The 50,957-nt window shown below is 68.9% G+C and carries 69 protein-coding genes and 1 pseudogene (1 of these 70 running past the window's edge); 38 read left to right on the forward strand and 32 right to left on the reverse strand.

All coding sequences use genetic code 11. The features are described 5' to 3' along the window. Nucleotides 1-101 precede the first annotated feature (101 nt). On the reverse strand, nt 102-992 hold the full coding sequence (locus C8N34_RS02715; protein WP_108127482.1) for a phage Gp37/Gp68 family protein: 891 nt from the start codon (nt 990-992) through the stop codon (nt 102-104). Between the two features lie 2 nt (nt 993-994). Next, nucleotides 995-1,138 (reverse strand): hypothetical protein, encoded by a 144-nt coding sequence (locus tag C8N34_RS26165; protein WP_158640456.1) that lies wholly within the window; start codon nt 1,136-1,138, stop codon nt 995-997. A 136-nt stretch (nt 1,139-1,274) separates the two neighbouring features. On the opposite strand from C8N34_RS26165, the gene C8N34_RS02720 reads away from it, so the two are divergent. The 5 genes from C8N34_RS02720 to C8N34_RS02740 are packed head-to-tail and all read left to right on the forward strand — an operon-like array spanning nt 1,275 to nt 4,433. Then, nucleotides 1,275-2,165, forward strand: a complete 891-nt coding sequence (locus tag C8N34_RS02720) for a hypothetical protein (RefSeq protein ID WP_108127484.1) — start codon at nt 1,275-1,277, stop codon at nt 2,163-2,165. Then, the gene (locus C8N34_RS02725) at nt 2,162-2,530 is read left to right on the forward strand and encodes a hypothetical protein (RefSeq protein ID WP_108127486.1); all 369 of its coding nucleotides are present in this window, start codon (nt 2,162-2,164) and stop codon (nt 2,528-2,530) included. Before C8N34_RS02720 ends, C8N34_RS02725 begins: the two co-directional genes overlap by 4 nt. After that, nucleotides 2,527-3,345, forward strand: coding sequence for a hypothetical protein (locus C8N34_RS02730; RefSeq protein WP_108127488.1), 819 nt, complete (start codon nt 2,527-2,529; stop codon nt 3,343-3,345). Before C8N34_RS02725 ends, C8N34_RS02730 begins: the two co-directional genes overlap by 4 nt. Nucleotides 3,346-3,380: 35 nt before the next feature. Continuing rightward, complete coding sequence (locus C8N34_RS02735; protein WP_108127490.1) at nt 3,381-3,797, forward strand: hypothetical protein; 417 nt, start codon at nt 3,381-3,383, stop codon at nt 3,795-3,797. Between the two features lie 27 nt (nt 3,798-3,824). Next, complete coding sequence (locus C8N34_RS02740; RefSeq protein ID WP_145693529.1) at nt 3,825-4,433, forward strand: hypothetical protein; 609 nt, start codon at nt 3,825-3,827, stop codon at nt 4,431-4,433. A gap of 9 nt (nt 4,434-4,442) precedes the next feature. On the opposite strand, the gene C8N34_RS02745 is transcribed toward C8N34_RS02740, so the two are convergent. Together C8N34_RS02745 and C8N34_RS02750 are read right to left on the reverse strand one after the other, a co-directional pair. Beyond that, a complete protein-coding gene (locus C8N34_RS02745) occupies nt 4,443-4,931 on the reverse strand; it encodes a DUF2062 domain-containing protein (RefSeq protein ID WP_211317719.1) in 489 nt (162 codons plus the stop codon). A gap of 65 nt (nt 4,932-4,996) precedes the next feature. Continuing rightward, the gene (locus C8N34_RS02750; protein WP_108127496.1) at nt 4,997-5,212 is read right to left on the reverse strand and encodes a hypothetical protein; all 216 of its coding nucleotides are present in this window, start codon (nt 5,210-5,212) and stop codon (nt 4,997-4,999) included. Between the two features lie 85 nt (nt 5,213-5,297). Between C8N34_RS02750 and C8N34_RS02755 the strand changes: the two genes are divergently transcribed. Together C8N34_RS02755 and C8N34_RS02760 are read left to right on the forward strand one after the other, a co-directional pair. After that, nucleotides 5,298-5,540 carry a hypothetical protein gene (locus tag C8N34_RS02755; RefSeq protein ID WP_145693530.1) on the forward strand — a complete coding sequence of 81 codons (243 nt, stop codon included), beginning with the start codon at nt 5,298-5,300 and terminating at the stop codon, nt 5,538-5,540. Beyond that, entirely contained in the window at nt 5,530-6,120 is a 591-nt protein-coding gene (locus C8N34_RS02760) for a PIN domain-containing protein (RefSeq protein ID WP_108127500.1), read from the forward strand. The genes C8N34_RS02755 and C8N34_RS02760 overlap by 11 nt, the downstream gene beginning before the upstream one ends. On the opposite strand, the gene C8N34_RS02765 is transcribed toward C8N34_RS02760, so the two are convergent. From C8N34_RS02765 to C8N34_RS02780, 4 genes are all read right to left on the reverse strand, one after another. Then, the gene (locus tag C8N34_RS02765; protein ID WP_158640457.1) at nt 6,121-7,200 is read right to left on the reverse strand and encodes an RNA ligase; all 1,080 of its coding nucleotides are present in this window, start codon (nt 7,198-7,200) and stop codon (nt 6,121-6,123) included. A gap of 129 nt (nt 7,201-7,329) precedes the next feature. After that, the gene (locus C8N34_RS02770; protein ID WP_108127505.1) at nt 7,330-7,935 is read right to left on the reverse strand and encodes a hypothetical protein; all 606 of its coding nucleotides are present in this window, start codon (nt 7,933-7,935) and stop codon (nt 7,330-7,332) included. Beyond that, nucleotides 7,907-8,314, reverse strand: a complete 408-nt coding sequence (locus C8N34_RS02775; RefSeq protein WP_108127507.1) for a hypothetical protein — start codon at nt 8,312-8,314, stop codon at nt 7,907-7,909. The genes C8N34_RS02770 and C8N34_RS02775 overlap by 29 nt, the downstream gene beginning before the upstream one ends. Further along, a complete protein-coding gene (locus C8N34_RS02780) occupies nt 8,301-11,369 on the reverse strand; it encodes a hypothetical protein (RefSeq protein ID WP_108127509.1) in 3,069 nt (1,022 codons plus the stop codon). The genes C8N34_RS02775 and C8N34_RS02780 overlap by 14 nt, the downstream gene beginning before the upstream one ends. A 146-nt stretch (nt 11,370-11,515) precedes the next feature. Between C8N34_RS02780 and C8N34_RS02785 the strand changes: the two genes are divergently transcribed. Both C8N34_RS02785 and C8N34_RS02790 read left to right on the forward strand, forming a co-directional pair. Further along, on the forward strand, nt 11,516-12,604 hold the full coding sequence (locus tag C8N34_RS02785; protein ID WP_145693531.1) for a hypothetical protein: 1,089 nt from the start codon (nt 11,516-11,518) through the stop codon (nt 12,602-12,604). Then, the gene (locus C8N34_RS02790; protein WP_108127513.1) at nt 12,604-13,437 is read left to right on the forward strand and encodes a hypothetical protein; all 834 of its coding nucleotides are present in this window, start codon (nt 12,604-12,606) and stop codon (nt 13,435-13,437) included. Before C8N34_RS02785 ends, C8N34_RS02790 begins: the two co-directional genes overlap by 1 nt. Here C8N34_RS02790 and C8N34_RS02795 read toward each other — a convergent pair whose 3' ends face one another. Then, a complete protein-coding gene (locus tag C8N34_RS02795; protein WP_145693532.1) occupies nt 13,438-14,229 on the reverse strand; it encodes a hypothetical protein in 792 nt (263 codons plus the stop codon). Between the two features lie 269 nt (nt 14,230-14,498). On the opposite strand from C8N34_RS02795, the gene C8N34_RS02800 reads away from it, so the two are divergent. From C8N34_RS02800 to C8N34_RS02815, 4 genes are all read left to right on the forward strand, one after another. Continuing rightward, on the forward strand, nt 14,499-14,762 hold the full coding sequence (locus tag C8N34_RS02800; RefSeq protein ID WP_108127517.1) for a hypothetical protein: 264 nt from the start codon (nt 14,499-14,501) through the stop codon (nt 14,760-14,762). A gap of 39 nt (nt 14,763-14,801) precedes the next feature. Further along, nucleotides 14,802-15,323 (forward strand): hypothetical protein, encoded by a 522-nt coding sequence (locus C8N34_RS02805; protein ID WP_108127519.1) that lies wholly within the window; start codon nt 14,802-14,804, stop codon nt 15,321-15,323. 129 nt (nt 15,324-15,452) lie between these two features. Continuing rightward, nucleotides 15,453-15,887, forward strand: a complete 435-nt coding sequence (locus tag C8N34_RS02810; protein WP_108127521.1) for a LexA family protein — start codon at nt 15,453-15,455, stop codon at nt 15,885-15,887. Beyond that, nucleotides 15,884-17,161 carry a Y-family DNA polymerase gene (locus C8N34_RS02815; protein WP_108127522.1) on the forward strand — a complete coding sequence of 426 codons (1,278 nt, stop codon included), beginning with the start codon at nt 15,884-15,886 and terminating at the stop codon, nt 17,159-17,161. Before C8N34_RS02810 ends, C8N34_RS02815 begins: the two co-directional genes overlap by 4 nt. On the opposite strand, the gene C8N34_RS02820 is transcribed toward C8N34_RS02815, so the two are convergent. The 9 genes from C8N34_RS02820 to C8N34_RS02860 all read right to left on the reverse strand — a co-directional run bounded on the left by C8N34_RS02820 (nt 17,162) and on the right by C8N34_RS02860 (nt 24,371). After that, nucleotides 17,162-18,628, reverse strand: a complete 1,467-nt coding sequence (locus C8N34_RS02820) for a hypothetical protein (protein WP_108127525.1) — start codon at nt 18,626-18,628, stop codon at nt 17,162-17,164. Between the two features lie 29 nt (nt 18,629-18,657). Beyond that, on the reverse strand, nt 18,658-19,443 hold the full coding sequence (locus C8N34_RS02825; RefSeq protein ID WP_108127527.1) for a hypothetical protein: 786 nt from the start codon (nt 19,441-19,443) through the stop codon (nt 18,658-18,660). Continuing rightward, the gene (locus tag C8N34_RS02830; RefSeq protein WP_108127529.1) at nt 19,440-20,009 is read right to left on the reverse strand and encodes a GNAT family N-acetyltransferase; all 570 of its coding nucleotides are present in this window, start codon (nt 20,007-20,009) and stop codon (nt 19,440-19,442) included. Before C8N34_RS02830 ends, C8N34_RS02825 begins: the two co-directional genes overlap by 4 nt. Next, nucleotides 20,006-20,866 (reverse strand): hypothetical protein, encoded by an 861-nt coding sequence (locus C8N34_RS02835; protein WP_108127531.1) that lies wholly within the window; start codon nt 20,864-20,866, stop codon nt 20,006-20,008. The genes C8N34_RS02830 and C8N34_RS02835 overlap by 4 nt, the downstream gene beginning before the upstream one ends. 145 nt (nt 20,867-21,011) lie before the next feature. After that, on the reverse strand, nt 21,012-21,467 hold the full coding sequence (locus C8N34_RS02840; RefSeq protein WP_108127533.1) for a hypothetical protein: 456 nt from the start codon (nt 21,465-21,467) through the stop codon (nt 21,012-21,014). 2 nt (nt 21,468-21,469) lie between these two features. Beyond that, nucleotides 21,470-21,808: a hypothetical protein gene (locus C8N34_RS02845; RefSeq protein WP_108127535.1), complete on the reverse strand. Its 339-nt coding sequence runs from the start codon at nt 21,806-21,808 to the stop codon at nt 21,470-21,472. A gap of 61 nt (nt 21,809-21,869) precedes the next feature. Continuing rightward, entirely contained in the window at nt 21,870-22,517 is a 648-nt protein-coding gene (locus C8N34_RS02850; RefSeq protein ID WP_108127538.1) for a hypothetical protein, read from the reverse strand. Continuing rightward, the gene (locus C8N34_RS26170; protein ID WP_158640458.1) at nt 22,514-22,930 is read right to left on the reverse strand and encodes a hypothetical protein; all 417 of its coding nucleotides are present in this window, start codon (nt 22,928-22,930) and stop codon (nt 22,514-22,516) included. The genes C8N34_RS02850 and C8N34_RS26170 overlap by 4 nt, the downstream gene beginning before the upstream one ends. A 115-nt stretch (nt 22,931-23,045) precedes the next feature. Beyond that, complete coding sequence (locus C8N34_RS02860; protein WP_108127540.1) at nt 23,046-24,371, reverse strand: RNA-guided endonuclease InsQ/TnpB family protein; 1,326 nt, start codon at nt 24,369-24,371, stop codon at nt 23,046-23,048. Nucleotides 24,372-24,408: 37 nt separating this feature from the next. Between C8N34_RS02860 and tnpA the strand changes: the two genes are divergently transcribed. Further along, a complete protein-coding gene (tnpA, locus tag C8N34_RS02865) occupies nt 24,409-24,807 on the forward strand; it encodes an IS200/IS605 family transposase (RefSeq protein ID WP_108127543.1) in 399 nt (132 codons plus the stop codon). 472 nt (nt 24,808-25,279) lie between these two features. Here the strand turns inward: tnpA and C8N34_RS02870 are convergent, their stop codons facing one another. Continuing rightward, on the reverse strand, nt 25,280-25,957 hold the full coding sequence (locus tag C8N34_RS02870; RefSeq protein ID WP_108127545.1) for an RES family NAD+ phosphorylase: 678 nt from the start codon (nt 25,955-25,957) through the stop codon (nt 25,280-25,282). 319 nt (nt 25,958-26,276) lie between these two features. Between C8N34_RS02870 and C8N34_RS02880 the strand changes: the two genes are divergently transcribed. After that, entirely contained in the window at nt 26,277-26,471 is a 195-nt protein-coding gene (locus tag C8N34_RS02880) for an antitoxin VbhA family protein (RefSeq protein WP_145693533.1), read from the forward strand. A gap of 137 nt (nt 26,472-26,608) precedes the next feature. Continuing rightward, nucleotides 26,609-27,115, forward strand: a complete 507-nt coding sequence (locus C8N34_RS02885) for a DUF29 domain-containing protein (protein ID WP_158640459.1) — start codon at nt 26,609-26,611, stop codon at nt 27,113-27,115. Nucleotides 27,116-27,133: 18 nt separating this feature from the next. Here the strand turns inward: C8N34_RS02885 and C8N34_RS02890 are convergent, their stop codons facing one another. Both C8N34_RS02890 and C8N34_RS02895 read right to left on the reverse strand, forming a co-directional pair. Further along, nucleotides 27,134-27,433, reverse strand: coding sequence for a hypothetical protein (locus tag C8N34_RS02890; RefSeq protein WP_199750649.1), 300 nt, complete (start codon nt 27,431-27,433; stop codon nt 27,134-27,136). 106 nt (nt 27,434-27,539) lie between these two features. Continuing rightward, nucleotides 27,540-28,196 (reverse strand): tyrosine-type recombinase/integrase, encoded by a 657-nt coding sequence (locus tag C8N34_RS02895; protein WP_108127554.1) that lies wholly within the window; start codon nt 28,194-28,196, stop codon nt 27,540-27,542. Nucleotides 28,197-28,326: 130 nt separating this feature from the next. Between C8N34_RS02895 and C8N34_RS27260 the strand changes: the two genes are divergently transcribed. The 7 genes from C8N34_RS27260 to C8N34_RS02930 all read left to right on the forward strand — a co-directional run bounded on the left by C8N34_RS27260 (nt 28,327) and on the right by C8N34_RS02930 (nt 32,866). After that, the gene (locus tag C8N34_RS27260) at nt 28,327-28,917 is read left to right on the forward strand and encodes an antitoxin VbhA family protein (RefSeq protein ID WP_158640460.1); all 591 of its coding nucleotides are present in this window, start codon (nt 28,327-28,329) and stop codon (nt 28,915-28,917) included. Nucleotides 28,918-28,981: 64 nt separating this feature from the next. After that, on the forward strand, nt 28,982-29,419 hold the full coding sequence (locus tag C8N34_RS02905; RefSeq protein WP_108127558.1) for a hypothetical protein: 438 nt from the start codon (nt 28,982-28,984) through the stop codon (nt 29,417-29,419). Next, entirely contained in the window at nt 29,416-30,021 is a 606-nt protein-coding gene (locus C8N34_RS02910; RefSeq protein WP_108127560.1) for a nucleotidyltransferase, read from the forward strand. The genes C8N34_RS02905 and C8N34_RS02910 overlap by 4 nt, the downstream gene beginning before the upstream one ends. Then, nucleotides 30,011-30,382: a nucleotidyltransferase domain-containing protein gene (locus tag C8N34_RS02915; RefSeq protein ID WP_108127562.1), complete on the forward strand. Its 372-nt coding sequence runs from the start codon at nt 30,011-30,013 to the stop codon at nt 30,380-30,382. The genes C8N34_RS02910 and C8N34_RS02915 overlap by 11 nt, the downstream gene beginning before the upstream one ends. Beyond that, nucleotides 30,379-31,629 (forward strand): type II toxin-antitoxin system HipA family toxin, encoded by a 1,251-nt coding sequence (locus C8N34_RS02920; protein WP_108127564.1) that lies wholly within the window; start codon nt 30,379-30,381, stop codon nt 31,627-31,629. Before C8N34_RS02915 ends, C8N34_RS02920 begins: the two co-directional genes overlap by 4 nt. A 120-nt stretch (nt 31,630-31,749) precedes the next feature. Further along, a complete protein-coding gene (locus C8N34_RS02925) occupies nt 31,750-31,944 on the forward strand; it encodes a hypothetical protein (RefSeq protein WP_108127566.1) in 195 nt (64 codons plus the stop codon). Between the two features lie 7 nt (nt 31,945-31,951). Beyond that, nucleotides 31,952-32,866, forward strand: a complete 915-nt coding sequence (locus tag C8N34_RS02930; protein ID WP_108127568.1) for a hypothetical protein — start codon at nt 31,952-31,954, stop codon at nt 32,864-32,866. A gap of 280 nt (nt 32,867-33,146) precedes the next feature. On the opposite strand, the gene C8N34_RS02935 is transcribed toward C8N34_RS02930, so the two are convergent. After that, on the reverse strand, nt 33,147-34,721 hold the full coding sequence (locus tag C8N34_RS02935) for a Fic family protein (protein WP_108127570.1): 1,575 nt from the start codon (nt 34,719-34,721) through the stop codon (nt 33,147-33,149). A 249-nt stretch (nt 34,722-34,970) separates the two neighbouring features. On the opposite strand from C8N34_RS02935, the gene C8N34_RS26180 reads away from it, so the two are divergent. Continuing rightward, nucleotides 34,971-35,126, forward strand: a complete 156-nt coding sequence (locus C8N34_RS26180) for a hypothetical protein (protein ID WP_158640461.1) — start codon at nt 34,971-34,973, stop codon at nt 35,124-35,126. Between the two features lie 3 nt (nt 35,127-35,129). Here the strand turns inward: C8N34_RS26180 and C8N34_RS02940 are convergent, their stop codons facing one another. The 4 genes from C8N34_RS02940 to C8N34_RS02955 all read right to left on the reverse strand — a co-directional run bounded on the left by C8N34_RS02940 (nt 35,130) and on the right by C8N34_RS02955 (nt 37,915). Then, nucleotides 35,130-35,336, reverse strand: a complete 207-nt coding sequence (locus tag C8N34_RS02940) for a hypothetical protein (RefSeq protein WP_108127572.1) — start codon at nt 35,334-35,336, stop codon at nt 35,130-35,132. Between the two features lie 18 nt (nt 35,337-35,354). Beyond that, the gene (locus C8N34_RS02945; protein ID WP_108127574.1) at nt 35,355-35,879 is read right to left on the reverse strand and encodes a hypothetical protein; all 525 of its coding nucleotides are present in this window, start codon (nt 35,877-35,879) and stop codon (nt 35,355-35,357) included. A gap of 52 nt (nt 35,880-35,931) precedes the next feature. Beyond that, the gene (locus C8N34_RS02950) at nt 35,932-36,963 is read right to left on the reverse strand and encodes a GSU2403 family nucleotidyltransferase fold protein (protein ID WP_108127576.1); all 1,032 of its coding nucleotides are present in this window, start codon (nt 36,961-36,963) and stop codon (nt 35,932-35,934) included. A 151-nt stretch (nt 36,964-37,114) separates the two neighbouring features. Further along, entirely contained in the window at nt 37,115-37,915 is an 801-nt protein-coding gene (locus C8N34_RS02955; protein ID WP_108127578.1) for a hypothetical protein, read from the reverse strand. 287 nt (nt 37,916-38,202) lie between these two features. Between C8N34_RS02955 and C8N34_RS02960 the strand changes: the two genes are divergently transcribed. Both C8N34_RS02960 and C8N34_RS27265 read left to right on the forward strand, forming a co-directional pair. Further along, the gene (locus tag C8N34_RS02960) at nt 38,203-39,312 is read left to right on the forward strand and encodes an LVIVD repeat-containing protein (RefSeq protein ID WP_108127580.1); all 1,110 of its coding nucleotides are present in this window, start codon (nt 38,203-38,205) and stop codon (nt 39,310-39,312) included. A 30-nt stretch (nt 39,313-39,342) separates the two neighbouring features. Beyond that, a pseudogene (locus C8N34_RS27265) lies at nt 39,343-39,414 on the forward strand (hypothetical protein); the annotation flags it as partial. Here the strand turns inward: C8N34_RS27265 and C8N34_RS02970 are convergent. Both C8N34_RS02970 and C8N34_RS02975 read right to left on the reverse strand, forming a co-directional pair. After that, nucleotides 39,415-39,972: an ADP-ribosyltransferase-containing protein gene (locus tag C8N34_RS02970; RefSeq protein ID WP_108127582.1), complete on the reverse strand. Its 558-nt coding sequence runs from the start codon at nt 39,970-39,972 to the stop codon at nt 39,415-39,417. It lies immediately after the preceding pseudogene. Next, nucleotides 39,969-40,871, reverse strand: a complete 903-nt coding sequence (locus C8N34_RS02975; protein ID WP_145693534.1) for a hypothetical protein — start codon at nt 40,869-40,871, stop codon at nt 39,969-39,971. Before C8N34_RS02975 ends, C8N34_RS02970 begins: the two co-directional genes overlap by 4 nt. A gap of 88 nt (nt 40,872-40,959) precedes the next feature. On the opposite strand from C8N34_RS02975, the gene C8N34_RS02980 reads away from it, so the two are divergent. The 6 genes from C8N34_RS02980 (at nt 40,960) to C8N34_RS03005 (ending at nt 43,891) form a co-directional block, all read left to right on the forward strand. Continuing rightward, on the forward strand, nt 40,960-41,226 hold the full coding sequence (locus C8N34_RS02980) for a hypothetical protein (protein ID WP_108127586.1): 267 nt from the start codon (nt 40,960-40,962) through the stop codon (nt 41,224-41,226). Nucleotides 41,227-41,323: 97 nt separating this feature from the next. Next, a complete protein-coding gene (locus tag C8N34_RS02985; protein WP_108127588.1) occupies nt 41,324-41,749 on the forward strand; it encodes a hypothetical protein in 426 nt (141 codons plus the stop codon). Nucleotides 41,750-41,761: 12 nt separating this feature from the next. Next, nucleotides 41,762-42,199: a hypothetical protein gene (locus C8N34_RS02990; RefSeq protein ID WP_108127590.1), complete on the forward strand. Its 438-nt coding sequence runs from the start codon at nt 41,762-41,764 to the stop codon at nt 42,197-42,199. Further along, nucleotides 42,196-42,768: a DUF4326 domain-containing protein gene (locus C8N34_RS26630; protein WP_199750650.1), complete on the forward strand. Its 573-nt coding sequence runs from the start codon at nt 42,196-42,198 to the stop codon at nt 42,766-42,768. Before C8N34_RS02990 ends, C8N34_RS26630 begins: the two co-directional genes overlap by 4 nt. Continuing rightward, on the forward strand, nt 42,765-43,235 hold the full coding sequence (locus C8N34_RS03000) for a hypothetical protein (RefSeq protein WP_108127592.1): 471 nt from the start codon (nt 42,765-42,767) through the stop codon (nt 43,233-43,235). The genes C8N34_RS26630 and C8N34_RS03000 overlap by 4 nt, the downstream gene beginning before the upstream one ends. 86 nt (nt 43,236-43,321) lie before the next feature. Continuing rightward, nucleotides 43,322-43,891 (forward strand): hypothetical protein, encoded by a 570-nt coding sequence (locus tag C8N34_RS03005; protein ID WP_108127594.1) that lies wholly within the window; start codon nt 43,322-43,324, stop codon nt 43,889-43,891. A gap of 52 nt (nt 43,892-43,943) precedes the next feature. Here C8N34_RS03005 and C8N34_RS03010 read toward each other — a convergent pair whose 3' ends face one another. Genes C8N34_RS03010 through C8N34_RS03025 form a run of 4 tightly spaced genes read right to left on the reverse strand, consistent with a single transcriptional unit; the run spans nt 43,944 to nt 46,344 of the window. Next, the gene (locus C8N34_RS03010) at nt 43,944-44,519 is read right to left on the reverse strand and encodes a hypothetical protein (protein ID WP_145693535.1); all 576 of its coding nucleotides are present in this window, start codon (nt 44,517-44,519) and stop codon (nt 43,944-43,946) included. Continuing rightward, the gene (locus tag C8N34_RS03015; RefSeq protein WP_108127598.1) at nt 44,519-45,466 is read right to left on the reverse strand and encodes an MYG1 family protein; all 948 of its coding nucleotides are present in this window, start codon (nt 45,464-45,466) and stop codon (nt 44,519-44,521) included. The genes C8N34_RS03010 and C8N34_RS03015 overlap by 1 nt, the downstream gene beginning before the upstream one ends. Next, entirely contained in the window at nt 45,463-45,879 is a 417-nt protein-coding gene (locus C8N34_RS03020; protein WP_108127601.1) for a hypothetical protein, read from the reverse strand. Before C8N34_RS03020 ends, C8N34_RS03015 begins: the two co-directional genes overlap by 4 nt. A gap of 24 nt (nt 45,880-45,903) precedes the next feature. Then, on the reverse strand, nt 45,904-46,344 hold the full coding sequence (locus C8N34_RS03025) for a hypothetical protein (protein WP_145693536.1): 441 nt from the start codon (nt 46,342-46,344) through the stop codon (nt 45,904-45,906). A gap of 132 nt (nt 46,345-46,476) precedes the next feature. On the opposite strand from C8N34_RS03025, the gene C8N34_RS03030 reads away from it, so the two are divergent. The 6 genes in view from C8N34_RS03030 to C8N34_RS03055 are tightly spaced (at most 34 nt apart) and all read left to right on the forward strand, a layout consistent with a single transcriptional unit that may run on beyond the window. Next, nucleotides 46,477-46,767, forward strand: coding sequence for a hypothetical protein (locus C8N34_RS03030; RefSeq protein WP_108127605.1), 291 nt, complete (start codon nt 46,477-46,479; stop codon nt 46,765-46,767). 12 nt (nt 46,768-46,779) lie between these two features. After that, complete coding sequence (locus tag C8N34_RS03035; protein ID WP_108127607.1) at nt 46,780-47,634, forward strand: hypothetical protein; 855 nt, start codon at nt 46,780-46,782, stop codon at nt 47,632-47,634. Between the two features lie 10 nt (nt 47,635-47,644). Next, nucleotides 47,645-48,526: a hypothetical protein gene (locus tag C8N34_RS03040; protein ID WP_108127609.1), complete on the forward strand. Its 882-nt coding sequence runs from the start codon at nt 47,645-47,647 to the stop codon at nt 48,524-48,526. A 28-nt stretch (nt 48,527-48,554) separates the two neighbouring features. Continuing rightward, complete coding sequence (locus C8N34_RS03045) at nt 48,555-49,391, forward strand: hypothetical protein (RefSeq protein WP_108127611.1); 837 nt, start codon at nt 48,555-48,557, stop codon at nt 49,389-49,391. Next, nucleotides 49,391-50,323, forward strand: a complete 933-nt coding sequence (locus tag C8N34_RS03050; RefSeq protein ID WP_108127613.1) for a hypothetical protein — start codon at nt 49,391-49,393, stop codon at nt 50,321-50,323. Before C8N34_RS03045 ends, C8N34_RS03050 begins: the two co-directional genes overlap by 1 nt. A 34-nt stretch (nt 50,324-50,357) precedes the next feature. Continuing rightward, nucleotides 50,358-50,957 carry the 5' portion of a hypothetical protein gene (locus C8N34_RS03055; protein WP_145693537.1) on the forward strand. It continues 75 nt past the right edge of the window, so only the first 600 of its 675 coding nucleotides appear in the window; it begins with the start codon at nt 50,358-50,360; the stop codon falls past the right edge of the window.

A 50,957-nucleotide genomic window follows, 5' to 3' on the forward strand; every position in this document is an offset into this window, starting at 1 on the left:
TGAAACGCGCCCCTCGCAGCCGTCAACGCCATGATTTATATGCGAAATATCACGATTACGACAGCGAAATCAGCGACTTACTTGGAGAATGTGGGGCGAGGTCAAAATCTCTCATTTGGAAAATCCTTAATATCAAGATCGTAAGGGATTATTTCGAAAGGTTTTCTTTTCCCTCCCATCTGTTTCATAAAAAATGAGGTATGAGATTTAACGCACTGGTCCCGTATCGCGCGCGCCCAGGCGATGTTCATCGGCCGCGCCTCCGGGCCGGACTCCCCGCCCACGATCACCCAGTCCACCTTGGGGCCGAACGTCTCCTCATCCGGATCGGCGTCCTCATGGCGCAGGTAGGTCCCGCCGAAGATGGAGGACTGCTGCGCGGTCTCGCCGGTCAGCGCGTCGATGTTCTCGCCGAGCCCCGGCGCGATCAGCCGGTCCAGGTTGCGCAGGTCCACGGGGCCGAGGAGCGGCTCCATCGAGAGGAAGACGATGCTGATCCCGAGCGCCCCCTTCACCCTGAGGAGCTTGGGGATGTCCCGGTTCGCCTCCTCCTGGTTGACGATCGTGGCGCCGAGCCAGAGGTTCGCGGGCACCCCCTCCGGGAACATCTCCCGCAGGATCCTCTCCGCATTGCCGACCCGCTTCGTCAGGAGGAGCCAGTCCAGGTTCGGGGTGGCCCGGATGAGCGCGGCCAGGTCCCGACGCCACTCCGGCAGGACGCTCGCATGCGTGTCCATCACGTCCGACAGGGAGGAGCAGAAGACCCGGTGCCGCTCCCCGAGCGCCGCCGCCTCCCGGTCCCACTTCCGGGGCTGGTTCCAGTTCCGCGCGCCGGTGCGCCGCCGGGCCGCGTGCGGCCCCCAGTGGCCGCCGCCGAAGCGGGCGTCGCGTGTCTCCGCGTAGCAGTGGTCGCAGCCGGGGCCCACCTTCTGGCACCCCTCCCAGCCGTTGAACGTGTGATGCGTCCATTCGATCAGGGTGTTCTTGCCCATGCTCAGCCCCCCTCCCCGCCCGTCCGGCTCGCGATCACCAGGATGCCCGCGAAGAGCAGAAGCCCAACCGGGATGACCCAGGGCGGGGCGATCGCGAGCCGGCCCGCCTCCGCGGACAGATGGAACAGGCCGATCGGGTGCGACATGCGAAAGGCTCCTCAAATTCATGCTGACCTTAGCTTGTGCGAAAAACAATATCAAGCGGCGCGCGCCCTATGAAAATCGAACCCGTTTTCAGAAGACCGGTCTATGATGGGGCGAAACCGGCAAGGAGGATCTGCGATGGCCACGCTGACGAGGGGGGAGCGGCCCCGGTTCCGGATCACGCTCGAACAGCGCCCCGGGCGCCACCTTCTGGAGCGGCAGCCCCGTTACGCGGTCCTGGTGAACGGGGCCCAGCAGGGGGAGCTCTACTACAACATGCGCGGCTACCAGGGGTACCTGCCGACCGTGCACGGGTCCAGGCTGGACATCGGGGAACGCGGGATCAGCGCGTTCCGCCGGGAGGTGACCCTCCTCAACCGGGAGGCGGAGCAGGCGATCGAGCGGGGCGCGGCCGACGCGCGCCGGATCGTCCTGACCCGGCCGACGACGGACGGGGGCGTCGTTTTCGCGCTCAGCCGGGACGCCCTGACGGGGACGGACGCGACGCATCTGATCTCGCGCCGGGAGCTGATCCAGGCGCGCCGGCTCTTCGGGTCGGACGATATCGGGTCCGGCTTCTTCCGCCCCCTGGACCTGGATACGGAGCCGGTCGTCCTGTTCGAGCCGGGGGACGAGGCGCTCGCGGCCGGCCTGCCCCAGCTCCGGTCCCGGATCATGGACCCGGTCGAGGCGGAGGCGCATGAGCGGGAGATCGAGCGGGTGATCCGGACCGCGGACCCGGAGGTGCTCCTGGTCGTCTCCCGCCGGACCCGGGACGGGGCGGACCCGGAGCCGCATTACGTCACCCGCTGGGGGCACGAGACCGCCCTGGCCCGGTTCGGACCGGACCTGCGCCTCTCGGACCTGATCGAGGTGGGGACGCGTCCCGCGATCCCGGACCCGGGGGACCGGGCCTTCCTCCGCGGGCAGTTCACCTGGTTCGGGACGGAGGACGAGCAGCCCTGGCGTCCGGACCTCTCCCTCCTGGGCAGCGGCGCGCCGGATGCTGATCTCGAGGGGCCGGCATGAGCGGCAAGCGCGCCTTCCACGTGACCGAGCGGGAGACCGCCGCCCTCATCCTCGAGCAGGGGTTTCTGGGCGGCTGGGGGGATATCGGCTTCGGGGTGTACCTCTGGACGGATGAGGCGGTCGCGCGCGCCTATGCGGATCGCGGGGGCTGGGACGGGTGTCTCGAGGACCCGGTGCTCCTGCTGGTCGAGGATGAGACCCTTCGGCCAATCAGCCCCTGGGAGCTGCACCCGGACTGGGACCCGAAACCCTACATGTCGATGCTCTGGCGTGCGATGGATGAGGATGACCCGGACGCGACCTGGCGACCGGACCGGCTCCAGCTCCTGGATGCCCCCTCCCCCGAACCGGGGAACGGACCATGACGGCGCGCACCCTTCAGCTCACGCTCCGCCTCCTGGAGGAGGTCGTAGACCCGGAGCTCCTGGAGGAGCTCGAGCTGCCCCCGACGTGGGTGCCCGGCCCGGTCCTCGACTTCCTGCGTCGGGGCGTGGCGCGGATGAGCGCGGACCCGGAGATGCGGGTCACCCCCGTCTCCCCGGGGACGGTCCCTCCGGGCGAGCTGAGCGGGGTGGATATCCTCCTGTGCTCCCCCGCCGCCTTCGAGGAGCTCCTCGAGCAGCCCGCAGGCGTCATCGGGGTCCATCTGGTCTCAACGCCGGATCTGGACCCGTTCCGGGATGACTCGCCGCATGCGCGCGCCTACCGGGTCGCGATCCCGTTCGACGCCGAGATGGTGATGGACCGGATCCGGGACGCGGTGGCCGGTTTCGACGGGGAGATCGACGAGGCGGATCTGGTGCATGGGGCGATGGGGTGGCTCGTCACCCTGCCCCATGAGGTCCACCACGTCCTGTGGTTCGCCGGGAACGGCAGCTTCAACAGCCCGGCCGACCTGGACGTGATGGAGGGGGAGATCGGGCATGACCTGTTTGACCTGTCGACCGGATACGGGATCCGCCCCGCCCTGATCGACGGGGCTGAGGTCGAGCCGGAGGACGCGGAGGAGGCGGCCCTCCTCATGGAGGAGATGGTCGAGCAGCGGGGGTGGGTGATGGCGGAGCGGGTCTTCACGGGGGACCTGTCCCCGGACCGGTTCCTGTCCCTTCTGGGTGACGCCCTCGCGCAGAAGAGCGAGTTTGCGAAAAAGTGTATTGAAAAAGATTTTCCTGAACCCTAGCTTGAGACATGCGAGAAATGGAAAGGATTCGCTCCATGAAGAAGATCGTCGCTCTCTCCCTGGCCCTGCTCTGCGCCGCCCCGGCCCTTGCGCAGGAGAGCTCCGTCTCCGCCTCCGTCTCCTCCGGCCCGATCATGGCCGGCCGGATCATCAGCATCTCCGTCGGCGGGGGCGGGATGAACGGCGCCATGGCGGCCCGGGTCCAGATGGGCGGGTCCTACTCCTTCCAGAAGATCGGCAACGCGCCCGCGGTCGAGACGGTCTCCCCCTTCGCCCCGAGCGTCACGTTTGCGAAAAACGGCGGTTTCTCCGGCGGGGTCTCGGTGACCCAGCGGGTCCCGGGCCAGACCTTCAACGTGCAGATGGGGACCCCGCCGGCGGCCGGCTTCCAGATCCCCTCCTTCCAGGCCCCGTCCTTCTTCTCCGCCCCGAGCGGCTTTTTCGGCAACTGACCGGCGGTGGCGCCGGGGGAGGTGTGAATGACCCCGTGGACGAGACTCGAGGGGACGCCGCTCTGGGAGGCGGCGTCCCTCCAGTATGCGAAAAACGGTCACGACTATCATGACATGGGGCATGTGGGCCGGCTCTACGGGCACGCGGCCCGGTTCCGGCTCCCTTATGATCTGTCGCTCGACCGGGCGATCCTGGCGCATGACGTGATCCTGGACCTCGCGGGCGGGAACGAGGCCCGCTCCGCGGTCTGGCTGCGTGATCAGCTGGGGGAGGAGGACCGGGTCGCGACCCGGCTCATCATGACCACGGTCGATCATGACCCGCAGCACTCGGACCGGCGTCTCGCACTCCTTGATCTTGCGGACTTCCTGGACCCGGACCGGTCCCGGGCCAACACCCGGCTCCTGCGGCTTGAGGCGGAGCGGATGCGCGGGGACCGGTTCGACGAGGCGGTCTGGGAGGAGGGGACCGTCCTCTATCTGAGCGGGCTCTCGCGTCGGATCCGGGACGGGCTCGATCTGGGCCCGACCGGGGCGGAGCGCCGGGTCTGGTCGAAGATCCTGACCGGGATCACGAGGGTGATCCGGGAGATCGAGGCGGGGCCGGTCCCGGACCGGGACCCGGAGCCGGCCTGATCGGACCGATCAGCCCCCCCTCCCCCGCAGCCGGATGAGAGCCGGCTTCAGGAGGAGGTAGGTTCCCGCATAGGCAAGGGTCGCGATCGGGAGTGATCCGACAAGCGTGACCAGGAACGCGTCCCGCAGGATGACCGCCATCCCGGCCTCCTCGAGATGGTCCGGCACCCCGAAAAGGAGCGTGCCGACCCCGTAGGCGCCGGAGACCAGGAACGGGAAGGTGATCGGGTTGCCGACCGCGGTGCCGAGGGCGGCCGCGAGTATGTGGCCCCGGACCGCCCAGGCGAGCGCGAAGGACAACAGGAAGTGCAGCCCGAAGAGCGGGGTGCAGCTCAGCGCCGCCCCGGAGGCGAAGCCGGCCGCGACCGCGTGCGGGTCCGAGCCGAGCCGGACGAGGCGTCGCAGGAGCCGGGACGGGATCAGGGAGCCCGCGAGAACCAGGGCGCGCCGTCGGAGTCGGACCGGCGCGAAAAACAAACGTATACGCCGAATCAGCACCCGCGCCCCTCCATCGTTCCCTTGGTATCCAGATAATCGGAGCGGGCCGGTTTCGGAAACGGAACTTATGGGGCCGGGGTCTGATCCGGCTCCGGGTCCGGGTAGCGCCATCCGGTGATCTTCCCGATCACGGATTCCGCGGAGCTGTTCGAGATCGGCTCGATGAACTCGCCCCGCGCCTTCGACCAGCAGAGCCCGTGGAACTCCTCCCCCTTCTCCGTCTGCACGGTGACCGGCTCATAGGCGCGGGGCTTGCGGGTCGGGTTGGTCCAGTCGGTCATCAGGGTCTCCTCACCTCAGCGGGGCAGCGCTTGAAAAAAGAGCATGATTTGCGCATTCTTTGACGCGCAGCGTAAGGGGGTATCCGTGACACGTCCAATCGAAAAGATGCGCACGACCACGCAGATCCTCGAGGGGGTCGCATCCGGCATTGTGGATCCTGATGAGGCGATCGAGGCCCTGCACATGAACAACCGGGCCGAGCTTCTGAACGCGCTGGCGGATCGTCACCTGCCGCCCCCGAAGCCACCCAAGGAGCAGGTTGAGGCGGAGCTGGCAGCGGCCATGCCGCTTCTCCTTCGGATGGAGGCGGCGATCCGTGGCTCTTGAGATCGTCATTCCGGACAGCGGGCCCCTCATGTCCCTCGGGCGTGTCAACCGTCTCGACCTTTTAGATCGGTTCGCCTGCCCGATCCTGATTACGGACATGGTCGCGGATGAGGTTCTTCGTGGGATGCCCGGTGCTCCTGACGCTTCCGTGTTCAAAGAGTGGTTTGATCGGCGCGGGAACCAGATCCAGACGGTCGAAACGAGCATTGGGATCCTGTGGAGGGCGGTGCCGCCAGAACAAAAGGATCTCCTGCGGCGGATAAAGGATGCGGGAGAGACATCTATCTGGCAGTTCGCGAACACGCTCGAGCGGACGATGAGCCCGTCTGATGAGGCGCTCCTCTTGTTCGAGGACTCCGCCGTCAAGAAGATGGACTTCGGCCCGAAGGTGACGAAGGTGACGACGTGGTCCTTCTTCCTCGGACTGGAGCGGATGGGCGTCATCCCCTCCGCAGATGGGCTGATCGCGGAGATTGCCGATCAGAAACGGGTGATCGTACGCGATCCGTTCGAGTCCCGCGCCCCGGAGAGTGATCTGTCCACGGATTGGACTGAAAGATACCGGCCAGGGGATTCCTAACTATCTCAGCGCCTGAATATCGATCGTCCAGCTCGGCAGCCCCAGCTCCCGCTTGAGGGACGCCCGCCCCTCCTCGGACCCGATCCGGCCGGCGGCGATCCGGTGCACCGCCTCCCGCCCCTCATACCCCTTCAGGAGCGAGAAGGCCACGCTCTGGCGGACCCCGGTGAACCGGTCCCGGACCCGGGCGGCCCGGTCAGCGGACGGAAGCCCCGTCAGGGCGCCGAGCTCCGCCGCGATCTCGTTGCAGGCGGTGGCGATCGCGGTCTCGACCTCCTCGAGGAAGGCGAGGAGCGCCCTGCCCCGCTCCCCGCCGAGCGAGGCGGCCGTGTCGTCCCCGATCCCCTCATGCCAGCACTGGTAGACCCGGCGTTCATGCTCGATGTTCGCCAGCACCTTGTGCCGGGCGTGGTAGTCCCGGGTCTTCCATTTCACCCGGTGCCCGTCCGGGAAGGTGAGGACCGCCCCCTCGATGTCGGTCCGCTCAGCGAGCCGGGTCAGCGCCTCCGTCGTCTCCGTGAGCCCGGTGACGCGGCCGAGGCTGCCGGGGCGGGTGACCCCGTGCTTGCGGGCCAGCTCATCCGCCATCCCCTCGAGATAGGCCCCGGTGATCCGGTCCCGGATCGCGATCAGCCGGAACTCCGTCTCCGCGTAGGGGATCACGACCCGGTTCTCCGGGCTGGTCCACTCAAGGGTGGGGGTGCCCCCCGCACGGATCGCCTCCAACGCCAGCGCGACCACGTTCGGGGGCGCGAGCGCGAGGCCGCGGGCCGCGTGCTCGGTCAGCCCCCCCTTGGTGTGAAACCGCAGCGCCCCCGGACGGGCCGGGGAGGTGAACCCGGACAGCATCGTCCCGTCGATCTTCAGGGACAGGTCCGCCCCCGCCTCGAGCGGAAGGTCCGCCTGCCCCTCCCGCTCCCCGAGGTTGAAGAACTTGTGGAGCGACCGGCTCAGCAGGTCCCCGCTGTCCCGGTCAAAGACGAGGGACCGGCACTCGAGGTCCAGCTCCGTCTCGAACGTGTTCGGCCGGGCTGAGACGTAGCGCAGGATCAGCACGTCCTCATGAGTGAAAAGGTGCACGCCGCGCTCCGGGTCGACCCGGTGGGCGACGTCGTCCAGGTGGCGAATCTCCGGATAGCGGGCCATCCGGGCCGGGGCGCCCGGGAAGAGGGGCTGATCGAGAATCATCATGGCGCATCCTTTCGCATATCAGTCGGGCGCCGGACCGGTCCGGTCCGACTGGGCCCAGGCGAGCTCCGCCTCCGGGCCCCGCAGCGGGACCCAGCCCGCGATCCAGTCGTCCGGGAACCCGCCGTGCCCGACCGGGGCGGCGACGTTCCAGCCGTGGTCCCGGACCCGGACCCCCTCGTCCGTGTAGGTGCCCGGATGGCGCAACGGCACCTGCACCCCGTCCCAGATCTTGAGCTCGGGCCGTCCGGTCCGGACCGAGAGGTCCGCATGGAGCCGCGCCCAGATGGCGGGTCCCCCCTTGAGCGCCTCGGAGATCGGCCGCCAGGGCTGGGCGAGATCGCCGCGCGCGAGCGGCCCCAGCAGGATTGCGGGGTCCGCGCCCCGCTCCTGGAGCATCATCGCGAGGATCGCGAGGTCGATCAGGTTCCCCGGGTTCCCTTTCGGGAGATGCCCGATCAGCATCTCCGCGAGCCGGGTCTCCGGGCAGAGGGCCGGGTCGTGCCAGCCGTCGCGCCCCTTGGCGCGGGAGGCGGCCAGCTTCTCGCGCATCCGCAGGGTGAAGCGGGAGAGGGCCGCCTCGTCGATCTGCTTCTGGTCAGGGGTCAAGGCCCGCCCCCCTCTCATGGGTCGGCCCCTCGACGGCCCGTTCCGCGAGCCGCGTAACCAGGTCCGCCGCGTCGCGCAGCGTCTCCGCGACCAGGGGGTGCCCCTCAGCGGACCGGTCCGCCCCCGCCCGCAGCGCCCGCGCGAGCCCGCGCGCCTCGCCGGGGAGACGCTCCGCCCCCTCCCCGCCCAGCCGGACCCGGATCAGGTGTCCGAACCCGCTCAGGTTATGCGCCGCGTCCGACCAGGATCGGATCTCCTCGATCGCCACCCCCGCCTTCGTCGGGTCCCCCTCCGCGTCCCAGCACCGCGCCCGGATCAGGGTGAGGAGCCGGCCGCTGAACGAGACCAGAGCGGCAAGGTCCGCGCTCAGGGCGCGGTCGTGATCATGCGGGTCCATCGGTATCCTCCGAAGGCGCCGAAACGGGCGCGGGTGTGTTCTCCTGCTGCGGGGCGGGCCCGACCTGCGCGGGCCGTTCCCGCCTCAGCACCTCATCGAGCAGGGGCCCGACCCCATCGGCGGTGATCAGACGCCCGGTCTCCGCCCCGGCGATCGCCCGCCGGACCGGCTCCAGGTCCCGGTGGGCCCGCGTCATCGCGCTGACCGCGAGGGCGGGCAGCACCCGGTCCGGCGCCGGGATCTCCTGGACCGGCCCCTGCACGCGCCAGTCCAGCTCCTGCCGGATCGGGGCGTGATGGACCTGGTCCCAGCTCTCGAAGGTCCAGCCCCGCTCGACCACCGGGGCCGCGCTGAGCGGGGCCTCATCGGTGAGCCGGAACCGCTCAAGGGCGAGGGTGTTCTGGTGCTCCGCCCGGTCCCGCTGCCGGTTGAGACCGGCCTCCGGGTTCCGGTAGAGGCGGGTGCACATATGTGCGACCAGGTCCGCGCGACCCTGGCGGAACGCGAGCAGGACCGGGTCCAGCGCGAGCCGCAGCGCCCAGGCGGCGGACCCGCCCCGCTCCCCGTCCAGCACGGCCACCCCCACCGGGATGACGAGGGAGGGGATCCGGACCTGACGCTGAGCGCTCGCGTAGTTCAGCTCCCGGACCTCATCGAGCCAGCCGCGAAGGATCCGCTCATCGGCCCGGTCCGCCCCCTCCAGGAACTCCCGGACCTCCTCGGCCCAGAGGTCCGTGGTGAGCGAGCGCAGGACCTCATGCGCGGCCGGGTCCCGCAGGCCCGGGGCCGCGAGGCGCCGCGCCGCGGCCGTCTCCTCCGGACCGATCGTGCCCCCGATCACCGTCTCGCCGAGATCGGGCAGGTGGCTGAACGGGATCAGACGAGACGCCCCCTCCTTGGGGGAGTTCTCCGACCAGGACCGGAGCACGGTCGCCCCCAGGAGGGGCATGCGCGCCTCAAGGCTGACCGGGTCGGTGGGCGCCCCGATCCGGACCAGGTCCCCGTTCGCCCTCAGGCGCAGCTGAAGGCCCGGGTCCGTCAGGGACAGGTCCGCGGCGCGTTGGAGCCGCTCGGCGAGACCGATAACCCGCTCGTCCTGTTCCGGCCCGACCCCGCCCCTGCTCGCCTCGCGCATCATCCGGACCGCCTCCGGCAGCGTTCCGGACAGGTCGGGGCGGAGCCGGCTCACCCGGTCGATCACGCCCCGGTCCGCCGCCTCGCGCGCCTCCACGATCGGGAGCGCCCCCATGAACAGGGCGAGCCAGGACAGGTAGGTGGACCGCTGCTCACGCGAGTTGATGTAGCGGCGGAGCGTTTTCGCATCGACCCGGTCGAGGCAGAGGGCGCCGGAGGTGACCACGGTCCCGTCCGCCTCCCGCAGCCGGACCGGGGTGTTCATCCGCCTCTCCCGGTACCCCTGCTCCGTCGGCAGCTGCACGATCAGCTCCGCCCCGCGGCGACCGACGACCAGCTCCTCAAGCCGGTTCACCGCGTGCCGGTCCCGGTGGCGCTCATAGCCGCCCGCGCCCCGGTCCGAGGAGTAGGCGGTCGGCGCGGTGTCCGGGGTCATCACCCGGTTCCCCTGGACCAGGACGCGCGAGCCGGGCCGGATCCAGTCGTTCATCTCCGCGATCCAGGCGGCGACCGGCCTCAGCCCGTCGGTCAGCACGTTCTCCTCGTCATGGATGAACCGGAAATGCCGGTTATGGGTGGTCTCCTCGAGCCAGTTCGCGCCCTGCGGGATGAACGGGCCGAACACCTGTTTTCTCTCCTGAAGCCCCCATAGGATGATCAGGAACCGCTTGTAAAAGAGGGCCCGCTGGTCATGCTCCCCCCGCTTGTCGGAATACGCGATGTCGAAGGGCGTGATCTCGCGAGTCCGGTATTCCCGCCGCTCCCAGTCGTAGGAGCCCCGGTCCGTGAAGATCGCGTCGATCTCGGCGCGCGACGGGAAGAGCCGCTCCGCGCGCGAGGTCTCCTCGTCCGCCATCACCATCCGCACGTTCCCCCCGTCCCGGATCAGGATCTGCACGAACCTGTCCTGCTGGTCCCTCTCGATCAGGGCGAACACCTCCATCAGGTTCTTGGGGGTCTCGAACTCCCGACTCTTGCGGCGGATCCGGGCGATCGCCACGCAGCGCGGGTGCGGGAGCATCCGGTCGAGAAGATCCGGGTTGGCCGAGAGCAGACCGGGCAGGTCCCGCATGTTCCCGGCGTGGAACCCCTCATCCATCACGGAGGAGACGAAGATCTCCTCGTCGAGATAGAGCATCCGCTGCATCAGGTGCAGCGGCTCCGAGGCGGGGGCGCTCTCCCCCTCGAGAAGGGTCGCCACCTCGACCCCCTCGCCGAGGAAGAGCCGCATCGTGTGAACGTTCCGGAGGAGCCCCTCGGCCATCTTGCGCTGCTCGGAGATCCCGGCGAGGGACTGGGCGACCTTCTCCTCCTGGTAGGCTTGCACGATCTTCATGCCGTGCTGCATTTCGTCAGTCTTCCCCTTCACCCAGGCCGACCGGGCCTCGAGGAGCGCGATCCCGCGTTCGATTTTCGCCTGCGCCGCGGTGACGTCCCCGGAGGGGAGGAGGGCGGCGGGGAGCCGCACCTGAGCCCCCTGAGACCCGGCCTCCACGTCCGGGGCCTTGGGCTTCGGCGGGTAGAGGGCGATGAGCGCCTCATCCCCGGGGATGTCCGACATGGAGGCGCCGATCGTCTGGATCCGGCCCATCATGGCGGCGAGCTCGGCCGCGCGCAGCGCCTCCCCGTCCGGACAGGGGGCGAAGGCCCTCAGGAACGCGTCATGCAGGAGCTTGACCCGGCCCATCCGCAGGAGCGGGTGGCCGTGCAGGGTGACCGCGTGGACCTCCCCGTCGACGAGATGGGTCTCCGCGAGCAGGAGGACGATCCCGTGTTCGGGCGGGGTGACCCCCCGCTCCCAGTCCCGTTTGGCGATCTCATGATCCGGGTCGGTAAGGCGCCACCAGGTGCCGGGCGTGAGGCGGTCCGGCTCCGGGCCGTTCATGCGGGCGGTCTCGGGTTGACGGACGGACGGGATCATCGACGGGCCTCCAGGAATCTCACTCAGACATACAGTCCCATATAGTTTTTCGCAACTGTTGATCAGGACGTCGAACCGGGTATGATGGGGAGAACGCCCACCCGATCTTGGGGGACGGGCAGGAAAGCATCAAGCATGGGGGCACCGTGGCGAAGCGGAGATTTGCGAAAAATGATCGTGGGCCGACCCCGCAGGAGCTGGCCCGGCTCTGGGAGGTGGCGGTCGAGGGCGGTCCGGACGCGGAGGAGGCGGACCTCCTCCTCGACGCGGCGCTCCGGTCCCTCCTGGACACGGACCGGCTTGATCGGGACCTGCTCACCGCTATTCTTGACCACCTGCCCATCGACGAGCATCACCCTTTCCTTCAGGACTGCGAGGAGCTGGCCGCCTCCGATCATGGCCGGTTCTCCGGCGCCTCCGGGGAGGACGCGCTCCTTCAGCTGTTCCTGATCCCGGTCCACGGGGAGATCTCCGAGGTGGAGGCGGCGGTGCGGGACCCGGAGCTTCTGGACGGGATCGCCCGGTCCCTGCGCCTGACCGGCTACGCGGTGACGGAGTCGAACGTGCTGGTCCGCCCGGACCTGTTCCCGGTGCAGACGCTCGCCCTGCTCGGCCCGGCCGGGATCCGGGACCTGCTCATCGACGGCGGGTCGGTCCTTGCGCGCGGGCCCGGGACCGGCGTGACCGGTCGGCTGCTCGGGGAGATCCGCGCCCTCGTCGGGGACCGGGAGGGGGCGGGCCCGGAGGAGCTCCTCTACGCGGTCCGGTTCCTGGTCGGGGTCCGCGCCTCGGTGGACCGGGGCGACCTCGCGGACGGGCTCATGCCGGACCCGGAGGAGCCGGAGGAGGCGTATCTGGACCGGGTCGAGCGGTGGCGGGACCGGACCGAGGCGCTTCTGGAGCGGTTCGGCGCGGTGACGATCGAGCCGCCCACCCCCTGGGGGGAGGCGCGGGTGGAGCTCCTGACCTGCGCGCTGCGCCAGCTCGCGGACCTCGCGCTCGGGGCGGAGGGGTATGACCCGGCCCGGACCCCTTACCCGGAGCTGCGCTCAAGGATCGAGCTCCTGCCGGACGGGCTCCAGGTGGAGCTGGTCCGGGACGGGCGGGTCCTGACCGGGACCGTCATGGGGCTTGAGCTGATCGGACCCGCCCTCGAGGGGCTTCTGGACGCGATCGCGGAGGAGTACCCGGTTCTCGAGACGGAAATCGCCCCCGCGCGGGTCCTGGTGCACTGATGGAGGGGGCGCAAATCACCCCCTGGGAGGTCCGGGTCGGGCTCGCCCGGCGCGGCTGGCAGACGGAGCTCCGGCTGACCCGGACCGGCCTGGCCCGGTCCGACCGGGACCGGGTCTCCGCCGGCTGCTGGGCGCGCCGGATGCACTGGGCGGGCGGGATCGCGGAGGTCTGCCTGCATGAGCACGGGGTCCTTGATCCGGCGTCCCCGGACGCGGCGTCCCGGCTCCGGGACCTGATCGACCGGGTGGACCGGCTCTGCGCAAAGGCGGAGCGGGATTTCCCGGACACGGTCCCCTGCCAGCTGATGGAGCGGGGGGAGGACGGGCTGCTGCGTCTCGCGGTCAACACGTTCCAGACCGGACATCTGATCCCGCAGCGCCGGGACCTGACCCCGTCCGAGGCGATCCCGCCCGGGGTGGAGGCGGGGCCGGACGCGCATCTCTTCGCCCTCCTCATCGCCGCCCGGGACGGGCTCGAGGCGGAGGACTCCCTCAACCCGCATTTCGGACGGTCCCGGTACGCGCGGGATTGCGAAAACAGGGACTGGGGCTACCGGCTCCGGCTCGCGGTGCGGGAGGCGAACGGGGTCAAGGTCGCCTTCCGGCCCCAGGAGTTTACGACCCGGCTACTGGCCCCGCGGGCCGTCTCCGGCCTGATCGGCGGGTCCAAGGCGGCACTCACCGACCTGTTCCGGGCCTACGGGCCTGAGGGGGAGCTGGCGGAGATGACGCCGAACGGGCTGCCGCCCGGGTTCGAGACGCTTGCCGAGCTGATCGCGGCCCGAAAGGCCGAGGAGGCGGCCCGTCTCGCGGAGGCGGCGCCGGACCCCTGATCAGGGGGAGGGCATCGGATCATCCGCCCCCTCCGAAGCGGCGGTCACGAGGCGCGGGCTCATGATCGGGTCCCCGAAGCCGCGCACATGGGCGCTGCGCCAGACCGGCCCCTTTGTGGGGGTCCGCATCAGGTGCCCCCGGACCCAATGTGCCCGGCGCGGTCGACCGTCAGACGTCTCCCGCATGGCGGTCAGATGGGCCCTGCCCTCCGCGTTCAGGACGATCCGGGTCGTCTGCGTCCCGGCCTCGGGGGTCTCCCCCCCTTTTCGGGCGAGCGCGCGCCGCTCCTGCCGGGACATCAAGGGCTCCCGGCGGCCGTCCATGGGCGCGTTTTTTGCCCCCATGAGCTCAACCGCGTCCCGCAGGTGGACCACGCTCATCGCGGCGATCTCGGCGAAGATCTGTTTCCCCTCCTCCATCTTCCGGACCGCCTGGTCCCGGTCCAGTCCGAGGTCGAACAGGTGCTCGATATGCGCGTTCAGGACGAGATGGTTGATGCCGAGGCTCACCTCATTTTTCGCATGATCCACAACGAGCATGCAGAACGGCTCGTAGAACATCCCGTTCGCCTCCAGGAACGGGATGACCATGAAGGGCTCCCCGTCACCGCCCCGGATCAGGGCCCCGAGACGCTCGAAGGTCTCCTCGCTGCGATGCTCATGCTCGATCCAGCTCATCGGGTGGGGGAGCCTGAAGTCCCTCAGCCGCTCGAGGATGATCTCCTCCGAATAACTTTCGGGGGCGAGGTCCCGGACCAGCTCCAGCGCCTCCCCGTTCAGAACGAATGGCATCGCGATCTCCAGGCGCGCGGAGATGTCGTCCCGTATCTGAAGACCTCCGGGGATGACGCGCCCCGCCTCCGGGAGAGTCCCGCGATAAAGTCCGAGGACGTGCTTGTATAACATGAGGCTCACCTCCTTTTTCATTGAACGATCATCAGGCACCCCGAAGAAAACCCGAAGCGCTTGTCGGCGGGGCCTGGTGGTCTTGACGCCAAAGGAATTTTGCGGTTTTCAGGCGTCTCGGGCATCCTCATATCGGATCGCCGAGGAGGATCAGGATGCGTATCGAGGAGGCCCGCCGGCTCACGCCCGGCATGAAGGTGAGATGCCCCGCGGACCGGGACGAGCCCGCCTATGTCGGGACCGTCACGCAGGGCGCCGGCGAGACGCAGGAGGACCTGTTCGGTGCGGAGTACGCCTGGGTCACCGTGCGTGATGAGGTGCGCGGCCGGGAGGCGGTCTGGCCGTCGAACCGGCTCGGCCTGCTCTCCCCCCTGCCCGCTCTCGAGGTCGAGGAGCCGGAGGACCTGCCGTCCCCCTGACGGCGCCGCCACGTCCGCTTGCGAAAAAAGGAATTACCGATGTCGAGCCTCATCGCCGACCCGTTCAGCGGCTCCGGCCCGTCCGGCCTGGGACCGCTCCTCACCCGCGGTGCGCGGGCGGCCGCCCTGCTCGCCCCGGACCCGGCCCGCCTGGAGCGGGGTCCGAACACCCGGATCGACCTGAGGTTCACCGCGCAGAACGGGTACTATGCGCCCCATCTGATCCTGGAGGGGCCGCTGGCGGCGGTCGCCGTGCCGCTGCTCCTGGGCGCGCTCGCCGAGCTTCCGGCCGGGCCGGACGGGCGGCCCCGGTTCGGGCTTGATCCGCGCCCCCTCGGGTTCCGCTCCCCCGCCTTCCCGCCCTCCTTCGAGATGGGGCGTGACGGCCCCCTCTTCGAGGTGGTGGGGGTCAGCGCGACGTCGCTCCCCCCGACCCTGGTCGTCAACCCGAGAACCGCAAGGCAGGGCCTGTTCCGGACCGCCGACTTCGTGCTCGCCTGTCTCGCGCGGGACGGGGACCGGGGCGCCCCCGGGACGGGGCCGCTCTCGCCCGAGCCCTGATCAGGGCCTCGTCCGGCTCGTTCCTATCCGGGGTTTTCCAGCTCCTTCGGGTCATCGGGCAGGCGCTGTTGACAGCCTTGCAGGGTTCAGGGGATACATGGAACGAAATAAGAACATTTTGAGGCCGTCATGCCGGTTTACCCGATCGAAAATCCTGTGAGCGTTCAGGGGGAGATGCGCCCTCTCATCGTCGGAAAAGTCAGCGCGGGCTTTCCCTCACCCGCAGCTGATGATCTCGAGGAGGAGATAGACCCGATCGCGTGGGTGGTCCGTCGCCCCACGTCGACCTTCTGGTGGCGGGTGGAGGGGGACTGTCTGTGGGACGCGGGGATTCGCGACGGGGACCTGATCGCCGTGGACCGGGCCGGCAAGCGCCGGGTGGGCAGGGCCGTGCTCGCGGTCGTCGAGGGGGCGGTGACCGCAAAGATCCTCCGCAAGGCCGCGGGCCGATATTTCCTGTCCAGCGCCAACGCAAAGGACCGGTTCCCGGACATCGAGCTGACCGCGGACAGTGAGGTCTGGGGGGTTATCGCGGGCGTGGTGCGACGCTACCCGATCGAATGAGCCGGCCGATCGCGATCAGCGACAGCGCAAACTTCTATGTGAGCGCGGAGCGGATCTTTGACCCGTCCCTGCGGAACGTCCCCGTCATCGTCCTGTCCAACAATGACGGCTGTGCGGTGGCCCGCTCCGATGAGGCGAAGGCGCTCGGGATCAAGATGGGCGCACCCCTTCACCTGATCCGGGACAAGGTCTTGGCGCACGGGATCCGGGTCTTCTCGTCAAATTATACGCTATACGGGGATATCTCACGCCGGGTGGTCGAGGTCTATGAGGCCTTCTCCCCCGTGGTGGAGGTGTACTCGATCGACGAGAGCTTCCTGGACTTCGGCGGTTTCCGGGACCGGGAGGCGCACGCGCAGGAGATGCGGGCGCAGGTCCTCTTGCAGGTCGGGGTCCCGGTCCGGGTCGGGATCGGCCCGACCAAGACCCTGGCCAAATGCGCCAACGAGGTGGCCAAGAGGAACCCGATCTTCAAGGGCGTGCTCGACCTGATGGACCGGTCCGTGGCGGACTGGGTGTTGCCGCGCGTCCCGGTCGGGGACGTTTGGGGGGTCGGGGTCCGGACGCGCGCCAAGCTCGCCCCGCTCGGGGTTCATACCGCGGCGGATCTGCGTGACATGCCCGCCCGGCAGGCGCGGGACCTGGGGTCCGTTGTCCTGGAACGCACGGTCCGGGAGCTGCGGGGGGAGCCCTGCATCCCGCTCGACGAGGCGCCGCCCCCACGCAAGGGAATGGCCGTTACCCGTTCAGCCGGGGCCCCGATGCGCGATATGGAAACGGTGATGAGTGCGCTGGCCGCCCACGCCACCCGGGCGTCCGAGAAGTTGCGCCAGCACGGGCTGATCGCGGGGACCATGACCGTGTTCTTCCACACAAGTCGGTTCAGCGTGGGCAAGCCGCAGCACGCGGCCTTCCGAACGGTGAAGCTGACCCCGATGACCTCGGACGCGCGCGACCTGGTAAGCGCGGTCCGGGCCTGTGTGGAGGCCTCCTGGCCGCAACACGGCGGACCCTACGCCTTTGCGAAGTCCGGCGTTCTTCTGGACGACCTGATGACGGAGGCGGACCGGCCGCGCACCCTCTTTGATGTCGAGGAGCCGAGCACAGGACGGTCCCCCGCCGTGATGCGCGCACTCGACGCGGTCAACGCCCGGTTCGGGAAGAAGACGATGGTTCTCGGGTCTGAGGGGACAACGCGGGCCTGGGAGATGCGCGCGGAGCACCGCAGCCCCCGCTACACGACCCGCATCTCGGACCTGCCGGTGGTGAGATGATCAGGGCTCCGGATCATCCGACCCGGCCCGGGCTTCTGTGCGCTCCTCCTCGAAGACGCAGGCGACGCTCGCGAGCGAGCCGATCGCCCCGTTCAGATCTCTTACGGTCCGGATATGATGCGCGATCTCCGGTCCGTTCTCTGGTCCGAAGTCCGGGCGCAGCCCCTCATCGGTCATGATGAACCGGCCGATGGGGAGGTCCCGCCCACCAACCTCCCGGACCGCGAGGACCCGGACGACGCCCCCCTCCCCGTCCTCTTTCATGTCGACCCGGTAGGTCCCGTTCTGGGTCTCGGTGCGCAGGGAGCGGACCGGACCGTTCAGTTCGGCCCGGGCGAGGTCCCGCCCGTCGTTGCAGGAGAACGCCTCCTCCCCGGCCCCGTGACCGGCCGCGGCCAGCTCCGGGGCGAGCGCGAACCACTCCGCGAGGTGGCGCTCCACGTCCTGAGCGGCGATCCCGGCCCAGAAGGCGGTCAGCCGGCGGGTGACGGATGCGTCAAACATCCCGCCCGCCGCATGCACCATCGCGTGACCCGCCTCCTCCAGGGGGACCCGATGCTCCGACCCGTAGCTGATCCAGGGGAGTGATCCCACCTCCGCGGCCCGCTTGGCGACCAATGGCGCGAGGTCCGATGAGCGGATCAGGTCCGACAGGATCCGGAGCGGGATCTCCGGACAGGCCCCGCCCCGGTCATTGCTGTGAGTCAGCATCCCCTCATGGCGCTGATAGGACGGGTTCGGTCTCAGCGTGAGCTGGATCCCGTTCCACCAGGTGTCCTGATAGGCTTTCAGGGGCAGGAAATGCCGCGCATGGGCGAACTCCTCCACATGGGCGGGCTTGCCGCCCGGACCGGTCCCCCGCCAGCCCTTGGCGCCGAGATCGAGCGCGGTCCCGTAGACGACCGATACCCGGTCCCCGCGCGCGGCGGGCCGGTAGCTTGCCGGGTCGTCCTCCAGCCGTTTCAGCTCCGCCATCAGGGGATCGTCCTTCTTGGGGAACAGGCGGGCCATAAACAGATCACGTGGCGAAACCCCGGCGTTCGCCTCGGCGATCCGGGCCTCGATCTCCGCCTCGCGCGCCTCCGCCGCCTCCGTCATGACCGGGTTGAACCGGACGGAGAGGTGCCAGGCCCCCGGTTCCGTCTCATGGACCAGCATCAGGTCGATGTTCGTGCCGGACGGGCCCGGCTCCCAGAATGCGCGCCAGCCGCTCTCCGACACCTGCGGCGTGTCCGGCCCGAGGTCACGGGCCCGGAATGCGATCTCCGAGATCGCGTCCTTCATGCACTCGGCCGCGTGATCGATGGCGGCGCCCAGAACGAGCGAGACGTCATTGTACCGGTCGTACCCGACCGTCGCCTCCAGGGCCGCCTGAAGCGCCTGATCCGGGTCCAGATCAACCGCCGGATAGGTGGCCGGATGGGTCTCATCGCCCAGCTTCCACGTTGGTCTGCTCTTGTTTTTCATATGAATTTCCAGGTATTTATGAGGTGTTCTTAAGTTTCAGGTTCAGGGTCGCCCGGACCGGAAAGATGCGCGTTCAGCCGGTCGAGCGCCGTCTCGCGGCTGACCGGAATCCCCTCCGGGTCGAGGTCCAGGTCCTCCAGATCCGTCGCGGTGAACCAGGTCCGGAACGGCCCGTCCCGGAGCGAGATCCGGCCCGCTGAGGCCATCGCGCTCAGCTTCTCCAGCCCGTCCTGCACGAGGATCAGCTTCAGGAGCGCCTCCGGCTCGGAGCGGGCGTGAACCCCCTGATAATGGACATGGGCGTTCCCCATCATGTCGGAGACCCGCGACCAGCCCCGGACCGGCCCGTTCGACGGCGGCGTGAGCCGGGCGATGAGCTCCCCCGCCTCCGCGATCCGGTCGAGCCCTCTGAGCCCCCGGTACCCGTCGCGTTGCAGGAGCCCGCTGTTTGCGAGCTCCAGCCCGGCCAGCTCCGCCCCGATCAGCCGCGGGGCGACCCGCCACGGGTCCCTCCGGTCCAGCCCGTCCAGCTCGATGATCAGGGTGAGCGGCCAGACCTGTGGGGTCATCGCGGCGCGAAGATAGCTGACGAGCCGGTCCGTCTCCGGCGCGTCCAGGAGGTGCGGGTCCGCCCGCTCATCCCCGCCCCGGAAGGTGAGCGCCCGGTCGTTCAGGCTGATCCGGATCCGGGGGTTGCGGAACCAGGGCTCCTCCCGTGCAGAGGCCCGAAGGTCCGGGTCGATGCGGGCGGAGACCGTCTCCGACCAGTCCGCGAGGGCCGCGTCGAGCGGGCCGATATCGGGGTTTCGGGTCATGGGGCTGGTCCCTCCCCCTCCTCGAACCGGCGGAACCGGACGTCCAGCTCCGTCTCGAGCACCCGCTCGAGACGGCCGATCAGCCGGCCCGCCGGCTCCGAGACCGTATCCGCGGTGACGACCCAGGGTTCCGGCTCGAGCCCCTCTCCCAGGCGCCGGTCCGTCTCCCGCAGGAGGAGCTCCGCGAGCCCGGCCGTGAGGGCGGATCCGATCCGGGCGCCGCGGTGATCCGCGTCCACCTGGACCATCTCCACATGCGCGGTCCCGCCCCCGGCCGGGTCCGGGGAGAGCTCCGCACTCAGGTATCCGACCGGGCGCCCGTCCAGATCCGCGACCAGGCTGAACCCGTCAGGCCCGGGCTCCCCGAAGAACCGGTCCCCGCAGCCGACCGTCTCCGTCCCGTCCCAGCTCATCTCCAGGAACCAGGCGGGCCGCCCTCCACGGTGCAGGCGGACCCGGACCCCGTCCGGGGCCCGGAAGGCGGCGCGGAGCGCGTCCCGGACCGGGCGCGCCTCGTCCAGCTCCAGATCTTCCCTTGTCATTTCCTGCTGTCCAGGAGCGTTCATGGCCCCTCCAATCCCGAAAGGTTTTCATTTTCCAACATATGCGCCATGAATCCCGCGTCCGGCAGCCAGGCCTCCGGCAGCGGCCCGTCGATCCGGGTGAGGCGCGCCTCCGCGCCGGGCGGGCCGAGGTCCGCGGCGCGGGCGACGTAATGCGTCGTCTGAGGATCCGCCTGCAACCCCCTGAGATCAATGACGCCTTTCGTCCATTCTTCCATTCTTGCCCGGGTCGGCTCGGAGAGGACGTAGGCCCAGCCCCGCCCGTCCCCCTCCGGGAGCGCGCTGGCGATCAGTTCCGCCCGATCGCCGTCTCCGGCGTCGCGCGTCACGCGCAGCAGGAGCGGCTCGCCCGCCTCGAGGAGGACCGCCTCGACCCGGGCCGGGACCTGCGGTCCGGGCCGGATCCGGACCCCGATCTCGTCCGGGTCCCCGTCCGCCGGGAAGAGCCGCATCACGAGATCGCACTGCGCCTGAAAGAGGCGCTGGTCCTCGGCGAGGAGGGCCGCGCTCACCTGGTGCCGCATCCGGTCCGGGTCCAGCTCGATCCGGTTGTCGATGATCCGGGTGGGGGCGTTCGCCTGGTTCTCCCAGGCGGTCCGCTCCCCCTTGGCGCGGGCCACCGCCTCCGTGGCGGCGAGCCCGGACATGACCCCGTGGACCACGTAGCGCCAGTTCCGCCCCGGCCAGGCCCCGACCGGTCGGGGCGGGTCGCCCCGGTAGATGGTGGACGGCTCCGGGTCCCGCCAGAGGTCGACCCGGGTCCGGCCGAACTTCGCGCTCAGCACCTCCGCGCCCGCCGGCAGGTTGTACCCGTGATCCGGGTTCGGCTGGAAATCGGGCGTGAGCTTCAGGTCCGGCATCAGGTTTCTCCGTTTCGGGGAGGCTCGCACGCGGGCGTGAAAACGCGCAGCCCGAAACGCGCCCCCCCTAATCGATGTTCTGGAAGATCAACCAATGAGTGAGGTACACCTCGTAACCTGTTGATTTGGGGTTCAGATGTGAGGGTCAGATGTTCGGTTCTGAAAAGGGCTCATCGGCCAGGGACAGGTCCGGCCGGGCCCTGGTGACGATCGCGGCCCGGGTCCGGATCTCCCAGACGGGGCCGTCCGGATGCGGGTGTCCGGCCCAGTAGGCCTCCGCCGCCCGGGCGATCTCCGGGTGGTCCGGGGCGTGATCGTCCAGCAGGCAGCAGATCCGGCTGATCCAGTTCTGGTCGTGGCGGCTGAACGCCCCCTCCGGGCTCACCTCGACCACGTGGTCGAGCGGGGCCCCGCAGGGGTCGAGATGGTCCGGGTCCTGGCAGAGGAAGACCGCCTCCGCATGCGGGATCCCCCAGTCCGGCCGGTACCGCTCGAGGACGCGCACGAACTCGAGCCCCTCCCATGCTGCGGCCCGGTCCGGTTGCGGGGTGAGTCGGCGCCCCACCGGATGCGGGTCATAGGAGCCGTGCAGGAAGAGCATGATCAGAGGTCCGGCTCGAGGTCCGCGTGGGCCGCGTCATCCGCCGCCATCTCGGCCCGCTCCTCGATCTGCTCGACCGCCCGCTCCTGGAGCCGCCCCATCGCCCCCTCATCCGCGACGAAGGCGTCATGGACGTCGTCCGGGCAGGGGAGCGGCCCGTTGACCCCGGTGAGCCGGATCCCCCGGATCTCGAGGTCAGGCCCCTCCGCCGGCTCCGTGCGGGAGGCGGAGAGGCCCGGGGTGAGGGCCCAGTCCACCTCCAGCTCGAGCGTGACCGGCCCGAGCAGGTCGTCCTGGTGGTCGAACTCGATGAGGGTGGTTCCTGATTCGGTTTTTCGCATGTCGGACCTCCGGCTGCTGCTGCCCGGACTCTGCGGCCCGACCCCGAAAACGCCAAGCGGCTCAGCCGGGCTCCGGGCCCGGCTCGGAGCGGTCCGGGTTCAGCGCCGCCTCGGCCGCCGCACGTGTCTCCGGCTCCCCGGTCCGGTCCCGGATCTCCGCGAGCGCCCGACGCAGGGCGAGGAGCTCCGCCCGGTCCGCGGCCAGGTCCTGAGCCGCGTCCGAGATCAGCTCCGGCAGCGGCCGGTCCGGCTCCTCATCGGACTGGTACCAGTCGAGGACCGGGCCGAGGGCGGCCCGCGCCGCCGCCTCCGCCCCGTGAAGGGCGGGGAGGCCCGGGACCTCCTCCGGGGCGAGATCGCCCGGCTGCGGGTGGCGGCAGGAGAGGGCGGTGTCGTTGATCGCCCCCGCCACCTCGAGGACCCACTCGCCGGTGCTTTTGCGGAACCAGACGCAGGCGTCGAGCGGGTAGACGGGTCCGGCGTAGCCGAAGGGGCGACGGATCACCCCGGCAAGGTCGGCCCGGATCCCCGCCCACTCCTCGATCGAGGCGGCCGCGTCCGCGGTGTCCCCGGTCCCGGTGTGGTCGTAGCCCTCCATCAGCCGGTCAAGCCGGCCGAGCGGGCTCTCCGGGTCGGTTCCGGCCCGGAGCGTCTCGATGCGGGCCTGGGCGGCGCGGATCCGGTCGAACAGGGGCTGGGCCCGGCTCATTCCGCCCGCCCCCGATCAGGGCGCGACAGGGACCGGTCCACGGCCCCGGTGACGCGGTCGAGGAGCGCGCCCTTCTCCGCCGCCTCCGGCCCGAACCGGGTGAGGCTCGCGTCCAGCAGATCGACCAGCTGTCCTTTCGGGAGGTTGATCTCCACCCCGTCCGCCAGGGCGCGGGAGGAGGCGACGGTGTCGCGCGCGGCCCGGAACCCGTCCGCGTAGCCGACCCCCTTGGCCGCCTCGATGAGGTCCCGGAGGAGCCGGGCCGCGGGTTTGCGCAGCGGAAGCGCCCCCGGGTCCAGGTGCCCCTCCTCGAGGAGCGCGATGGTGAGGTCCCGGCAGCCGATCCCGTCCGACTGGCTGCGGATCATCTCGACCCGCTCCTCCGGGCTGAGCCGGCGTTCCCGGGTTTGCATCGGGTTCTCCGGGGTCCGCGGGAGCGTCTCGTCGAGCACGTAGACCCGGTCGCATTCGAGGCGCCGCTCCAGCGCCGCGATATGCGCCAAGAGGTCCCCCCGGCTCGTCTCCTCGTTAACATCTTCCACCCCCTGAAGAGAGGTGGATTTCCGGCGGGCCGTTGGGGGAATTGACCCCTGTCGTCCCGCTGGGAGTTGACGGCTCATCGGGCGCTAACGCGTTCCCCTCCCCGTCCAGCAGCGGCGCGTTCCTCCGCTGTCGTGCCTCGTCCCCGCGCAGGGCGCGGTTCACAATGTTGATCGCCGCGTTATGGTCGGCGTTGGCGGCGTTGCCGCAGGCGGTGCAGACGAAGGTCGCTTGGTTCTTGCGACTCCCCTCGTCCACGTGCCCGCATTCGGCGCACTCCCGGCTCGTGTTCCGGGCCGGGACCTTCACCATGACCCCGCCCGTCTCCTCCAGCTTGTAGCTGAGGAGCAGCTCGAACTGGTGCCAGCCCACGTTCAGGATCGCCCGGTTCAGGCCGGACTTTGCCGCGACGTTGCGGCCCGGCTCCTCCACGGTCCCGGCCGCGGACCGAGTCATGTTGAGGATCCGCAGGTCCTCGATCGCCACCAGCCCGAAGGTCCGGGCCAGGTGCGTGGTCAGGACGTGGGCGAGGTGTTTGCGCGCCCGCGCGTTCGAGCCCCGCAGCTTAGCGATCCGGCTACGGAGCAGCCGGTACCGCTGGGATCCGCGGGTCCGGCGCGCGAGCTTGCGCTGGAGACGGCTGACCAGCCGCTCCCGGCGCGCCACCGTCTCGGGCAGGCGCCAGACGGACCCGTCCGAAAGCGCGAACGGGATCGCGACCCCGCGGTCCACCCCGACAGCCCTTGCCGGGAGCGGTCGGGCCGCCACCTCGCAACGCAGCGCGATTGACACCTGCCAGGCCCCGTCGGGGCCGAGCCGGACCGTGGCGCTGCGGATCTCCACCGCCCCGTCCGACCGCTCCCGCAGGGGGCGGGTGTCCCGGTACCGGACCCAGCCGATCTTCGGGATCCTCACCTCGGACCATTTCCCGTTGAGGCGGCGAACCGCCACCTCGCGGCCCACGTGTCGAAACGAGTCATGGACCCCCTTCTTGCGCGGGGTCGGGAACCGGGCCCGCCCCTCGAAGAAGTTGGCGAAGGCGCGGTCCAGGTCGATCAGGGCCTGGTTCTGCGCCGTCTGGCTCACCGCCCCGATCCAGTCCACCTCCCGCCGCAGCGCCGACAGCTCCCCGGACAGCCCCTTCGAGCCGAAGTTCCGGGACCGGCCGCCCCGGTACGGGCGTCCGCCCCAGGTCCGGCGCTGCTCGAGGGCGAGGTTATAGACGAGGCGGACCACGCCGGCGGTCCGCGCCAGCAGCGTCAGCTGCTGGGGGGTCGGATAAAGCCGGTAGACATGGGCGCGATGAACTTGCATATTCGCAAACGTACCGTTTGGTCGAAAAGGGCGCAAGATGGAATATCGCAAAGGCCGACACGTGGTGTCGGCGATCCACGTTCACTTGGTCTTTGTGACCAAGTACCGGCGTGGGGCGCTGGACGACGACGCCCTGTCCCGGCTTAAGGACACCTTCGCGGCGGTCTCCGCCGACTTCGGGGCTCGCCTCGTGGAATGCGACGGGGAGGCGGATCACGTCCACCTCCTGCTGGAATACCCGCCAACGTTGACGTTGGCGCGGCTGGTCAACTCCCTGAAGGGGGTCGGGTCCCGGCTCCTGCTGCGCGACCGGCCGGAGCTGCGGCGATTCGCGCAGAAGGGGCTCTGGTCCCCGTCCTATTTCGCCGCAAGCTGCGGCGGGGCTCCGATCGAGATCGTGCGAAAATATGTCGCCAACCAAAGATCGGCGACATGAATCGTCTCCTATCCCTCCCCGCCGTGAACAGACGGGGCTTCCCGGAGATTAGGGTGAACGCTGCGCTCGAATCTGAGGACTTTGGACGTGACGTTGTCCGAAGAAGCGCGGGGAATCACCAGTTAGACAACATGGTCGCACTCCTGCCTGATGCGTGTTCCGTCAAGCAGCGACTAAAGGACCTGGCGAATTTGACCGACTATGCCACGTCTTTCAGGTATCCGAGTCCGTCCGGCAGAATTCCTCGAGCTCCCTCTTTTGAAAAAGTGACTAACTGGATCAATAAGGCACGCGCCTTAGTTGATCTGTACGCTTCACATTTTTCTGTGGACCTCTCGAAAAACGAGCCGATAGCGCAAAACACGAGCCCGTTTCGCGAATCCCACGACAATGATGATCTGTCGCCCAGATAGACAAACCGGTCCGGAGGGGTGACGATACGGGCACCGCAGCCCTCCCGTCTCATGCCCGCTCAGAGGTCCTCGTAGAGGATGTTGAGAAAATCCGCCAAGGCGCGGATCTCCCGGTCACAGTCGGCCCCGGAGAGGGGCCGCTGATGCGTCGTAGCCTCAAACGGGAGGACCGCCCGGTCCCCGAACAGGACGACGGCGAAGTCCGGGCCGAACTGATGAGAGGTGTAATACAGGCCCTGAGCGTCTGGGCAGCCGGCGTGAATCGTCTCCGCCCAGGCCCGCGTGGCCGGGTAGGTCACGGTCGGTCCGGCCAGAAGGGCGTTCCGGCCGATCCCGAGCCGACGCTGCCCCTGCGTGGTCAGATCGACGAGCCGCAGGTCACGCGCCGTGCGGATCAGGCTGTGCGCGCTCCCGCGCCACTTGTGCGGCCGGACCGCGATCAGGACCGGGCGCCCGGTCAACGGGTCGATCGGCTCGAGGTCCGGACAGCGCAGGACCGTCTCCCCGACGGCGCAGGCGAAGGTCCCCGCCCCGTATATCGTCGGGATCACCGCCCCGTCAGGCCGGCGGATCGGCGAGAAGCGGGCGTTGCCGAGCGCGGAGTCGTTGAACTGGGCCGGGCCGAACCGGTCCGGGTGGATCCGGTGAAGGTCCGTCCCGGCCGGGAGGGGGCGGTACGAGACGCGTGACGGACGTAAGACCGAGGGCGGCGGGATCTCGATGGAGAAGGTGGTCATCCGTTAAGGACCTCGGCGAGCTCCGCCGCGAAGGACTGAACGACCTCGCCCCCCGTCCCCCAGCCGGTCGCAGGGGCGCGCCCCCTGAAGGCTGCGGTTCGGGCGGGTCAGCCAGTGGAGGAGCGCCATCCGCCCGCCCCACGCGTCCGTGCGCATCTCCAGCAGCCGCAGGAGCGTCGGATGAACCCGGCGCTCCGCCACGTCGAACTGGAAGAGCGGGTAGGCGGCCCCGCCCCTCCAGTCGAATCGCAGGATCCGGTCCCTCGCCTCGTATCGCCTCAGAGTGGCGGACGGGTTGGTGCCCGACAGCCCCAGGGCCGTGGCGTGTACGCATAAGCCTTATGACCCCGCCGATCCCGAGGATCGTCGCCGGGTCATAGCCAGCGCTATAGCGAGTCAGCGGGCCGAGGGGCTGGAGCCGGACCGTGAGAGCCTTGCGGATCTGGAGGAGTTCATCACCGGGACGATTGACCTTACGGAGGTCAGGGCACGCGCCGCGGCGAGGTATTTCTGACAGGAACCGGCCGGCTCTTCCCCGCCGCATCGTGATGAACGCTTTTGAGCTTAGGGGCGCCGGTCTGGATTTTCTTGTGTTGTCAGGGTATCATGAAGGCGGAGGATCCGCTGAATTGGTGGAAAGGGGTCGACAGCATGCCAAACCTTGAGATGGTCGACAGGTATGAGGATGATTTCGTCGGCTGGACGGTCGAGCAGGCCGCCCGACTCAGGGGGATGCCTCAGCTCAACAACGCCGGTCTCGATGTCGAGAACCTTGCGGAGGAGATCGAGGATCTGGGACGCAGTGAAATCAACAAGATAACCAGCCTTATGGGTCAGGCCATGGTCCATCTGCTGAAGATCGTTGCGGACCCGACCGACCCGTCCCGTCAGCATTGGCAGCAGGAGGTGGGCGGTTTCGTCGTCTCGATCCGGAAGGCCTGGTCCCCCGGATATGGCCAGCGCGTCGACATGGAGGAGATCTGGAAGGACGCGATCGAGGAGGCCGGGAACGCTCTGGAGACCTTCGACGTTACGCTCCCCGCCCTGCCTGAGGCGTGCCCGTTCCCGTTGAGCATGTTCACCAACAGGGGGTTCAACACGAAGGCGGCCATAGAGCACCTTCAGGGGAAAATCTCAGAACAAACGCCCCAACCCTGAAGTCTGTGGGACCGTTGCTCAGGCGATCTGAGAGGCCGGATGGGCGAAAACCGGTCCAGCCGCATCCCCGCAGACGGACCTGACCCGTTCCGGGGTCATGTTCGTCCAGCCAGCTAGGTGATAAGCGGTGATCGCGTTCCTCAGCGCAACGAAGAGGGCCGGGTCCGTAGCGGCCAGGTCCACCGGGGCGTCCGCGACGGCGAGACGGGCGACCTCCTCAAGGAGCTCCCAGTCCCGCGTTTTGAACACGTGTGCGACCCGACGCCCGATAAGCGTGTTGATCGCCTCCACCCTCAGAGCGCGTTTACTCCGGGCCATCATACCCTCCTGCGTCATACTTGAAGGCGATCAGCCGGACCAAGGTCAATCATGACGTGTCCTCCGCGCGCTAAGCGGTATATGCCGGTTCATCCCAAAAAATCAATCATTTCGCGTTACGGTCCTCGGCGCGCCTCACCTTCTCGAGGATCCCGTCCGACATCTCCGGGTCGAGCGCCGCGTACCGCTCCAGCATCGCCGCCGCGTGCTGGAGGCTCCACCCCATATGCGCGGCCAGCTCCCCGAGGTTGCAGCCGGCCCGGACCAGCCGGGTCACCGCGGTCCCCCGCGCGTCGTAGAGGCGGAGCCCCTTGCGGATCCCGAGCCGGTCCCGCCACTCCGAGACCAGCTTCCCGAGCTCGTCCGAGCTGGCGAACGGGCGCCCGTTCGCGGCCACGATGATCCGCTCCTGGTCGGCGGGGAGCCCGGCGACCAGGGCGGCGAGACGCGGGGTGACCGGGACGGACGCGTAGTTCCGCCCTCGGCTCTTCCGGGTCCGGATCAGGACCCGCCCGTGCGTTCCGGCCCGGGGCTCAAAATGGGACCGGGCCAGCAGGCTCAGGTCGCCGGGCCGGTACCCGGTCTCCACCGCCGCGATCAGGATCCGGCTCACGTAGGCGGGCGCGCCCGCCTCGAACGTCTCGATCTCCTCCCGGGTCCAGACCACGTCCGCCCGGTTCGTACGGACCCGCTTGCGGATCTTCAGCAGATGATGCTCCCCGATCAGCCCCCGCTCATAGGCGAAGGAGACGATCCGCTGCATCGTCGCCATCATGTTGTCTGACCCCACAATCGTGGGGTCGGAAATATCGCCACATACACCACGGCCCGTACCGAAACCGGCTCATCAACCTGCTGATCCGGCTTGTTATTCGGGAACCAGACAGGCCGGGATGAGCCGAGAAAGGGTGGGAGAAACGCGCCGAGAAAACGGTGAGGTTTTTCCGGCGATCATTTTTCGCACTTCTTCCGGTGACGCGCATGGTTTACAGTTCGTTCGTAACCCTTTGACGATTGACGCGGATTTTGGGTCCGGTTTACAAAAATGTCCATGTTTTTCAAGAGAAGTGGGTGCGTTAGAAGATGGGGAACCAGCCACCCGCCTCGGGCAGGTCCCTCCCCGCCTCCACGGGCGCCGCCGCAAGGCGGACCGGCTCGAGGGGCGGATCGCCCGGCTCCGGGCGCTGACGGAGCGCCGGGTCCCGCCCCTCGTGTTCGGGACCCGCAAGCTGCTCCGGTCCCAACCGCAGGAGGGGACCCCCGAGGAGGTCGAGGCGTGGCTCCGGCGCGCGGTGATCGCGAGCGCGCTCGGGAGTCAGCGGGCCTCCGGGACGGAGCCGGACGCGGCCTCCCTGGCGGAGCTGGAGGCGTTCGTGCGCGGGGAGCTGGATCTCGATCAGCTCCGCGCCCGGGCGCGGACCCGGTTCCTGGCCGCAAACCTCCAGTCGGATTCAGTGACGCACACCCCATCCTTAGCCCCGTAAAACGATATGTTTTTTCGGCGCCCTCGTGATAAAGAGGGGACAGTCAAGTCGTGCGGAGAGAACCATGAAAGTCCATGACCCATTCTCAGGTAGGCCCCGCTCGCTTGCGGAGGTTTATGCGGACGGCGCAGCGAGCGGCGGGTCACTGAAGGAATTCCTCGATGAATTCTATTCAGAATCTGATCCGCTCAAAAAATACGAGATGATCCTCGAAGAGCCCCCGTTGACAGATGATCCGAAGCGGAACGCGTGGGTGGCGGCCTGTGCCGCGCATCTCAGCCGGGAGACGATCGGGCCGCCCCCCGCCTGGACGACCAAACCAGAACGCTACCTTCGTCGCGCCTGGTTTCCAAGCGGCATGGAGTCCCTGAAGGCGACCTTCATCGTGGAGAGTCCGGCAGCTTTTCGCGAACGGATGATCTTTGTCGAAGCGGATCCGCTCTACACCCCAAGGAAGGACGTCCCGTTCGGGTCCAGGCTGGTCGATGAGGTGGCTCTTTGAAGTCCAGCCTGGATAAAGAGGCGTTGCTCGATATCCTGCGAGACATCGCTGAACGAGCGAAAAAGCGAGATGCCATGATCGAATTTTCCGTCTACGGCGGGACTGTCATGGTCATCGAATACGAAGCACGGAAGATGACACGAGATGTGGATGTCGTGATACACCGAGGGGCATCCTTTCTTCGGGCGATCGTCGACGAAATCGCACGGGAGAAGGAATGGGACCCCGGATGGCTGAACGACGGCGTCAAGGGTTTCATATCATCAAATCCGCAATTCCAGGAAATGTTCACGATTGAGGAAGATGGGTGCGGATTACGAGTCTTGCGACCGACGCCCGAATATCTTTTTGCGATGAAGGCGATGGCGATGAGAGGTCTTGATTCCGAGAACTCATCTGACATCGAGGACATCAGGTTTCTCGTCAAATCCATCGGAATTAAAAGTTTCGATGAGGCCGCCGACATAGTCGCGTCTTTCTATCCTAAATCTCAGATATCACCAAAAACCACCTTCGGGCTACAGGAATTGCTTGAGAATATCCTTGGTCCCGAAAGTGTTGTTCAGCGGGAAACAGGGCACGAGGATAGATATGAGGGCTGAACGCGAACATCCGCGCCTGGACGGGCTGATCGCGCTCTGCCGCTCGGAGCTGGGCGCCGAGGAGGTCTGGCTCTTCGGAAGCCGCGCCCGCGGCGACCATCATCCGGACAGCGACTGGGACCTGCTCGCGATCCTGCCCGATGACGCGCCGGAGGAGGCGCTGGACGCGGTCCGGGTCTGGCAGGTCCGGCGTCGGTCCGGACTCAACGCGGACCTGCTGGTGGTGACCCGGTCCGACTTCCTCGACGCACAGGACAGCGTGACCACCCTGTCGGCGATCGTCGCGCGCGAGGGGGTCCGGATCGACCAGTTTAAGGATGAGGCGCCCGGCCTGGTTGGTCGGGTACCTAACGATCCATGAGCCTGGATCGCATTTTCTGCTGGTACCTTGGCGACCCGGGCGCCCCGTGCCTCATCGGCGAGGTCCGGCTCGAGGCGAACGCCCGAACCTGCATACTTCGCCTTGAACCGGACTGGCGGGCGTCCGGGTTCGATCTGACGCCAGGCACGTCGAACGCGAATGACCTCCACGCGACGGAGCCCGGCCTGCGGGCGCCGGGCGCGCTCGATGACGCCATCCCGGATCAGTGGGGCGAACGGATCATCCGGGTCATATCCCGCCCGAGCCGCATGAGCCCGATTGACCTTTTGTGGTACGCGGGGGACCGCCGCTTCGGCGCGCTCGGGATCTCCTCCTCCCCGACGGAGTACCGCCCCTTCCCGGAGCCGCCGCTCCTTCAGGCCGCCTCGATCCGCGAGGCGGAGGAGGTGATCGGCCGAGTGATGGCCCGGGAGCCGCTGACGGACCGGGAGCGGGAGCTGATCGCGAGCGCCGGCTCCCTCGGCGGGGCGCACCCGAAGATGCTCGTCGAGGAGGACGGGGCGGAATGGATCGCGAAGTTCCCCAAGGGGCAGAACGTCGACCAGCTGCTGATCGAGCACGCCTCCATGGAGCTGGCCCGCCGGGCCGGGCTCAACGTGGCGGAGTCCCGGGCGGTCCGGGGCGGGATCGACCACGTGCTCCTCGTGCGCCGGTTCGACCGGACCGGGGACCGGCGGGAGCACGCGGTCTCCGCGCGCACCCTCCTGGCCCGGGAGGGGGACGACAGCTACGCGACCATCTCGGGGCTGATCCGCAAGCTGGCCGCGCCGGGGGAGATCCTCGCGCAGCAGCGCGAGCTCTTCGGCCGGATGGCGTTCAACATCATGATCGACAACACGGACGACCACACGAAGAACCACGCCTTCCTGCGCCGCGAGGACGGGACCTGGGGGCTCAGCCCCGCCTATGACGTCCCGGTGCAGATGAACGGGCTCGGTGTTCAGGCGATCCAGATCTCTCCGGACCCGAGGATGCTGAACCGGTTCGACCGGGAGCACGCGGTCGCGGCCGCGCCCCGGTTCGGGATGAGACCCGAGGAGGCGCTCGCGGAATGGAACCGGATCGCCGGTCACGTCGCGCTGTGGCGGGACGTGTTCGCGGAGGTGGGGGTAACGGAGGGGGATCTGGACTATCTGGCGGACTTCCTCGACAGTCCCGAGAAGCGGGGGTACCGGAAGGACGCGACGCCGCCGCAGAACGATGGGCTTGATGGCGGTCTGAGATGACCGCGGGGCGTCCCCTGGAGTAACTGCCTGGAAACCGATCAGGTCGATAATCGTTGAAGAGCCGGCCCGAAAGGGGCATATTGACAAGGTATCAACGCACGATTCCCGGAAACCGGACCCATGTCGGACCTCTTGAAGAACAGAGCGGCGGTCAAGGCCCTCTCCCGCGAGCGGGACGAGGAGCGGCTGCGTCGCGGCGAGGTCTCCCCGTCCGAGCTCCAGCGGGAGAACCTGGTGTTCCGGGGCTTCCGCAAGGACGTGATCGGCCTCAAGCCCAAATACAAGCCGAAATCCGTCGATTTCGTGCTCGCCTGACCCGCGAATGAGCGGCACGGCCGACCCGGCTGATCAGCCGGATAACGCCTATGAGGACGAGCCGGACCTCCTTCATCTGCCAGAAGAGCTCGTTCAGGAGGTTATCCTCTCCGTCGGGGACACGGAGGCGATCCTGATCGGGGGACAGGCGCTCGGGCTCTGGGCGGACCAGCTTCTGGATCCTGAACAGCTTGACGAGCTGGGCGGGCCGGTCACCTCGAAAGACGTGGACTTCTTCGGCACCGTGGACCTCGCACGCGACCTGGCCCGGGTTTTCGGGGGGCGGGTCGAGATCCCGGACATGGACCACGTGAACACGCCGGAGGCGGCGATCGTCCTCTATGAGCGGGACGGAAGGACGGTCCAGATCGACATCCTCGGCTGCCTTGCGGGCCTGTCAAACGCTGAGGTTCAGGAGGGCTGGGTCGATCTGCCCTACGGGTCCGGGGAGGACGAGGTGGTCATCCGGGTCATGGCCCCGATGGAGGTGCTTCGCAGTCGGATCTCGAACATCGTCATCCTGCGTCGGCGGGACCCGAACGCGATCCGCCAGCTTCGCCTGTCCCCACATGTGGTGGAGGCCTACATTCGCCAGCAGCTGGACCGGATCCTGTCGGTTCGTCCGGAGGATGAGCCGGACCTCATCAAAGGGCTCCAGCGGAGCACGCAGGACCTTATCCGGGAGCTGATCCAGCACGGACGCTCCCAGGAGCTGGACCGGATCTACCTGGATCACGGGGTGGACCTGCTCGCCCACGCCCTGGCCCTCTCGGATCACCCGGCCTGGGAGCCCCGCTTCGCCGAATTCCAGGTCAGGAAGGCCGCCTCCGACGGGATCACGCGCCGAGAGAAGAGGATCGCTGAACGGGAGCGGAAGGACCCGGGCTTCTCATCTGCTCGGCCCCGGCCGGAAGCGGACTAAAATGATGCGGTCGGCCCCTCCTGATGCAGGAAAGACCGGCACGCCAGATCGGCAAAACGTCTTAACTTTCACCAGCAACACCATGAAAAGGTGAGATAATCATCCATCATAAGAGCGGCATGAAATCCGACAAAAAGCGGCACGCACGCGCCGCCGCCGAAACATCGCCGGTGAAAGATCAGGATGTCCGGATTCCCGGGTTAAGACGGGTCGGAGCATCGATCCTGACCGGAATCCCAGGTTAAGCGGGGAAGATTGACCATAATCCCGACTTAACGGGTCATAACAACCCCGGCCCCGTCCCGGCGTCCCGGTCATGATCAACGTGCTCCCAGTAGCGCCGCGGCGCCGGCACCCCGTCGCGCCAGACCACCTCCGACGGGTCCTGCGGGTCCGTGAGGCTCGCATGCCGGTCCTCCTCCAGGAAGGCGCGGGTGCTGGCCCACCGGCCGATCGCCTCGTCCAGCGTCTCCGCCGCGCAGGCGGCCGAGATCTGCTGGCAGCGGGACAGGGACCGGATCAGGATGTCCGGGTTCCCCTGCCGGGTCATCGCCCGCATCGCGGAAAGGTAGTCCTGACGGAACACGGTCGGGATGACGATGTGGCTGAGCCCGTGCGAGATCAGCTCGCGGGACATCGCGAGCCGGCTCATCCGCCCGTTCCCGTCACTGAACGGGTGCACGTCGGAGATCAGGAAATGCGCGAGCACCGCGCGCGCGAACGGGTCGCTCACCGCGCGGACATGCTCGAACCCCTCGTGAAGGGTTCCGTGGACCTTCTCCGGGGCGACGAAGACGGTGTTCCCGGCCTGGTTCGCCGCCGTCTTGAACCGGCCCGGTCCCACCTCGGGCCGCTCGCGCATCAGGTCCCCGTGATCCACCTGGAGGTTCAGGATGAACTGGTCGGGGCCCATCTCCGACAGGCGCGGCCGCGGCGGCTCCATCAGCTTGGCGTAGGTGGCCAGAACGTCATGCCCGTCCTGCGGACGGGACTGCGGGATCTTCCCCTCGAAGACGATCTCGCGCGCCTCCCCGACCAGGAACCGGGTCCCCTCGATATAGTTCGAGAAGAACGCCTCGACGAAGCTGGAGGCCCTGCGCGCCCCCACGGACAGGTTCGGGTCCGGGACATGCGCATAAGGGACGGCGAGGAGCGCGGTCCGAAGGGTCATAACCCGCTCGAGGCAGGCCTCGTCGATCGGGGAGCCGACCGCCCGCGCCCGGCCCGCCCGGGTGCGCATCGTCGCCCCCCTTGTCCGCAACAGCCCGCCGATGAGCTGATCCAGCGCCTCGAACTCCTTGTCCTTGCCCACCAGGGGGGCGATCCGTCGAGCCCCGTCCCGGATCCCGTTCAGATGCGCCTCCCCCTTCGCGGAGCACTCCCGTTCCAGCCGCGCTTCCACCCCGGCCGGACCGAGGGTGCGTGCGGGTCCGCCCCTGGCCCGGGAAGGGGTCATGTTGTCCAGATAGCGCCGCTCCGGGCCCGCGACCCAGGACCCCATATAGGGGATGTCCCCATCGACGGGCCCGACGCCGCGGCGGGCGCTGATCACCAGCTTGGCGATCTCGACCCGTCGCGGGGCCCCGGGGGCGCTGACGAAAACGTGGAGGGTGCCGGTGGCCTCCTCCCGCTCCGGCGCGTAGGTGAGACCGGTCAGGTCGGTGATCACCCCGTCCGGGAAGAGGTGGCCGACCAGGGCGGGCCAGTGCAGCCGCGCGGCCTCCTCCGGGGCGACCCCGTCCGCAGACAAATAGACCCCGGTTGCGAGCTTGACCAGCTCGCCCGCCCCCGCCTGACGACGCAGGCGCCTGGCGGCGGTGTCGTCCCCCTTGGGCGCGAAGATGAACCCGGCCATAAGACCCCCCTGTCCGATTTCCGGAGTTAAGCCGCGATGCCCGGCAAGAATTGTCCGAAATTTCTATTTAAGAAAGCTATCATGTCCGCATATCCGATTTAAGGGGGTTCGTCCATCAATAAATCGGGCGACAAAGGAGATCACCGCATGGGCGGCCGCCGCCAGAACATTACGAAAACAAAAAATTTCGCGTTCCTTCCGGACCCGGAACCGGTATGATCCGGTCCACAGAGGAACGGAGCGACGAAGATGTCGGAGAGGACGGAGGGGCCCGAACGGGTCCCGCTCAGCGCGGAGGATCTGGCGGCGATCCGGGCGGTCTGCGCCGACCCGCCCGAGCCGGGCCCCGCGCTGCTGCGCGCCGCGGAACGGTACCGGGAGCGGGTCCGGTCGGCTCCGGACTGAGCCTCAAGATTTGGGCGGCAGAAGCGGCCAGAGCCGCCGCGCGTAACCCATCGCGCCGGGCGGGCCGGACAGGAGCTCCCGGTAGACCATCCGCGCGTTGGCCGGGTCCGTCGCCGCCTCCCGGTTCGCCCACCAGAGGATCCCGGGGTGGAACCGGTCCCAGATCTCGATCAGGAGCGCACGAAGCGGGTCCTCCTCTGATCCGTCCATGGTTATGCGCCCCGCCGCTCAGTCCCCGAGGTTGCAGGCGGCGTGGAACATCCCGTCCGGGAACCGGCCCTGGTGCAGCGCGATCAGGGCCTGAATCTCCATCTGCACGTCCCGGTCCGTGCAGGGGGTGGCCAGGAGCTCGCTCATCGCCCGCGAGATCGCGACCGCCACCTCCGGGGAGAGGGTCGCGGAGCGGAGGTTGCGGACCTTGAGCTTCTTGTCCATCGCCACGATGTTCACCACCGGGTGGTGCTCCCAGTCCGCCTCAAGCGGCGGCTCCCCGTTCAGCCGGCCGATCACCGGGGACCACCAGAGTTCGAAGGCGAAGTTCGACTGGAGCAGGTGGATCAGGAGGACGGACCGGCCCCGGTAGACCCGGACCTGCACCTTGCCCCGCAGCCCCTTCAGGTCCGCCGGGGTGAAGTCGTCGATCTTGAGCATGATCAGCTGGTCGGCGAGGCGGAGCATCCCGCCGGTCCCGACCCCCCGGAACGCGTCGCGCATCCAGGACGGGGCCGGCTTGTTGAGGATGATCGGTTCCATGGGGGCCTCGCTTGCTTTTCGTGAACGGATATCTGGACAGGGCTTCAGGTCTCTACTCGTCCGGGCCGGCGAACTCCTCCCGGACCCGGGCCAGGGCCGCCTCGGCGCGCGGCGCCTCCGCGAGGGAGGCGGTCAGGTGGCGGGTCCACGCTTTCCCCCGGGAGGTCAGGTCGCGGTATGCGGACCAGAGCTCGTAGGGGCGCGTCTCCGCGAGGAGCTCCAGGAGCCAGCTCGCCTGGGCGAGGTCCTTCTCCCGCTTCAGCCGGAACGGGCCCTGGCGCAGCTGCGCGACGATCAGCTTGTGCAGCGCGTAGCGCTCCGGGGCCGGGATCAGCACCTCCACCCCGCCCCGGTAAAGGGCCACCTGACGGACCGGGCCGACCAGGGAGAACTCGAGGAACCGGAGCGCGCTGACCCGCTCCTGAAGCCCTTCATGGAAGTGGGTCCGCGCCCCGCCACGGGCGACCGGGCTCAGGATCTCCACCTCGACCGTGTCCCCGACGATCAGCTTCGGGGGGGTGTCCTCCTCAAGCCCGAACCGGGTCTCGAACGCGAGCCCGGCCGCCCTCAGGCGGGAGGTCAGCGCCTCGCGCGGGCCGAGGAGGCGGATATGGGAGGGGGCGAGCATGTCCACGTCCCCGGTGACGGACATCTCGGACCGGGGCGCCTCCACCCCGAGGAAGAGCGGGTAGAGCCGGAACGCGTGCGTCCCGCCGAGGAGCCCGCCGGCCCGGAAGAACCCGACCCGGGACAGGGCGAGAAGGACCTTGCCGGTCTCCTGGTCCGGGGTGAGCGCGCCGGCGGCGCGCAGCATCGCGACCAGCGCCGCGTTGCGCTCGTTCCAGGCGCGGTGCGCGGCCTGTTCCGCGCGGGCCGCCTCGACCCGGGCCAGCACCTCCGGCGTGTCCGGCCCGATCGCCTCCTCCGTGACCCGGTCCCCGACCCGGCGGCGGGCCACCCAGTAGCCGCGTCCGGACTTCTCGACCCGGACGAGCGACCCCTCGATCGAGACGGACGGGGCCGCCCCGAACCGCTGAAGCAGCTCCTGGTAGGAGGTCTGGACCGGGATCGGGAGCGAGGGCACGGGATTTCCTACACAAAATTATTATTTGTGTAGGAATATCGACGTCCTGAGGTGCGGTCAAGCGAGAGAGAGTACGACACGCGCCTGCGCGATACCGAAACGCCCTTTTCCTACACAAAAATTCTCCGCGTGTGGGAAACGGGAGCGCATTTCAGCCCATCTCGGTCCCGTCCGCCGGGTAGAGGGCCGGGTAAAGGTGCCTCTCCCGGTGATCATACGCCACCAGGCATATCTCGAAGAGCTCATAAAGGACGACCACCCCGGTCGGCCCGATGATCAGGTGCCGCGCCCCGTCGGGCAGGAGGTGCTGACACATCGCGAGCACGTTCTCGATGATGGTGACCGGGAGCTGCCCCCCCTGATCGGTAACCCGGTCCGTCTGCTCGAACTCCTCCGCCTCGAGGTCCCGGCTGTCCTCGAGATGCGGGACCTCCCCGAACGGGATCACCCGCAGCGCGGAGGAGAGGTCGAGCGCGTCAGGGTCCGGGTGGCGCCAGTCGAGGCGGGCCTCGAGGGGCAGGTGCCAGGCCTTGCGGGGCGCGTGCTCCGCCAGCGCCTCCGCGGCCCGGGTGACCGTCTCGCGCCAGGCCGGGGTCGTCTGGTCGAACCGGTAGGCGCGCGCGCCGTGGAGCTCCTCGAACTCCTCCATCATCTCGACCGCGAACGCTCCGTCCTGCACGAGGAGCATGGTGAGGGCGAGGCTGCGCGCCGGTTCCGGCTCCACGTCGAGCCGGGCCAGACGCCGGAGCATCCTGTCCGGATGGACGTCGAACCGGTCCGGGATCTCGGAGAGGTCCGTGTCGACCCGGGAGAGGTGCTCGTTCAGCGCGTGATAGGAGCGGAACTCCCAGGCGGCCGCCATCGCCTCCCCCAGCTGGGCGGAGGAGGGGGCGCCCGGGATCAGGGTGAGGGCGTTCTTGATGAGACGATAGGTGTGCGTGTTCAGGATCATGCCTAAACCTCCTTGAAACTGGCTCTTCGCTCGCAAGTTGGTCGAAAAGCCGGGAGGGGCTGATCTGACAACTCAGGTGGGGTCTTCTGGTTCGCGGTTTCGGCCTGCGAGTGCCGGGGCTGCGCGCCGCGCCTTGATATCGCAGGCGCGCCGGTCCCGGTCAAGGGATCATGCCATGATCACGAAGATCGATAACTTGACTTTCTTCTCTGCGAGAAAGATACGTTGGGGAAGTTCCTCTCGCCCCTGGACCCACAGAATCATAGCTACCGCAGGAGCCTCATGTGATGCGAAAAATGTTAAAATCTACGTTTATGGGTATTGCTTCTGTATGTGCGCTCACCCTGTCGTTCCCCGTTATCGCCCAGCAGATCAGCGGGAGCGTGACGCTAGAGATCCAGGTGACCGGGGAAACCGCGGGTGCGGTTCCCAACCCGGTGATTGTGGGGAGCATAGCCTCGGCTCAGCTCGACGGGGCCAGCGCCGTCGCAGTGTCCGGATCCTACGCCTATGTCGTCTCCAAGTTCGCGAACACGCTCACGGTGATCGACATTTCGGATCCGACGAATCCGACGATCGTGGGAAGTGCATATCACGCGGTCGACCTCAATGCGGCGGACGGCATCGCCATTTCGGGATCCTATGCCTACGTCGTGAGCTACGCCACCACCAGCCTGACGGTGGTCGACATAAGCAACCCCACGGCTCCCGCGGTGAGGGGCAGGATCGCGAGCTCCTTCCAGCTGAATGGAGCCTGGGATGTCGCCGTATCGGGATCAAATGCCTTCGTGACCGGACAGATGGGCGATCGCGTAACAGTCGTCGACGTCAGTGATCCGTCTTCGCCCATGATCGCTCGCCCCCTTCCTGACACGAGGTTCGACGGAGCCCGAGACATCAGGATCGTCGGGTCGCTCGCTTATGTTGCGGCCGACCAGTCTGACGGCATCTCGGTCGTAGACATCAGCAACCCGGCCGCGCCCTCCATTGTTGGAAACCTCAGGAGCCCCCGTAACTACGATGGGGCCTGGGGCGTCTCGGTCTCCGGTTCCCGAGCATATCTCTCTGCCACCACGTCAGACAGCTTGAACGTGATCGACATCAGCAATTCTGCCGCTCCATCAGCTCTGGGCCGGATCTCAAGCGCCGATCTGAATGGAGTGCGCACCGTCGTCGCGGCGGGCTCATACGTCTATGCCTACAGCGGATTGGCCAACAAGCTGACGGTGGTCGATGTCAGCGACCCTGCGGCGCCGACCATCGCCACCAGCCTGACGGATGTCAGGTTTGACAACGCCTCCCGCGGCCTGGCCATCTCAGGCTCGCATGCCTACATGACCAGCTTCAGAGGTGACGCGTTAATCGTCATCGATCTCGGGGTCGATACGGGGCTCTGAACAGGCTTCGGTTAGGCTAAATGCTGGGGGAAAAACAACCGCGGACAGTTGGGGGGCAACACCTTGGAGAACCGGCTGACCCCGGCATCCGTTCATCCCTGATCAGGGCTCAAACGTGTCATCAGGGAGTTCAGGGGACAATACCGTGGTCTCTACCTCTTTGATGTGGACCTGATCCCCGGAGAAGACGATCCAAGAGGGGGGCCGCTGCCCCGCCTCGTCACGGCCCTCATCGACGAGGACCGCGTCGAACCCCTGGTCCGCCAGCTCCTCGCGCAGCCAGAGCGCGATGTCGCGCCCTTCGACCCAGTCCGGAAGGCCCAGCTCCGTAAGGACCCCCTCCCCGTGGACCCCGCAGAACCGCTCCTTCAGGAGGGCCCGATGCGCCGGGTTGCGGGTGTCGAACGGGTTCTCCGCCCGGATCAGGACCGTGAAGACCCCGGGCCGGCGATCCGTTACCCCGTAGAAGGAGGACGAGGAGGTCGCGGAGCTCAGGAACCGGCGCGCGTAGTCCGGATCCGGGGTGAAGAACTGGTCGTCCCGGAACCGCTCGAAGCTCGCGTCGGGGGTGCCGTGGTACATCACGAGCGGCGCGCCCTGCTCATCGACCAGCCTGCTGTTCCCGAACCACTGGTCCCGGTTTTCGCAAGGCTCCGTCATGGGGACGGCCCATCCTCGTCCGTCCGGGTCGGCGCATGCCGCGCCCGCCAGGTTTCCAGTTCCTTCTCGAGATGGTCGAGCTGGCGCTCCCCGGTCTGGACCGCGTGCTCCATCATCCGGGTCCAGGCGCGCAGAACCCTGTACCACCCCTCCTCGCCCCGGCTGACCGTCCGGGGAACCAGTTTCCCCTTCTCATGCGCCTCATAGGTGATGGTGCTCATCTCGTCCCGGCCGGAGAGCCGTTCCCGGTCCGCCCCGAGCCGCTCGGAGGTGGACCAGACGAGCCATTCGAGCCCCTCCGTGGAGACCTCGAGCGGCGGGAAACGGACACCGGCGCAGCTCGCGGACTGATATCCATCCCCCGGGCGCTCATAGCCGTGATGGGCCATCCGGCCCGTGTCGAGGACGGCGGTGTCCCGGAAGCAGCAGGAGCAGGTCCCGCGGACCTGGTCCGGGTTCACGGGCTTGGGCGGCGCGGGCGCCCTGCCCTTCACGACGAGCCCCTTCAGCTCGCGCGCCGCCTCGGCGAGCGGCAGGACCTCCGCGGTCAGCGCCCGCATCGCCGCCACGGCCGGACCCGTCGCGTCAGAGGCGTCGAGCCGCCTCGCCACGGCGAGGAGGTCATGGAGCGAGCTCGGGTTGCAGGCGTGGTTGAGCGCCTGGACCGGCCCCGGCTGGGCCTCCCAGCGGCCCGCGTGGAAGAACGGGGCGGAGACCTGACGGTCCCAGGCCTGCTCGAGGGCGCGGCCGAGACGGGACTTCGCCTCCTGATAGTCGACGTTCCGGATCCCGCCCGCGGCGAGCCCGTCCCGGATCAGGTCGATCGCGGCCCGGACCCGGTCCGGCTGGCGCGCCCCCTCAAGGAGGAGCGGGAAATCATCGGGGAGGGTGACGGGCATCGCGGGTCTCCTTGCGTTTTCCGGAAAGATGACCGATCCTTGCGAAAATCCCGCTCCGAAAAGGAAGCGCTCATGGGGGAGAAGGACCATGCGGATCCGTCGCGACGAGAAGGGGCTCTACATCCGCAGCCGGTGTTTCAGCCTCGGGGACACGGACCATTACCGGCCGGGCGCGGTCCCCGGCTTCGATCATGCGTTCGACATGGGCGAGGCGGGGCTCGCGGAGGGGGACAACCCAAAGGCCGCCCACGTGGCGGGCGCGCCGCTCGTCCGGATCCGGCTCGAGGACGGTCGGGTCCTCCACTGGGCGAGCGAGAGCGAGCATCGTCTGCGCGACCCGGGGCCCGAGCCGTGAGCCTGCGAATACCCGTATCGGGTCGTTTCTCCTGTTCCCGATTTCGGGCTGACCCCATATCAGGGGGAGATCGAACCCCCATCAGCCGGAGCCCCTGATGCGCCCCTCACCCTCCCCGCCCGATCTCAGCGTCCTCGAACCGGACCGGATCCGGGACCTCCCCTTCCCGGACCTGGCCGCCGCCGCCTGCGCCGCGCTGGACACGCTGCGGGACGGGTCCGGCGGGGTCGAGGGGGCGCTTGAGCTCCTCGAGACCGCCGAGGCGGACGCGCTCTACGAGGCGCTCTGGCAGGTCCACCTGATCCCCCATATCCGCCGGGTCCCCGCCCCCAACCCCTATGAGGAGCTGGAGACGCATGAGGTGCAGGAGGCGCTGGTCGGGGCGCTGCGGGAGGCCGCGGCGCGCCGGGCAGGAAGCCCGCAGCCCTTCTACGCCCTCCTGAACGGGCTCGGGGACCTGCCCGCCCTGGACCTCGCGAACCGGGTGGACGCCTGGCGCCACCGCTACCCGACCCCGATCTGAGGGGCGGCCCGTATGCGATTTTCCAAACGCACGAGTGAGGAGGCGGAGGCGGCGCTGATCGTCGCCGAGATGGCGCCCCGGTACTGGGAGGACGCATCGGTCAACGGGGTGGAGGAGACGGATGAGGACCCGCAGATCCCGCTCCGGGACGGGGACCTCTGGACGCTCCGGATCCTGATCGACGAGGGGCGGGTCCTCGACTGGCCCGAGGGGGTGACCGCGCAGACCCATTACAAGGTCTGCGACGCAGGGCTCTATAGGCTCCTCGACGCGGACGGGGGCGTGCTCGCGGAGCGGGACGCCTACGTCCCCCCGTTCCTTGCCCCCGGCAAGGAGGGGTTCGGGGATTATGTGATCCTCTCGATCGGACCGGACGGGAAGATCGCGAACTGGGACCCGGACCTGTCCTGGTTCGACCGGGGCCGGCCGGACCCGGACCACGCCCCGTGACCGGGCGGCTGATCACCGACCCGTCCGAGCTGCGCCGCGGCCTCCGGCTCGGCTGGGTTTGGGGCAAGAACCCGGCCGGGGAGCGGATGATCCAGAACGGGGTGCCCCCGCGCGGCCGGCTCGTGACCGTGGCGGACCTCCCGAATCTGGGCGGGACGGATCTGGGAATTCAGGTGGACGGGCACCCCCATATCGTGCTCGACCCGCACCTCGCCTTGGGACGCGGGACACCCCTCACCCTCCTCGAGGACGCCCCGATCCCCCGGGTCCTGAACCAGCACAAGGACGGCCGGCCGGCGAGCGCCGTCTATATCGGCCGCCCCTCTCCTTTCGGGAACCCGTTCGCGATCGGGCGGGACGGGGACCGGGACGCGGTCATGGGGAAATACGTCGCCTGGCTCGGCAACCAGCCCGCGCTCATCGACCGGGCCCGCCGCGATCTGGCCGGCAAGGACCTGGTCTGCTGGTGCGCCCCCGCCGCCTGCCACGGGCACGTGCTGCGGGACCTGGCGCTGGGGCGCCCCCTGCCCCGGCCGGAGCCCCCCGTTCAGCCGGGGCTCGACCTGTGATCGCGGCCCGCATCCCCCCAATCGTCTTCCACGGGACGAGCCACGCGTTCGACCGGTTCGACCCGCGCCAGCTCGGCCGGAGCGTCCGGAACCCGACGACGGAGTTCGGCTTCTTCTTCTCGGAGGACGCCGAGGACGCCGCCTACTGGGCGCGCCGGGCGGCCCGGTACGGCCGATCGGGGGGCGCGCCGCGGCTGATCACGGCGGAGGTCCGGGTCGACGCGCCGGTCCTGATCTCCGCACCAAAATTCCGGTTCTACCTCCAGCGCGCGCGGGTCTCCACGATCCAGCGGGACCTCCGGGCCTGGCGGGACGCCGGGCATGACGGGCTCACCACGGTTCGGGACGGGGTGCGCTGGTGGGCCCCGTTCGACGCGGACGCGATACGGTTCCTCGACTCCCGCCCCCTCGACCCGCCCCCGGCGGAGGAGACCCCGCAGGAGGACCCGTCCGGACCGGCCCCGTGAGGACATGCGAAAAACCGTTTGCGAATTTTCAGCGCATCACGATAATGTCCCATGAGAAACCCATCCCCCTTAGAGGACCTGAACAGATGACCGGGAAGACCGAGACCGAGAAGAAGACCCCCGCCCTCCTGAACGCCTATTACGGGACCGTAGACCCGGCCTCGATCGAGACCCGTCAGGACAAGAGCAAGAAGGACTACCTGGTCGCCAAGCTGGACGTACACGGGCCCGAGAAGACGGTCGACCTCTACATCCGCGGCAAGGCGATGGAGGCGTTCCGCGCCAAGGTCGAGGCGGGCGGGCAGATCTTCGTCCAGGGCGAGAGCCTGGCCAAGGGGAAGGGGCTCTCCGTCTCCACCCTGGAGCCCAAGACCTACGAGGCGACGATCAGCAAGATCCACGGGTCCGGCTCGAACGAGTACGGGGACTGGACCGCGGCGAAGATCGCCATCGACGGGATGGAGAGGGAGCGCAACGTGATGCTGTCCGGCGCGGACGCGCGCGCCGCCAGCGCGGCCGGCGCGGGCGGGAAGATCACCTTCCAGGGGGCCTGGAAGCCGGAGAAGAACGAGGAGAACGGGAACTGGTACTCGCGCCTCGTCTCCGCCTCCTCCCTCGAGCCGCGCGGCGCGGAGGCGCCCACCCCGACCCCCTGATCCCGGCCCTGATCCGGAAAAGAGAAGGCCCCTCGCGGGGCCTTTTTCGCATCTACCAGGCCGGTTCCGGGTCCGGCTCCGGCGCCAGCCGGACCTCGATGATCCGAACCCTCTCCGGTTCGAATACCGCGATATGATCATCCGGCTCAAACGCGCCCGCCGGGGTGTCCGCGATGTCCCGGATGATCACCCCGTCATGCCCGGCCCCTCGCGCCGCCCGCAGGACCGCGCCGAGATCCGTAACAACCGCACGGGACGTCCCGTCCACCTCCAGCGGGCTCCTGAGGGCGACCTCGCACAGGAGGACCCGAGCGCCGGCCGGAACCGCCTGAAGCGCGCGGGTTTCGATCTCCTCCGCCTCGAGGTAGAGCCGCTCGGACAGGTCATGCGCCCCGCGGCGCGACGCCCGCTCCGCCCGCGCCAGGAGCTCCGCGACCCGCGCCTCATGCGCCGCCTGGTCCGGGATCAGCTTGCGCGCGGCGCTCTCCGCATAGGCCCAGGCGGTCCCCTCCCGCATCGCGAGGAAGAGGGCGGCGCGGGACGCCTCGTTCGGGTTCGCGAAACCGAGCCAGTCCGGATCGAACCGGTCGAACGCCTGGTTCGTCCCGTGCCAGGCGAGGAGCCGCATCAGGAGGGCTCCGGGACCGGGTCCGGCGCGAGCGCCAGCTCCGCCATCCGGAGCGCCCCCTCCCGGGTCCGGGCCACCGCCATGAATCGGGCCCGGTGGCAGAAGACCGCGCCCCCCACCCCTGAGGCCTCGGAAAGCGCCTCCCCCTCAAGACCGGCCCAGGCCTCAGGCAGGTCCAGCCGTCTCACGAAGGAGCCCGGCGTCACGCTGACGGTGGAGACGACCCAGTCCGTTTTTCGCGGATGGACCACGAGACGGATATGGTCCGCCCCTGAACGGCTGATCGTCTCCCCGAACGGGGCGCCGCGGGGCAGCTCAAGGATCGGTGACCCCCAGGAGGCATCGATCGCCCCCCTCACCTCCCGGTCCGCCCTGAGCGTCGCCTCGGCACTTAGGGCGCGGTTCTCCAGAAGGGTCGCCGCGAGCCTTACGGCCGCGTCAAAACCGGACCGCTCCGCCTCAGGGGACGGGTCGTCAAAGGCCGGGTTCAGGTCCTCGATCAGCATCGGCAGGGTCAGGTCGGCCGCGGCCCCCAGCTGTGCCGGGTCGAGCCTGCCGTTATCCAGAAGATCGATCCCCCGGACCAGGCTCTCGTCCACAGAGGCGGCCACCCGGTCGATCAGCGACGGGTCCGTTCCGATCTGGCGCAGATAGGGGGCCGCGTATCTGGCCCAGATCAGGCCGAAGGCGCTATAGGGGTCCCCGTTGGGCCGGGTCGGTGCGCCCGGCTGATGGTGGTCGAACCGGCGGCGCGCCGGTTCATATACGCCGCCGACATCATAGATGATATCCGGAGAGAACGGGTCCTGAACGAGCCCCTGATCCCGGGTACGTACCACCTCCGCCTCCGGGAAAAGCCGGGTCAGGACCGCGGTCGCCAGGACCTCATCGGCGTGAAACCGACCGTCATGGGTGATGAGCCGCCTCACCTCGCGCGCGCCGGTCATGCCGCCTCCGGTCCGGCGCAGGCCGGCTCATGAGGGCCGAACGGGTCGATCACCCGAAACGGACGGCTCGCGGCGATCGCCGCGGTGTTGTCCGGCGAGGCGGATACCCGCTGAAGTCCGGCGAGCGGGGAGAGGTGACGGGCACGCCCCTCGCACTGCTCGCGCATCCGGGACATCCTCTCCCCGTCCATATCCGGGTCGAACCCGATCTCGACCCCCTCGGGAAGGCGCCAGCCGGTGGAGGCGGCGCGCGCGTCCGCGACCACGTCCATCCCCATCTCAAGGGCGAGCATCGCCTCGAGCACGTCCTTCCCGCTCAGGAGGAGGCGCGGCGCGTCCCCGTCCGGCCTGGTCAGGGCCCGCACCTGACGCCGCATCCCCTCCGGGGTGGCGCAAAACATGATCCTGCTCATAACAAACTCTCTTGTTCTTTTTCGTCAAACCGGTTCCGGGCCGGTCTCCTGCTCGAGGAGGCCCGCCTTGGCGTAAAACTCAGCCGGGTCCCCGGTCAGGGCGAGCCGGCCCCTCGTGAAGGCGGCCGCCTCCGCAGCGGACCCGGTCTCGTCGAGCCAGAGCAGGAAGCACTCCTTCCCGACCGCGATCTCGTGATGGACCTCGAACACCTTCGGCCCCTTGTCCCGGTCCGCCTTCGTCTTCGGGATCATCGACCGGAACCGGTCCAGGATGTCCCGCTCCACCCCGGCCCAGGCGGCGCGAACCTCCCGGTTAAGCCCTGGATCCGCGGCGAGGCGCTGTCGCATCCGCTCCTCGAACCCGTCCGCCCGGTAGCGGGCCTGCTCCGTCCGGCGATAGAGGACCGCCGCGGTCATGAGCTCCTCGGGCCAGTCCGCCCGCCCCGTCATTATGTGTTCAGACACGTCCCGCCCCCCGAAAGCCCCATAAGACCCATATAGCCAGACTCTTCGAATTTTGCGAAAATCTGAAACGATAAATCGCCCTTCCCGTTTTCACCGATCCGGGACATCCTGCCCCTGAAGGAGACCCGACCCATGTCCAAGCCCGGCCCCGGCCCGTTCGGCTATTACGTCAACCTCGATGAGCGGGGGGACTTCTACGCGGACGTCCGGAACCCATCCGGGGAGACGATCTTCGAGATCCACGCCGAGGAGGACGGGTCGATCGGTCTGATCGATGACGGGTTCATGCGTCACAAGACGGACCTCGGCGGGCTGCGTGACCATCTGGCCGAGCTGGGCCTGATCGGCCCGGACGCGGAGCTGCTCCCCTCCGACCGGTTCGAGGCCCGCCTCGACGCCGACCCTGAAGACCCCGAACCCTGAGAGGCCGCGCCCATGTTCTTCCCCTTTGCGAAAGATGAACCCGAACCGCCCGTCGTCACCCTGTCGATCCCGAACGGGCTTCAGGAGAGGTTCCTCGATCAGCTGCGTCTCGCCTATCGGGTGAGCAACAAGAGCGGGTCCGGCCCCGAGGAGATCGGGATCCGTATCGCCGCGGACGGCGGGGTCGCGACCCTCTCCTACCCGAAGGGGGGCGCGGCGGGGGACCTGGTCCTGCTCGCCGCTGCCCGGACCGACGCGGGGCTGATCGCCCCGGCCGCCGAGGGGGTCGAGAACCGCCGGAACGACCCGATGTCCCACGTCTACCGGGGCGCCTGGGTGGATCACCTCCTGGCCGGAGGGCACCCGGCGGACCTCGCCGCCTTCAGCAAGCACGAGCATGCCCGGCTCGAAAAGGCCGGCCTCGCCGCGCTCAGCCTGGTTGCGGGGGGCGAGACGGATCAGGGCGCCTGGGTGCGGGTCACCGGCCGTGACGCCTCCCTCCTCGCGACCCGGCTCGGCGAGACCGCCGTGTCCCGCTGGATCGAGAACCGGTTCGACCGGCCCTCGGAGGCGGGGGAGGCGATGCCGGATTTCTACCTCCTGGTCGATGACCCGGGCGCGCCGACGCGGGCCCATGTGACCCTGGCGGCCGCGCGCGAGGGCGATCTCGAGGCGGGCCTGGAGGTCCGGATGATCGCGCCCGCCGGTCACGCGACCGGCTACCGGAACGACAGCCCCTACCCGGAGTTCGCCGAGGCGATCGAGACGCTCCGGCGGGTCGAGGGGCTCGCGCTCCGGCCGAACTGGATGGGGCGGGAGCTCGACCCGACCCGGGAGGACCCGTCCGAGGACGGGCCCGGCATGTGAGGAGGGGGACATGAGCACGCTTGAGCTGCGCGGGGCGCGCAAACCGGGATACCGGAGCCTCTGCCGTCGCCATCACGACCTGGGCGGGGTCGACTACGAATATGTCGCCATGCTCCCGGACCGGACCGCCCAGGCGCTCCTTGACGGGGGAACATTGCGGGTCCGCCTGCGCGAGGACGCGAGGCCGGACCAGGCCTGCTGGCGCCTCGACGTCCTCCTGAACGGAGAGGTCTTCGAGGGGACCTTCCTGTCGGACGACGGGTTCAGGCTCCTGACCGAGCGGGATGACCGGTTCCCGGTCCGGATTGAAGGGGGTGAGCTCACCCTGCGAAAACATGACCTGATCATGGCGCGCCACGCGCTGGAGCGGGCGGAGGCGGCCGTGCACGCGGCCCGGGACCGGGTCAGCACGCTCGCGCTCGAGGTGCTCGGGATGACGGGGGCGGAGACGGAGCTCCGCCTTGCGACCGGGGACGGGAAATATGAGGTGGTCCTGAGCGGGGGGGACGCCTACGCGACCCGGCACGGGGAGCGCTGGCGCGACCTCACGGGCGCGCCGCTGACCGTGGCCCTCGCCCGGGAGCTCAAGGGGTGTCGCGACGCGATCACCGCCCTCGGCGGGGACCCGCTGGCCCCGGGCCGGACCCCGGCCCATTACGGGGCGGAGCGGGACCTGCTGCGCCTCACCCTGACGGACGGGTCCGAGCTGGTCCAGGACGCGGAGGGCCGTTTCACCGCGACCCGGGACGGGGTCGAGCTGCCCGGGCTGACGGGGGACAAGCTGACCCTCACCCTCGCCTATGAGCTGGAGGGGGCGCGCGCCGCCCTGGCGCAGCTCAGGCCGGACACGACCCCTGAACCGACCGGGCCGGCCGAGACGCCCGAGCCCTGATGCGAAAATCTATGAAGGACACGCTCTCATGATCACCGCCCCGCTCAGCACGCCCCGTACCGGGCATCTCCTCTTCTCCGAGAAGCTCTGCCTCATGGTCCGGGTCAGCAAGGTCTCGCATGACGGGTTCTCCTTCCACGTCCTGAACGGAGCCTGGGACGGGGTGGTCCGCAACGGGGAGGTCCTGATCGGGGACCCCTCCTTCGGCTGGGCGGCCCCCCTGAACACGGACGGGGGCGAGACCGGGGAGGCGCCGGACCCCCGTCTGGGCCCGAGCGACTTCGTCCAGGTCCTCTCCGTGACCCGGCGCGAATATGACGCCTGGTACATGGCTGCGGCGGTCGGGGCCGAAAAGCTGATCAACCGGCCCGTCACCGCGGCCCCGGTCCTCACCGAGGGGCCGGACGATGAGGCGGATGAGGAGGAGGAGCGGCCGGACCCGGTCTATGAGGTGACCTTGCGCCTGACCGTCCTCGGCCAGGGGGAGAGCGCCCGGGAGCTCGAGAACTGGGTCGCGGGGCTCAGCCTCGAGGACCTCGCCCGGGAGCTTGACGAGGGGGAGCTGATCGGCGCCTCCCAGGTGATCGGCACCTCCGAGGTCCCGCCCGAGGACCTGCGCGCCCGCCTCGAGGAGGTCGGGAATGACGGGTCCTTCTTCGAGCGGGTCGGCGCCGCGGGCAAGCCGGTCCCGATCGCGACCCGGATCAGCGATCTGCGCGACCAGCAGGGCTGGACCGACGGGAGCATGGAGCACCTCGCCGCCGCCTTCATCCGGGAGGCGGGGCTGGAGCGGGCGTTCCTCGCCCATCTTGAGCGGCAGGCGGCGATGGAGAACGGGTATTCGGACGAGCCGGAGATCATGTGATGGGCCGGTGCGTCTATCGGCTCTCGAACACGACCGACCCGGAGGAGCGGCTTGAGGACGCGGTCCTCGCCAAGGCGCTGCATGACGCGCTCGGGCCCGGCCTCACCCTGCTCGATCCGGAGGCGAAGTTCCCGGAGGGGGGGCTTCATCTCGGCCGGGCGCGCCGGAACGAGCGGATCCCCTCCCCGCTCTCCCCGGACCAGATCCCCTACTGGGAGGACCCGGCCTTCCTCCGCTTCACGGCACGGGACTGGGGCCATTACGACCTGGAGGGGGCCGAGGAGGCGGTCGCCCGGCTGCACAAGGAGGGGCGGGACGCGGTGGTGAAGTCCACCCTCGGCGCGAAACACCTGGTGACCGGCGTGCCGCGCGGCACCTCGCTCGGCGAGGCGCTTGACGCGATGGTCTACTCCTTCTGTGATCGCCCCCCGTGCCTCCTGGTGCAGGAGCGGGTCGACATGCGCTTCGAGCGCCGGTTCCTCTTCCTCGACGGGGAGCTGCTGACCCAGTCCGCGGTCGGGTCCCACCTGACCCCGATGAGCCGGGTCTGGGAGGCGGGGGCCGGGGCGGATTTCGAGGACCTGCACCTCGAGACCCCCGGATCGCGCCGGCTCATCCACAACCCGGCCCTCACCGCACGGATGACCGCGCGGGCGCTCGAGATCGCGGCCGCCTCCGAGCACGCGACCTTCTGCATGGACCTCTGCCTGATCGGGGAGGATGCGGCCTGCGGGCGGATCGAGCCGATCGAGTGGAACCCGTTCCAGCCGGGTCAGCTCGGCCTCTACGGCTGCGACCCGCGACGGATCGCGGAGGGGGTTCGGGCGCATCTCGAGGCGAACCCGGACCTCTACCAGGGGGCCCCGACGGCCCCTCCCGAACAACCCGCCCCCGCGGGGGCCGACCTGGACTGGACCGATTTCGATGCGTGAACGGGGACGGATGACGACGGGACGGCTCGCCGGGATGATCGAGAACGAGGGGGTCCCGCTCTGGGAGCTCGACCAGGCGTTCTGGGCGCGTGAGCGCGGGGTGGATTACCCGCTCACCCATTATGATCTCGAGACCTGGGAGGAGAGCGTCCGGGAGGGGGACCCGGCGGCCCGGGCAGTCAGCGATACCGGCGACCTCCTCCGGCTGATCGAGGACCGCTATCCAGGGCACCGGCTGGACCTGCGCGCCGAGGGCGGGCGGGCACGCATCTCCCTTCTGATCACGGAGACCCGGGACGGGAAGCTCCCGATCGGGGTGGCGGGGGAGTACCAGGGGGAGGCGCCCCCGTCCCGGCTCGGGCGCGCGATCGCGCTGGCCACGGTCCGGGCGGACGGGCTGGCCCGGGGCCTCGATCTGCGCCTCAAAGCGGTCGCGGGGCTCGCGAAGCGGGCCCCGCCCTACGCGGACTGGCCGGTGGAGGAGATCTCCACCGGCCGCTGGGGCGCGGTGCATCACGGGCTCCGGCTCCTCTGCGCGACCGCGAACAGCCCGGAGGGGGCCGCGCGCCACGCCACGATGAACCACAAGGGGGATTACGGGCTCCTCCTCTGCCGCGAGCGGTATGAGACGCTC

It is taken from the genome of Gemmobacter caeni, assembly GCF_003054195.1.
Taxonomy (GTDB): Bacteria; Pseudomonadota; Alphaproteobacteria; order Rhodobacterales; family Rhodobacteraceae; genus Gemmobacter; species Gemmobacter caeni.

Excerpts from the sequence above, each read along its gene's own strand:
- C8N34_RS02715 (WP_108127482.1), bottom strand. The coding sequence starts at position 992 with ATGGGCAAGAACACCCTGATCGAATGGACGCATCACACGTTCAACGGC.
- C8N34_RS26165 (WP_158640456.1), bottom strand. The coding sequence starts at position 1,138 with ATGTCGCACCCGATCGGCCTGTTCCATCTGTCCGCGGAGGCGGGCCGG.
- C8N34_RS02720 (WP_108127484.1), top strand. The coding sequence starts at position 1,275 with ATGGCCACGCTGACGAGGGGGGAGCGGCCCCGGTTCCGGATCACGCTC.
- C8N34_RS02725 (WP_108127486.1), top strand. The coding sequence starts at position 2,162 with ATGAGCGGCAAGCGCGCCTTCCACGTGACCGAGCGGGAGACCGCCGCC.
- C8N34_RS02730 (WP_108127488.1), top strand. The coding sequence starts at position 2,527 with ATGACGGCGCGCACCCTTCAGCTCACGCTCCGCCTCCTGGAGGAGGTC.
- C8N34_RS02735 (WP_108127490.1), top strand. The coding sequence starts at position 3,381 with ATGAAGAAGATCGTCGCTCTCTCCCTGGCCCTGCTCTGCGCCGCCCCG.
- C8N34_RS02740 (WP_145693529.1), top strand. The coding sequence starts at position 3,825 with ATGACCCCGTGGACGAGACTCGAGGGGACGCCGCTCTGGGAGGCGGCG.
- C8N34_RS02750 (WP_108127496.1), bottom strand. The coding sequence starts at position 5,212 with ATGACCGACTGGACCAACCCGACCCGCAAGCCCCGCGCCTATGAGCCG.
- C8N34_RS02770 (WP_108127505.1), bottom strand. The coding sequence starts at position 7,935 with ATGAGAGGGGGGCGGGCCTTGACCCCTGACCAGAAGCAGATCGACGAG.
- C8N34_RS02775 (WP_108127507.1), bottom strand. The coding sequence starts at position 8,314 with ATGGACCCGCATGATCACGACCGCGCCCTGAGCGCGGACCTTGCCGCT.
- C8N34_RS02780 (WP_108127509.1), bottom strand. The coding sequence starts at position 11,369 with ATGATCCCGTCCGTCCGTCAACCCGAGACCGCCCGCATGAACGGCCCG.
- C8N34_RS02790 (WP_108127513.1), top strand. The coding sequence starts at position 12,604 with ATGGAGGGGGCGCAAATCACCCCCTGGGAGGTCCGGGTCGGGCTCGCC.
- C8N34_RS02795 (WP_145693532.1), bottom strand. The coding sequence starts at position 14,229 with ATGCCATTCGTTCTGAACGGGGAGGCGCTGGAGCTGGTCCGGGACCTC.
- C8N34_RS02800 (WP_108127517.1), top strand. The coding sequence starts at position 14,499 with ATGCGTATCGAGGAGGCCCGCCGGCTCACGCCCGGCATGAAGGTGAGA.
- C8N34_RS02805 (WP_108127519.1), top strand. The coding sequence starts at position 14,802 with ATGTCGAGCCTCATCGCCGACCCGTTCAGCGGCTCCGGCCCGTCCGGC.
- C8N34_RS02810 (WP_108127521.1), top strand. The coding sequence starts at position 15,453 with ATGCCGGTTTACCCGATCGAAAATCCTGTGAGCGTTCAGGGGGAGATG.
- C8N34_RS02815 (WP_108127522.1), top strand. The coding sequence starts at position 15,884 with ATGAGCCGGCCGATCGCGATCAGCGACAGCGCAAACTTCTATGTGAGC.
- C8N34_RS02820 (WP_108127525.1), bottom strand. The coding sequence starts at position 18,628 with ATGAAAAACAAGAGCAGACCAACGTGGAAGCTGGGCGATGAGACCCAT.
- C8N34_RS02825 (WP_108127527.1), bottom strand. The coding sequence starts at position 19,443 with ATGACCCGAAACCCCGATATCGGCCCGCTCGACGCGGCCCTCGCGGAC.
- C8N34_RS02830 (WP_108127529.1), bottom strand. The coding sequence starts at position 20,009 with ATGAACGCTCCTGGACAGCAGGAAATGACAAGGGAAGATCTGGAGCTG.
- C8N34_RS02835 (WP_108127531.1), bottom strand. The coding sequence starts at position 20,866 with ATGCCGGACCTGAAGCTCACGCCCGATTTCCAGCCGAACCCGGATCAC.
- C8N34_RS02840 (WP_108127533.1), bottom strand. The coding sequence starts at position 21,467 with ATGCTCTTCCTGCACGGCTCCTATGACCCGCATCCGGTGGGGCGCCGA.
- C8N34_RS02845 (WP_108127535.1), bottom strand. The coding sequence starts at position 21,808 with ATGCGAAAAACCGAATCAGGAACCACCCTCATCGAGTTCGACCACCAG.
- C8N34_RS02850 (WP_108127538.1), bottom strand. The coding sequence starts at position 22,517 with ATGAGCCGGGCCCAGCCCCTGTTCGACCGGATCCGCGCCGCCCAGGCC.
- C8N34_RS26170 (WP_158640458.1), bottom strand. The coding sequence starts at position 22,930 with ATGCAAACCCGGGAACGCCGGCTCAGCCCGGAGGAGCGGGTCGAGATG.
- C8N34_RS02860 (WP_108127540.1), bottom strand. The coding sequence starts at position 24,371 with ATGCAAGTTCATCGCGCCCATGTCTACCGGCTTTATCCGACCCCCCAG.
- tnpA (WP_108127543.1), top strand. The coding sequence starts at position 24,409 with ATGGAATATCGCAAAGGCCGACACGTGGTGTCGGCGATCCACGTTCAC.
- C8N34_RS02870 (WP_108127545.1), bottom strand. The coding sequence starts at position 25,957 with ATGACCACCTTCTCCATCGAGATCCCGCCGCCCTCGGTCTTACGTCCG.
- C8N34_RS02885 (WP_158640459.1), top strand. The coding sequence starts at position 26,609 with ATGCCAAACCTTGAGATGGTCGACAGGTATGAGGATGATTTCGTCGGC.
- C8N34_RS02890 (WP_199750649.1), bottom strand. The coding sequence starts at position 27,433 with ATGGCCCGGAGTAAACGCGCTCTGAGGGTGGAGGCGATCAACACGCTT.
- C8N34_RS02895 (WP_108127554.1), bottom strand. The coding sequence starts at position 28,196 with ATGCAGCGGATCGTCTCCTTCGCCTATGAGCGGGGGCTGATCGGGGAG.
- C8N34_RS27260 (WP_158640460.1), top strand. The coding sequence starts at position 28,327 with ATGAGCCGAGAAAGGGTGGGAGAAACGCGCCGAGAAAACGGTGAGGTT.
- C8N34_RS02905 (WP_108127558.1), top strand. The coding sequence starts at position 28,982 with ATGAAAGTCCATGACCCATTCTCAGGTAGGCCCCGCTCGCTTGCGGAG.
- C8N34_RS02915 (WP_108127562.1), top strand. The coding sequence starts at position 30,011 with ATGAGGGCTGAACGCGAACATCCGCGCCTGGACGGGCTGATCGCGCTC.
- C8N34_RS02920 (WP_108127564.1), top strand. The coding sequence starts at position 30,379 with ATGAGCCTGGATCGCATTTTCTGCTGGTACCTTGGCGACCCGGGCGCC.
- C8N34_RS02925 (WP_108127566.1), top strand. The coding sequence starts at position 31,750 with ATGTCGGACCTCTTGAAGAACAGAGCGGCGGTCAAGGCCCTCTCCCGC.
- C8N34_RS02930 (WP_108127568.1), top strand. The coding sequence starts at position 31,952 with ATGAGCGGCACGGCCGACCCGGCTGATCAGCCGGATAACGCCTATGAG.
- C8N34_RS02935 (WP_108127570.1), bottom strand. The coding sequence starts at position 34,721 with ATGGCCGGGTTCATCTTCGCGCCCAAGGGGGACGACACCGCCGCCAGG.
- C8N34_RS26180 (WP_158640461.1), top strand. The coding sequence starts at position 34,971 with ATGTCGGAGAGGACGGAGGGGCCCGAACGGGTCCCGCTCAGCGCGGAG.
- C8N34_RS02940 (WP_108127572.1), bottom strand. The coding sequence starts at position 35,336 with ATGGACGGATCAGAGGAGGACCCGCTTCGTGCGCTCCTGATCGAGATC.
- C8N34_RS02945 (WP_108127574.1), bottom strand. The coding sequence starts at position 35,879 with ATGGAACCGATCATCCTCAACAAGCCGGCCCCGTCCTGGATGCGCGAC.
- C8N34_RS02955 (WP_108127578.1), bottom strand. The coding sequence starts at position 37,915 with ATGATCCTGAACACGCACACCTATCGTCTCATCAAGAACGCCCTCACC.
- C8N34_RS02960 (WP_108127580.1), top strand. The coding sequence starts at position 38,203 with ATGCGAAAAATGTTAAAATCTACGTTTATGGGTATTGCTTCTGTATGT.
- C8N34_RS02970 (WP_108127582.1), bottom strand. The coding sequence starts at position 39,972 with ATGACGGAGCCTTGCGAAAACCGGGACCAGTGGTTCGGGAACAGCAGG.
- C8N34_RS02975 (WP_145693534.1), bottom strand. The coding sequence starts at position 40,871 with ATGCCCGTCACCCTCCCCGATGATTTCCCGCTCCTCCTTGAGGGGGCG.
- C8N34_RS02980 (WP_108127586.1), top strand. The coding sequence starts at position 40,960 with ATGCGGATCCGTCGCGACGAGAAGGGGCTCTACATCCGCAGCCGGTGT.
- C8N34_RS02985 (WP_108127588.1), top strand. The coding sequence starts at position 41,324 with ATGCGCCCCTCACCCTCCCCGCCCGATCTCAGCGTCCTCGAACCGGAC.
- C8N34_RS02990 (WP_108127590.1), top strand. The coding sequence starts at position 41,762 with ATGCGATTTTCCAAACGCACGAGTGAGGAGGCGGAGGCGGCGCTGATC.
- C8N34_RS03005 (WP_108127594.1), top strand. The coding sequence starts at position 43,322 with ATGACCGGGAAGACCGAGACCGAGAAGAAGACCCCCGCCCTCCTGAAC.
- C8N34_RS03010 (WP_145693535.1), bottom strand. The coding sequence starts at position 44,519 with ATGCGGCTCCTCGCCTGGCACGGGACGAACCAGGCGTTCGACCGGTTC.
- C8N34_RS03015 (WP_108127598.1), bottom strand. The coding sequence starts at position 45,466 with ATGACCGGCGCGCGCGAGGTGAGGCGGCTCATCACCCATGACGGTCGG.
- C8N34_RS03020 (WP_108127601.1), bottom strand. The coding sequence starts at position 45,879 with ATGAGCAGGATCATGTTTTGCGCCACCCCGGAGGGGATGCGGCGTCAG.
- C8N34_RS03030 (WP_108127605.1), top strand. The coding sequence starts at position 46,477 with ATGTCCAAGCCCGGCCCCGGCCCGTTCGGCTATTACGTCAACCTCGAT.
- C8N34_RS03035 (WP_108127607.1), top strand. The coding sequence starts at position 46,780 with ATGTTCTTCCCCTTTGCGAAAGATGAACCCGAACCGCCCGTCGTCACC.
- C8N34_RS03040 (WP_108127609.1), top strand. The coding sequence starts at position 47,645 with ATGAGCACGCTTGAGCTGCGCGGGGCGCGCAAACCGGGATACCGGAGC.
- C8N34_RS03045 (WP_108127611.1), top strand. The coding sequence starts at position 48,555 with ATGATCACCGCCCCGCTCAGCACGCCCCGTACCGGGCATCTCCTCTTC.
- C8N34_RS03050 (WP_108127613.1), top strand. The coding sequence starts at position 49,391 with ATGGGCCGGTGCGTCTATCGGCTCTCGAACACGACCGACCCGGAGGAG.